Genomic DNA, 57,671 nt, shown 5'->3' on the forward strand with positions numbered 1-57,671 from the left:
AACAGGTATGGGCTATAGTGTACTAGAGATGGTTGAAGCGTTTGAAAAAGTTTCGGGTAAGAAAGTTCCTTATAAAATTACAGAGCGTCGCCCAGGTGATGTGGCAGTATGCTTTGCTGATGCATCGAAAGCAAAGCGTGAATTAGGCTGGGAGGCAACACGCGGATTAGAAGAAATGTGTGCAGATTCTTGGAGGTGGCAGTCTGAAAATAAGACTGGATATCAAAAAGTTAGTAACTAGAGAATTGGTTATAGGTTGCTAAAACTTTCATTGAGTTATCAATATAGTTTGGCTTAAAAATTGAATTACATGTATAATGTATTTTATATTTTGTAGTTATAATAATTTGATAGCGGTACCTGAAGAAAGAAGGTTAAAAGCATGAAAAAGAAAATCCTATTTTGGATATTAGGAATTATAGGAGTACTAATTATAGGTGGAGGAGCTTACGCTTATAATATATATTCTTCTGTTTCAAAAACATTAGATGAAGTTCATAAACCATTAAAACGCGATCAAGGTAATAAACCAGAAGAAAAAATCAATAAATCTGAACCTGTTTCAATTTTACTATTAGGTGCAGATGAGCGTGGTGGAGATAAAGGACGTTCAGATTCTTTAATGGTCATTACATTAAACCCTAAAAATAATTCAATGAAAACAGTAAGTATTCCGCGTGATACGTATACTGAAATCGTTGGAAAGGGTAAAAGTGATAAAATCAACCATGCGTACGCATTTGGTGGCGTAGACATGTCTGTAGCGACAGTAGAAAAATTCTTAAATGTTCCTATCAATTACTATATTGAAGTAAACATGGAAGGATTTAAAGATATTGTAGATGCAGTAGGCGGTGTCGATGTTAATAATGATTTAGAATTCTCCCTAGAAGGGAAACACTTCCAGAAAGGGAATATTCACTTAACAGGTGATCAAGCTCTAGCATATACACGTATGCGCAAAGAAGACCCACGAGGCGACTTCGGTCGTCAAATGCGTCAACGTCAAGTGATGCAAGCTGTTATTAAGAAAGGTGCAACCTTCTCTTCTTTAACAAGCTATGGAGATGTACTTACAGCAATCCAAAAGAACGTGAAAACAAACTTAACGCAAGATCAAATGTTTGATATGCAAAAGAATTATAAAGATTGTTTGAAAAATAGTGAGGATATCCAAATCCCGGGTGACGGCCACAAAGCTGCTGATGGTATTTGGTACTACTATGTTCCAGATGCTGCAAAACAAGATTTAACGAATAAATTAAGAGCACATCTTGAAGTGACTAAGTAGTATGTAATAACCCAACTCCTTTGGAAGGAGTTGGGTTTATTTTTGCGTGGATTTATATTAGTATTATATATTGTGAGATTAATAGATGAGGTGAATCGATGAATAAGAAAGCAGTACTTGTCCTTGTTATTTTTGTATTGTTTGTTGCTTCGATTGTGAGCGGTAAATTGTACTGGAATAAGAAGATTGCGAATGCAACAGGACAAACGAGTGAAGTAACGAAAACAAAGGATGAAGTGAAAGATAGCGGAGCGAAGAAAGAAGAAAAAAAGGAAGAGAAAAAACAAGATACAAAGTCATCTTTCAATGAAGCATATGCGAAGAACTTGCCAGATGCAGTGAAAGAGAAGTTAAAGAAAGCTGCTGAGGATAAAAAAGCAGTAAATCTTGTTATCGTTGGTGATGAAGGTTCTTCATCTGAAAAAGGTGCTTGGGCAGCTAAGTTAACGTCTAATTTAGAAACTGCTTACGGTAAAGGTTTATGGAATGTGACTGTAAAGGAATATAAGGGTGAAAGCACAGAAGAGTTAATTGCGAATAAGCGTGATAAAGAGATTGCGAAAGAGAATCCAGATGTAATTTTATTTGAGCCACCATTTATTACTGATAACGGTAAAACTGGTAATGGGAACTCTGTCGCAAATACACAGAAGTTCGTTCAAGCACTTTCTACTAGTGCAAAGGGTGCTACGATTATGATTCAACCATCAAATCCAGTGTATGGTGCGAAGAATTATCCGAAAGCAATTGAAGCATTAAAACAATTTGCAACTCAAAATAATTATACATATATTGATCATTGGGGAGCATGGCCGGATGCATCGACAAAGGCTATCCTACCATATTTAAAAGAAGAATTTGGTTTCCCAACTGCTAAAGGTCATGAAGTTTGGGCACAATATGTAACGGATTATTTTGTAGCTAAATAATAAAAGGGGAGAGGGTATCGTCGACAAAATATGTTCGACAATACCCTCTCTTTTTTTATAGGATTTTTGCTATACTAAACTGTACTATAATACATGATGGAAGGAGGAGAATGATGAAAATACTTGTGGTGGATGATGAATCGAGTATTCGTAATTTGATTCGGATGCAGTTGGAGATGGAAGGTTATGAAGTATTGGCAGCGGCTGATGGGAGAGAAGCTTTGGAGCGATGGAATGAAGGGCCAGATGTATTGATTTTGGATGTTATGCTTCCGGATACGGATGGGTATGAGTTGCTTCGTTTGTTCCGTGAGAGGGATAGGGATATTCCGGTGCTTATGTTAACAGCAAAGAGTCAGATGAATGATAAGTTGCTTGGCTTGCAGCTGGGTGCTGATGATTATGTGACGAAGCCGTTTAATTATGCGGAGCTTATTCTTCGGGTTAAGAATATGGCGCGGCGTGTAAAGAAGACGGAGGTCGCTGTAAGTCATGAAGTAATTGAGGCTGGAGAGATAGTGATTTGTCCTAAGGAAAGAAAGGTACATGTGAGTGGACAAGAGATTCAGTTAACGTACCGAGAGTTTAATTTATGTCAGTTGTTTGTTTCAAATCCGCAGCGTGTGTTTATGAGGGATGAGTTGCTTGAGAAAGTATGGGGATTTGAGTATATCGGAAATACGAGAGCGGTTGATATTATGGTGCAGAGACTTCGAAAGAAGCTTGGGACGAGCGGAGAATATATTAAGACAATTTATGGCGTGGGCTATAAACTGGATTGTTAAGTGGTGATGGTATGTCTTTAAAGCGAAATATGGTGTTTGGAATAGTTGGGCTGTTAATTCCGATTTTTGTTCTTTTATATGCAGTTGTTTATATTACGTTAGAAAAGAATATGTATCATAACGCAGCAGATTCTTTAGAAAAGTTAAGTGTAGAAGCGCAAATTTATACGATGAATTATTTAGAGAAGGAAGCAGAAGTGGATACGCTTGGTCCGAATTCACTTTTAATTGCGTCGTATTTAGCGAAGCGTATGGATGTCCGTGTGCAGATGATCGGGAAGAATGGCGATGTTGTTGCAGATACACAAAAAGGAGCATTGCTTCACCGTAACATCGACATTGAGAGTTCCTTGAAGGGAAAGAAGTCTTATGTTTTTGAGGAGGCGGATCCCGCTCCCATTCTTTTGTTTTCAAGCCCGGTTTATTATGGAAACGATGTCATTGGAAGTATTCGTTTTATAAATGAGTTAACGGGTGAGAAGGAAGTTTTAACAAATGTGAGCTGGACGTTCTTAATGACGTCTCTTTGCCTAGTAGCTACCGGTATTTTCTTTGCGATTCGTTTGGCGAAGTCTCTTCATAAACCAATTGATCAGTTGAGACAAATGGCACAGCGGCTCGCGAATGGTGATTATAAGAGTAAGATTGAGTTAAATGAGTACGTGGAAATCGCTCAGCTTTCCGCATCTTTTAACGCGATGGCCGATGGAATTGAACTGCATATTAAGCAATTGCAGGAGGAGAAAGAGAAGCAGAAAGATTTCCTAGACCGCATTACGCATGAGCTAAAAACACCGCTAACGGCAATTATCGGTTATGTTGATTTAATTCCGAAGTTACAATCGAAAGAAGATGTACAGGAAAGTCTTCGTTATGTGGCGGTGGAAAGTGAGCGTTTATTATCACTTGTAGAGGAACTGCTTAAGTCTTCGAAATATGGGACGAGTACGTTTGAAGTGTCACCTACAGTTGTGAATATAAAGGAATTGGCAGAAGAAGCAGTTTCAATTGTGAAACCTCGTCTAAATCAGTTTGAAATTGAAGTGATAAATGAGTTAACGGATGTACATGTTGTTGCAGATTTTGATAAGACGAAGCAAATTTTCTTAAATGTGCTTGATAATGCAATTAAGTATAGTGATGCTTCGCACATTCGTATGAATGTAATTGTAAATGAGCATGAGGCGAAGGTTTTTGTTCATGATGATGGGATCGGTATAGATGAAGTGGTGCTTGCAGAGTGGAATGAGTCTCCGAAAGGAAAGGCACTTCCTTCTAGTTACGGGAATGGTTATGGTTTGTATATTTGTCAGGAGATTATGAATAAGCAGGGCGGAAGCATGCGGATTGAGAGTAGTGAAGAAATAGGTACTACAATATTCATTACATTTTTGCTTCCGAGAAGGATGGAAGACATAAAAAACTTGAAAGCGGTTAAATGATACATTTATGAAACAATTATGCGGTATTTTCGAAACAACGTTTTTTTATCTTGGAGGTAGGCAGAAATGAAAAGGCTATCATTTCAAATTCTTATGTTTGTCATTTGTATGATTGTTTCTCTTTTTTTGTTTTATGTTATGGAGAAGCAAATCTATAATCGAATTAACATTGTAAATGATAAACAAGCCGTTTTACAAAGGGTGAATGAATCTCTTCCAATTGAAGTGAAAGTAAGACATGAAAAGTGGGGAGAAATCGTTGTAACGGATGAAGTTCGTTTGCATACGATTGTTTCATTCTTTGACCGAATTCGAATAGAGCCTGGGGACGTTAAGAGCCAAGAACAAGTATTTACTGGAGAAGTAACGTACTTGAATGGACATAAGCGTACTTTTGCAGTAGGTGACTTGTTCCAGTATGGGGAAAATGTATACGGAAAGAATGGCATGGATCCGATGATTTCAGCACTTCAAACGTATTTATTAAGCCTGTATTACACGCCAGAGCGTATTAGTGATTTCTTTGCTTCAGCAAAGGATGTCGTAGTACGTCAAGGCGATGTGGTACGTACTATCAATCTTACGCACATACTTGATTCTATTCGATACGCAAAGCAAATTACAGATTACGGAGAAATTCAGAAGTTATTACAATCGCAGAATGAACCGATTGCTTATATTACAGCTTATAAAACAGGTAAGCGTGTAAAGAATGATCGTGAAGATATTCTTACGATTTCTGTGTATCCATCGTACTTTGTTGTGCAATATCTCGGTGATAATAACGGAAATGTCATGTATATGAAAGGCTCTCTAGCAGAGTTATTCGTAAAGGAGAATGCGTCATGAGAAAGATAGCCTTTTTCTTCTTTTTGCTAGTAATTGGAGGAGCGATGTCTAGTTGCTCTCGAGATACAACCTCTATTAAATATAGTAAAAATGGTCTCCCTATTTTGGATGATCGTCATATTGTTGCGTATGTGGCGGCTCGTGAGGAAGTTGGTGAAGCGTTACTTTCATCATTTTGTAAGCCGCGCGGATGTACGTATGAATTTATTCGTCTTTCAACAGAAGAACTTCTTCGTAGAGTGGAAGAAGAAGCTGGAAATCCGAAGGCGGATATTATTATTGGCGGTACAGTAGATGCGCATCAAATGATGAAGCAAAAAAATCTTTCTATTCCTGTGATAAGCCAACATGCAAATCGTATTTCAAAAACTGTTAAAGATAAAGATGGTTATTGGTACGGTTATGAAGTAGAGAAGCTGGCAATTGCGATTAATAAAGAGCGGTGGAACGAGGAAATAGCGCCGCTCGGTCTCTCGTATCCGTTAAGATGGAAAGATTTATTGAATCCAGTATATAAGGGAAAGATTGTCATGCCCGATCCAAATGTTTCAGGTACAGCATATACGTTTTTCCAATCACTGATTGATACGTTAGGTGAAGAGGAAGCGAAGGAATATGTGAAGAATCTGGCGGAACAAGTTGGAGAAGTAACAGTGAATGGTTACATCCCAGCAGAACTTGTTGCGAGCGGTGAATATATGATAGGCATCAACTTTATGGGAGATCAGAGAATGCTTCAAAAACAAGGTTTTCCGATTTTAAGTAACGAACCTGAGCAAACAGGGTTATCTGTTAATGCGATTTCTAAACTAAAACGTGCACCGAGTGGTATTATTGCGGATTTATTTATTGATTATTGTTTATCAGAAGAAGCGGGGCATATTTTAGAAAAAGTGTCGTTTGGCGTACCAACGATGTTTGCGAAGAATGAGAAAGAAATAGAAGGACAGCCGGTTAGAAGAACAAACCAAAATATATCAAATAGCGGAATAATCGAGATATGGAATAGACAGCGTCTCTCTCTGAAGTGAGAAAAGGAGACGAAAATATATGTTTAAATGGCTCAAGCCAGCACCTGCAATTGAAAGATTGCCAGCGGATATGATCGACCGTGTATATCGATTACTACGTATTCGTGTGTTAATCGGCATTTCAGTTGGATATGCTGCTTATTATTTAGTTCGTAGTAACTTTACGTTATCAAGTACGTATTTAGTACAAGAATATGGTTTTAGTACAGCTGAAATTGGTCTACTAGGTTCAGTAATGGCAATTGTTTATGGATTTAGTAAGTTCTTTATGGGGAATTTATCAGATAAAGCTTTCGCCCAGCGCTTTATCGCAGTCGGTTTATTCTTATCAGGGCTTGTAAATATTTGTTTCGGTTTTGCCTCATCATTTGGGATGATTGTTACATTACTTGTTGTTAACGGTATTGTGCAAGGTATGGGAGCACCACCTTGTAGTATTGTTATGACGAAATGGTTCTCGAAGAAAGAACGTGGTACGAAAACAGGTCTTTGGAATATTTCACATAACGTTGGTGGAATGCTTGTGCCACCACTTGTCGGAATTGGTGTAGGTATTTTCGGTGAAAATCATTGGCAAGGCGGCGTATTTATTTTCCCAGCGATTATCGCAATGGTAATTGCAGTACTTGTTTGGATCAATGCGAAGGATACACCAGAATCTGAAGGTCTTCCTCCAATTGATGAGTATCGTAATGACTATGAAAATCTTGAAAAAGCAGATAATGCTAACAAGATGTCACCAAAAGAAATTTTAATGAAGTATGTAGTGAAAAATAAATTTGTATGGTTCTTATGTATTGCGAATGCTTTTGTTTATTTAATTCGTTTCGGTGTTATTAACTGGGTTCCACTTTATTTAACGACAGTTAAAGGATTTTCAAAAGCAGAAGCGCATGCGGCATATGCAATCTTTGAAGGTATGGCAATTCCAAGTTCATTAATCGTTGGTTTTTTAAGTGATAAATTATTTAAAGGAAAACGTATGCCATTATGTATTATTAGTATGGTTGGAGTTGTTATTGGTACGTTTATATATTGGCAAGCAACTAGCGTACTTGTTGTAAGTATTGCAGTTTCTATTATCGGTTGTTTAATTTATGTACCACAGTTCTTAATCGGTTTAAGTGCGATGGAATTAGTACCGAAATTTGCAGTAGGTACGACAGTTGGTATGTGTGGTCTATTTGGTTATGTAGGCGGAAGTCTTGTAGCTAACGCAGCAATTGGTGTTATTGTTGATAGTTCTGGCTGGGATGGTTGTTTCATCTTACTATTAACAGGAGCGGTTTTATCAACAATCTTCTTATTTATTGTTCAACGTGGACATGAGAGAAAAGATCCTAAAGCGGCGTAATATTTTGTTTGAAAAAGCTATCCAATTGTGATTGGATAGCTTTTATATTAGAAAAAACAAACAGTATGTAAAATTGCAGTTTAATATGTAAAAGACTTTTGTTACTTAATATAATTTTTTTAGATTCCATAAACCAAATAGATACATGGTTGTACCGAAAAATCCGCCGGCGCAGCCCCAAAGCATAACATCAAATAAAGAAATAGAGATTTCTTCTGAACCTACATAGGGAAGGATATAATTCATAAAAACAAACATTTGAAAGCCCCAAAGCACACCTGCTTTTAAGCCAGCTTTTCTTAATTTTTTCTTGTGTTGTAAATATTCTTCTTTTGTTGCACATTCAGTATCACTTAAACCTTTTTTCTTGAATTTAAAGACTAAATAATTAGCATAAATCATATTAGATAGAAAAATGAATATTGTTCCTATAGATATTGTGTGGTTCATAGTATCAACAAGTAACATAATAAGCATTACCAACATATTTAGCCACCATAAACCAATTCCAGCTACAGATAATTCTTTATTGATTTCTTGTTTTTGATATTCATCTCTCTCACTCAGTGTTCCAACAAAACTATTATAAACTCTTTCTTTCCATTCAATTTTCATCATTTAATCTCCCTCCCAAAATAGACTGTTTAAATCTGTTTTTAGTGCTTTTGCTAATTCGATACATAAGGCTAAAGAAGGGTTATATTTATTATTTTCAATTAAATTTATTGTCTGTCTCGCCACGTTAACTTTTTTAGCTAACTCTAGCTGCGATAGCCCTTCAGATTTTCGATATTGTTTAACGTTATTCAAATATAACCCTCCCATTGTTGGTTGTAGACCTCTTGTACCAAAATGTCATTTATATGTGACATTTTATAATTGAATAGATGAAATGTCAAATATATATGACACAATAGCGATGGTGCAATTAGGAAAATGATTTTAATGATTCATTTTGGCAAGAAGTTTGTTAATAAAGAATGGCTTCTATTCAATTAAAATTGCTCTTTTTCCTTTCCTTAAATCTATCTTAAAAGATATAATGTCATATTTCTAATCATTGGAATTTTTGTTACAATATAAATGGATGTGTAAAACTTTGTAAAAAGATTGTAATAATATGTATTTTGTTTTCAGAAAGTTTTATACAATTTTTATATTAAACTATTAAGTTATAAAAAAGGAGCGGTAATATGTTACCAAATACGGTTCGTACTCCAAACAAGAAGAAGAAATGGATTATTATTGGGGTTATTGCACTAATTGTTATTGTAGCGGCAATTAATATTTTTGTTATGCAAGGTAAGAAGAAGGGTGCATCAACAAATGCTGATGCTGTAAGTTTTGAGAAAGTGACAGAGCGTAAGCTGAATAATACGAAGTTAATTTCTGGTCAGGTAAAGCCTGGTAATATTGAAAGTTTTTATGCAGATCCGGCCAAAGGAAAAGTGAAAGATATTGAGGTAAAAGAAGGGCAAGAGGTAGAAAAAGGTACGAAGTTATTCTCTTATGACAATGAAGAGATTAATCTTCAAATGAAGCAAGCTGAGCTTGATCAGAAGATGGCGGATATGCGTTATGATCAAGGAAAAAAGAAGATTGATTCGTTAAAGAAAGAAATTAAGAAGGCGAAAGATAGCGGAGCTGGGAAAGAAGTAACAGATCCGATGGAAGAGCAAGTAAACGAGTTAGAGATAGGACAAAAAACAATTGACCTTGAGAAAGAAAAAGGAAAGTTGCAGAAAGAAGAGTTAAGTAAGAAGCAGAAAGAACTTACGATTTATAGCAATTTTGCTGGTGTTGTTCAAAAGTTAGATAAAGATGCGGCACAAAGTTCATCTCAAGCGTTAGGTGGTCAAGGAAAAGCGTTTTTACAAGTAGCTTCTAAAGATCCATTCCAAGTTCAAGGTACGTTAACTGAGCTTCAAAAGTCACAAATCCAAAAAGATCAAACATTCACTGTAACTGCAAAAGCAAATAATAAGAAGAAGTGGACAGGTAAGATTACAGAGGTAAGTGAGTTCCCAACAAGTGCAGAGATGGCGCAAGCTGGCGGCATGGGTGAAGCAACTCAAAATATGTCTCAGTATACATATAAAGCAAGTCTTGATAGTCAAGATGGTTTATCTCCAGGTTATCATGTTTCATTGCAAGTAAACTTAGAGAATAAGAAGATGATTGCTGTCCCAAGTAAGAGCATTGTAGCAAAAGGCGATGATGCATTTGTTTATGTTGAGGATAAAGGGAAGCTTCGTAAACAAAATGTGAAAAAAGGTTCTACTGATGGAGATTGGACAGAGGTTGTAGAAGGCGTAACAGTGGGGCAAAAGGTGGTTAAAAATCCTTCCGACGATGTGTATGACGGAATGGAAGTGAAAGAGAAATGATTACGTTAAATCATATTGCTAAAACGTATTATCAAGGAAAATTGGCAGTGCCGATTTTACACGGTATTAGTTTAACGATTCAGAGCGGTGAGTTCGTTTCGATTATGGGACCTTCTGGTTCTGGTAAGTCGACGCTTATGAATATTATCGGTTGTTTAGATCGTCCAACAGAAGGTGAATATATGCTGAATGACGTGAATATCTTAACAGCAGACGAGTCAAAGCTTGCTTTAATTCGTAATGAATATATCGGTTTTGTGTTTCAGCATTTTAATTTGCTGCCGCGTCTTTCCGCAGTGGAAAATGTTGAGCTTCCGCTCGTATATGGTGGCGTGAAGAAAGCGGAGCGTCGCAAGCGGGCTTTGGAGGCGTTAGGTAAAGTTGGATTGGCAGATCGCGTGCATCATTTACCAAATGAGTTATCAGGTGGACAGAAGCAGCGTGTAGCAATTGCAAGAGCGATTGCAAATAATCCAACGTTCATTATGGCCGATGAACCGACTGGTGCACTTGATACGAAGTCTGGTGAGCAAGTTATGGATATTTTCACGAAGCTTAATGCAGAAGGTACGACGATTGTTATGGTTACGCATGAAGAGGAAGTAGCAGCGTATTCTTCCCGCCGCATTGTACTGCGAGACGGGAAAGTTACAGAAGATAGAAGGTGTGCGGTATGAGTTTACTAGATAGTATAAAAATTGCCTTATCTTCTATTTTAGCTCATAAACTACGTTCTGCTCTTACGATGCTCGGTATTATTATCGGGGTAGGTTCGATTATTACTGTCGTTGCAATTGGGCAAGGCGGGGAAGCGATGTTGAAGTCGAAATTCGCAGGTTCTGGTGGTAATAACCTTATGCCAATTCAATTTAAAACAGATATTAATGATGAATTTGCTATAGGTGGATTTGAAATACCGAAGTTAACGGAAGAGGATATTTTGGAAGTAAAACAAGTGAAAGATGTTTCACACGTTATTACAACAAATTCGACGACAGAGACACTTGATGTAAATGATAAAAAAGCAAGGCTGAATGTTATTGGACTTGATAATGAATATTTTGCGGTTAATAAAGTAAAGGTTGTAAAGGGCCGCTCCTTAAATGAATCAGATATTTCTCACGCGAATAACGTTGTGATGATTAGCACAAAAACAGAGGAGACGTTATTTAAGGACGTAAACCCAGTTGGACAAATTATTGAGATGAAGGGACAGCCAATGCAAATTATTGGTGTGTATACATCTGATAATGAGTTTATGGGATTTGAAATGGAAGAAGCGTTAATCCCTCTTACATTATGGCCTGTTTTATACGGAACTGATGATATTCAAAATATCGCCATTCAAGCTAAAAATGTAGACAATTTAGAAGCAGCAGGGAAACGAGCTGTTGATGTATTAAATAGTCGTAAGCCAAGTGAAATCCCAGGTAAATATGAACTGGTGAATTTAAAAGAACTCCAAGAAAATGTTTCTAAAGTAACTAGCATCATGACGATGATTATCGGTGGTATCGCTGGTATTTCATTAGTCGTTGGTGGTATTGGTGTTATGAATATCATGCTTGTATCTGTAACGGAGCGTACGCGCGAAATTGGGATACGTAAAGCGCTTGGAGCAACGCGTAGTAAAATTTTATTACAGTTTTTAATTGAAGCAGTTATGTTGACGCTTCTAGGTGGTTTAATCGGAATTGGCCTTGGGTATGGCGGAGCATATATCGTTTCTACATTCGCAAAATGGCCACCACTCGTTTCATGGGAAGTTGTCGTTGGAGGCGTACTGTTCTCGATGACACTTGGTATTATTTTCGGATTAATTCCAGCAAATAAAGCTGCGAAATTAGATCCAATTGAAGCATTGCGTTATGAGTAATTAATAGTGTAGTAGAACTACACATTACCGTTCTAGTGGGCGGTTCGTAGCCTCTTGCGTGAGGAAGTGAACCGCCCGTTAGAACGGGTTATATAAATAGAAGGAGGCGTTATAATGGAAGCTAATTTGAATACGCAAAAAGTTGGTGGAGAAAAGCCATCATTGTTCGGAATGATCACTTCTCCTGGAGTGCAGTTCGAAAGAATGAAAACGAGTAATGCAGTTTGGGGGGCGTTTTGGCTACTTGTTTTATTAGGTGGACTTATTGGGGGATTTGCTGCTTATGTATATTCTCTAACACCTGAAGCAATTGAGCTCAATAAGGAGTTAGGTGTTACTGTTTCAGCTGGAATGACATATGGTATGGGATTCGGTGTAGGTGCTCTTGGTATGGGATTTAGTTTCTTACTAAGTGCTGTAGTGTATAAAGTATTAATGGTGTTTATGAGCAATGATACTTCTTATAAAAAATTATTGGCGATTACTGTATATTCAAGTGTTATTTCATTAATTGGTGTATTAATAAATATAATTTTAGCTTATATTTTAGGTGGATCGGGTCAAGAAATGTACACTGGCCTAGGACCAATTTTCGCCTCGAGTAGTGGTGTTGTAAAAGGTATTGTAAGTAAATTTGAAGTGTTTACAATTTGGGGATATGTAGTTACATGGCTAGGTCTTCAAATTACAGCAGGTTTGACTAAAAAGCAGGCAACAATTATTACTATTGTTTTCTTTGTTTTAACTCTTGGAATCGGAGCTTTACAAGGTATGTTCCAATAAGGAAATAAGATAGAAAAGGTGGCTCTTCCAAGAGTCACCTTTTTTATTTTTACCCCTATTTCAAATACCACCAACAAAATTTCAAATACTATCTAGTGTAATTTCAAATTCCGTCGGTAGTATTTGAAATTACTCACAGTGAAATCTTTTCTTTATTTTTATATTGTGAAGGTACCGCGGAATACTAGAAAGGTATACCTTTTAGAAACGGGTACTGTGTGAAGCCAGCGACTTTTAAAGAGGCAGTTGTTTTGTATGAAGGGATGATTGTAAATCAAATAAAGAAATTAGGTATTCGTAAAGATTATGAAGAGTATTATCAATGTGGTTTAATCGGTCTTTGGCATGCGTATGAAAGATTTGATGAAAAGAAGGGGTATTTCCCTGCATATGCAGTTGTCACGGTGCGAGGTTATATATTAGAGAGATTGAAGAAAGAGTTCGCAGTGCAGGAGAGATGTGTATGTGTAGGAGAGTATGAGGATATCTTTCATTTTGAGGATGTTGAAATAAGAGTGAAGGATTTTATGAGCGTGTTAGATGAGAAGGAGAAGTATATTATTTTTGAACGTTTTTTTGTAGGGAAGACGATGGGAGAAATCGCTTTAGAGACGGAAATGACATATTATCAAGTAAGATGGATGTATCGGCAAGCACTTGAGAAAATGCGAGATAGTGTAAAAGGATAAAAATAGAAAATAGAATGGAAGGTAAGGAAATACTACCTTCCATTCCATTTGTTATTAAGGTGATGAATCTTGCATGTTCATTTGGGATAATACATATCCAGCTTTCCATAATTGCTGGCTTAACTTATGGGGACTAATTTGTATCGTTACGGTAGCTCCATTTGAAAAATGAATTTTAGCTTGTTTAGCTTTTTTGAAAAACTCTATTGTATGAACATGTTTGAAGAAAAGCCAAATGCAATTTGGAGAAGCAGGAGATTCTGTTGGGAAAGCACAAATATATTCTCTATGATTGATCGGAATTGGAACGTTTTGTTTGAATTTAAATTTTGTTTTTACGGCATTACGTCTCCCTTGATAAGTAGAATGAATATTTGTTAGACAAGATTTCTGTATAAGTTGGAGAGCAGTTTGACAGGAGTAAAGATGGTTCCCGCTACTGTCGATAATTTTTGTGCGGTAATAAGGGTGTTTACATGGTTCAAGCATCATTGTAGAACTAGAAATAAAAATGTTGTTTTCATTATCCATAATTCTATATCCTCCCTTATAATTTTCATTCCGAATATAATTATATATAAATTAAGTAAATTTACTGTTAATATTCTATTTCATATTGTAAATTTTGGCTATTCGTTTACAATCAATAGGTGATAGTCTTTCTAATTTGCATCGCTTGTACATATATATGAAAATAGAAAAGAGTAGGCGGTGATATAGTATGAAGAAAAAGTATATTATTATGGCTTTAGTTGTCGTTCTCCTAGTATATTTAGCAAACAGTAATCCGAGTAAGGGCGAATATACAGAATGGGCAGCGAAGCAGTTTATGAAGCGTAATGATGTGAGTAAGAAGCTAGATGAAGTTCAAAAAGAGAATGAAGAGGGTCTCCTTGGCGACTTGGCATCGGCCGGTAAAAAGTTAGCGAAAAAGTATGTTGAGCCACAAGTTGGGTTATTAATTGATCATTATACGAAGCGAAATGATTATATATTCTTCTCAACATATACGACTGAGTTTGATATAGGTGAAGAACATTATAAGTATGTATGCGTCGGTTTTTCAAAGATTTTTATCCCGATTGAAATGCCGAAGAAAAAAGACGAATCTGCAAAATGATGCAGATTCGTCTTTTTCATTTTATAGAGTAATTGGAACTTCAGATACATTTTTTTCTACAAGGCGAGCTCCCTTTTTTCGTGTATTTTCATCAATGGATGAAAATACAGATGAGGCGAGGATTGTATCCATTACTTGATTTACGACTTGTGCATCGATTGGTGTGATGGGCGTATCGATAGAAAAAACGACTGTTTTTCCATCTTCTTTTGCGAAAATCAACTCTAGTACTTGCATGTGTTATTTCCCCCTTTGTATTTATCAAGCTATTTATGGGATTCGGGTCTGCCGGTTAAATTGCGGTCTAATAATCAGCGGGGATGAATAAAATCCCCACTGATCCGAGTTTTACTTTATAGTTTAGAAAGATCTGATGTGCTTACAAGTTGTACAGCGTGAAGTGGTGATGCTTGTAAGGAAGCTAGAGCATGAGCTACATTGTGTACTTGATCTAAGCTCGCATTTGTTTTAACACGTTTAAATTGTTTGCTCTTGAAAACTGTTTTGCCGTTCTTATCTAATCCGTTGTTTAAGACAAGACGTAAAGTTAAATCCATTACGATTGTTTCAATTGCCATGTGTATCACCTCCTTTCACTTTATAAATAGGGTACAAATGTCATGTTTTGGCGTGAAATTTTTTCTTTTTTTTGGTACCCTTAAAAGATTAAGAGAGGAGAATTTTGGATAATGAATCGTAAATGGTTATTTTGGATTCCTGTATTACTATGGATGGGGCTGATTTTCTATTCTTCGGCACAACCATATAAAAAGCAGGATATGCGTTCAGATATTGAACAATATGTAAATGTTGAATTTGTGAAAGAGCATTTTTCATGGGTATCTATCGATTATGGTGGAGGAACCCCTGTTAGTATTGCGAATAAAGGTGTAGGCGGATTTATTGAGTTTTTCCTTCGTAAAGGTGCTCATTTTATGGTGTTCTTTATGCTAGGTTCATTGATTTATTACGCTTTTCATCGATCAGGTCATTCGAGGAAAAGATGTTTTATATATGCCCTTCTTTTCGTTGCGGGTTATGCAACATTTGATGAAATTCACCAATGGTATACGGGAGACCGCACACCAATGTGGCAAGATTCATTGCTTGATACGTGCGGCGGATTAACGGGAATTATAATAAGTAATTGGTTTTGGAATAGAAAAAAGCGCTAATCTCATTTGAGATTAGCGCCTTTTTTTGCGAGTAGTAAAACTCCACTTAACTGGCTTGATTCAAGTTTCACTTTATACACCAAGTAATTCTTTTAGTTCGTCTGTTGATAGTTCAGTCATCCAGCTATCGCTTGTGATGACCGCATTGTTTAGAGATTGTTTTCTTTCTAGCATTTCATCAATTTTTTCTTCTAATGTTCCTGTTGTAATAAGTTTGTGAACATGAACAAATCGTTTTTGACCAATGCGATATGCGCGGTCTGTTGCTTGATTTTCCACAGCTGGATTCCACCAACGATCGTAGTGAATGACATGGTTGGCAGCGGTTAAGTTTAATCCTGTTCCGCCAGCTTTTAAGGATAAGATGAAAATGTCATACGTTCCGTTTTGGAACTCCTCAATCATCTTGTCGCGATCTTTTTTCGGCACACTACCGTTTAAGAAGAGGACACGCTGGCCGAATTTTTCTTCTAGCACACGTTTTAGCATGTTCCCCATGCCGATGTATTGAGTGAAGATGAGGCAACTTTCATTTTGATCTTTTATATTTTCGATGAGCTCCATTAACGTTTTTGTTTTCATAGAACGTTCAACGACATTTTGTGGCTCTTCTTCTTTTAAATAAAGAGCTGGATGATTACAAATTTGTTTTAGCTTGTTCAGCATAAGTAATATAAAGCCGCGTCTTTCAATTCCACTTAATCCCTCAACATTTTGCAGTGTATCTTGAACAAGTTGTTCATATAAGGAAGCTTGTTCACCAGTAAGGGGACAGTAAGCTTTTTGTTCTTGTTTATCTGGTAAATTTAATGCGACCGTTTGATCTTTCTTCGTTCGGCGCAGTAAAAATGGTGAGATAAACCGTTGAACTTGCTGGATTTTTCCTTCATCACGATCCTTTTCAATTGGTGTGACGAAGCGGCGTTGGAATTGCCCTAAGCTTCCGAGATATCCATGATTAATAAAGTCGAAAATGGACCAAAGTTCAGCGAGGCGATTTTCCATCGGCGTACCAGTTAAAGCGATTTTGTGATTTGCTTGTAAGTTTCGTACTGCTTTCGACTGTTTCGTATGTGGGTTCTTAATATTTTGTGCTTCATCCAAAATAACAGCATCCCAGCATAATGAAGTTAGTTCTTCCTCATCGAGTTGGGCCAATGCATAAGATGTTAATACAACATCTGCTGATTGAAGGAAATCTTCAAAAGAATTGCCCTTATCTCTATTACTTCCGTAATGTAATTGAACACGTAAATTCGGTGCGAAACGCTCAAATTCTTTTTGCCAATTTCCAAGAACAGATGTCGGCGCTACGATTAATGCAGGGCCTGTTTTGAGATTATTTTCTTTTATATATAGTAAGTAAGAGATTGTTTGAATACTTTTCCCGAGTCCCATATCGTCAGCTAGCAATGCTCCAAATCCAAGCTTTCGTAAATATAACAACCATTCAATGCCGTGTTGTTGATACGGACGAAGTGTTGCGTTTAGTGAAGCAGGGACATCTACTTTTGGAATATCTCCAATATGAAGTAGCTTTTGGAATAGTTCCTCATAATATCCATCTAGTTCGATTTCAATATCAGTAAACGGACTATCATCTTCTACAATTTCTGTTTCAGCCGTATTTGATAAATGTTGCTGCAGGACATCTTTCATCTCTAGTCCGTATTTATCGGCACGGTTCATGAGTTTCCTTACTTCTTCGATAAAGGCTGGATCTAGTCGCATCCATTGACCGTTTATATTAAATAGACGTTTGTTTTGTTCAACGAGTTCGAAAAATTCGCTTTCTGATAAGTCAATGCCATTCGTAGAAATGCGCCAGTCAAAATTAACGAGCGTATTCATACCGAAGAACGATTGTGTTTGTACTGTATTTTGCTTCAGTTGAACACGTAATTTCGGTTTTGTTGCTTTTAAATTTTGCCACCATGATGGTAGTAAAATTGTAATGCCGGCTGCAAGTAATTCATTGCTTGCTTCTGTTAAGAAGTTCCAAGCTTCTGTTTCAAAGAGCTCATTTCGGAATGTATCTCCTTCTTTTAACCACGGTATGAGCTTACTAAAACCTTCTTGTGTTTCTGTAATCCGTTCTTCGTAATCGTGCCATCTTTTCGGTAAGGAATCGATGTTTTCATATATATATATGCGATGCGCCCCGCGCTTTGGTGTCACGATTGTTTCAAGTTTCCACATTTCAAATTCTTCTTGTGGTTCTTGCAGTCTTAGTCCGATTGTAAACGGAAGATCATCTTCAATATAACCAATTTTTCGAAGCCAATCTTCTTCATGTAGTGCTGTTTCCAATTGTCTTTTCGTAAAGTCGTAATGTTCATATAGTCTTTTAGCATCTTCCCAGCCGTCATTTGAACGATTATCTTGTAATATGCTTTCATTAACTGCTGCTGAGAAAAGAGATGCTAATGTGTCATCTTCAATTGGCGTATTTTGAACTTTCCAAGATGGTTGTTTGGGCCAGTGCTCCATATCTGGTACGAAGCTACCGCTCGTAAAGGCATCCCATAATTCATTTGCATCTTTTGTAAGTGCTGTAATAGGGCCGTTCAGTTGAATATGTGCAAAGGAATTCATCGGTTTGTTTGCAATGTATTCAAAGGCTTGTGCATTTGTTAGCAGCACACCTTGTTTTCCTTCGAAGGTTGCTTCTTTTAGAAACGTACCGTAGAAAGAAGTAGAGTGCCATGTGAATGCATTTCGTTTCCAACTTGTTACGGATAATGGAGTACCGCTTTCATCTTCTCCCCAAAGGAACCAACCTTGACTAACATGCTGGAGCCTAATTGTTACTTCAGTTTGATTGATCATCGATTAATTTTCCTTTCCGTAATTCCTCTTGTAGTGCACGCAGACGTGAATGGAGATTGGCGATGTGAATAATGAAAGCATCCCATTCATCGGTGCGTTTTAATCGTTTATATAATGTACGTAATTTCTTTAAGTAACGAACTGCGCGTCTATATGATTTACGATTTCGTTCTTCAATTGCTTCTACAGCAGCAAGATGATAAAGAGGAAGTGCTGCTTCTGGCGCTTCTTTCTCAATATCTTTCAGTGGTTCTTTTAACAGTTCAATTGCTTCAAACCCATATAAGAGATGAAGCTCTGCCCATGTACGATACTGTTTTTTCGCGAGTACGTACTGTTCATAGTTTGTGAAACTATACGGTAATAGTTCCTGCAAGATCATTTCAAAACCAGCTTGTTCATTTGTATGTGTTGCATATGTTTCATACATGATTACAAATAGCCGAACGATATCTTTTATAAAAATCGTATTTTCATGATCTTGGATCGTTTTCTTTACTTGTTTATACGTAAAGGAAAGCCAGTTTTTCGCACGATCCCATTGCATGGCACTTAATAGTTCTTCTAACCAATAGAAGTATAGACTCACAACAGAAGCAGGTTGTTTCTTTAGTAAGTCCATCGCTAGTAGATCTTCTTCATTTAAAAAGAGAAGGTGAGAAGACGCTAACGCTTTAGATAGTGGATTAATTTTCGTATCGATTCGTTTTTCTTCCTCTTGTATTTTCTCTTTATTGTTTAAAAGTTCACTCCATATGTGGCGATAAATGAAAAATCGCTCTTGTGTATAAGCGTCGGTAGAGAAGAATACTTCATGAACAAGACGAGCTGTTTCTTGCAAAATTATTTCAGACTCTGAAGGAATCGCTTCTGATTGTAAGTCCCGAACGATGGATTCCACTTTGTCTACAAATAGGCGAACGACATTAACAGGTTGGTGATAAGAATACGTTTTGTTTGCTTCGAATGTCTGTATTTCTTCTAATAATTTTTGAAAGCAGTAAAGTGCTGCATGTAACCTGAATAATTCATGTATGGCGATTACGCGCGGAGCTTTCCGCTCAAGTTTCGTATAGAAATCTGTAAAGATACTCATAAGAAAATACATTTGTTTATAAGTAAGGCGAGCTTGTTCTTTTTTAAATGATTCATATTCTTTTTCAAAATATGATTCCCAACTTTTATAATCCGTTTCTTCAAAAGCTGATGATTGCAATACTTGTCTTGCAGTTCGAATAGGAGGAAGGGAAGGTTTCGTATTATTTTTAAATAAAGTTAATACATCTCCTACTTGCCCGAAACTAGACGCTGCAGATAGTAATACAGCGAGCATATGCTCACATTGTGTTGGTGCGAAGCAATCACAATAACTTTCAGCTACATTACGAATCGGAATATGAACGCTATATACGTTGCCTTCCGCATCTACAGTTCCTGATAGTGTATAACCATCAAAGTCAACGTTATAGACAACACCACTACGATATAGGTGCCGAGCTGTAGCGACATGTTCCTGATCAGCTGTTTGCTGTGGATCTAGTCCTTGAACGAACTCATTCGCAATCATCATAATTTCATCTTTCGTAATTGAGTGTTGCAGCATAATATTCCTCCGTACACATATTTCTTTCCTTTACCATTATAAACAAAAAATGCTCAAAACAGAAAAAATGAAATTTGGATTACATAACTTGAAAATCATGGTAATATATAAAATGTTAATTTCGTATATAAATATATATGTATAGGAGGAGAAATGATTTGTCAGATTTACAGACGAAGTTAGGTAGTGGAATGAATAAGTTACAAGAAGGAATAGAACAAGGGAAAATGAAGTTGCAAGTTGCACAAGAAATTGCTCAATTGAAAAAGGGAATGCAAGTGCAAATGCAGAAAAAAGCAGAGGTTCTATTAGAGGTTGGACAGCAAGTGTATGTTCAATTAAGAGGAAGTGGAGTAAATGAAGCGAGCTTAAAAGAAATGATTGCTCCAGTTCAAGAATTTGATGTAGCTATTTATCAAGCAAGAAAGCGCATTGTTGAATTGCAAAAACAACAAGGTGAAAAAGCTACATGTGAATGTGGTGGACCCTTATCAATAAATGATAAGTTTTGTGGTTCGTGTGGAAAGCCTAACCCGATGTTAACAGTAGAAAATGAAGGTGAAACGGTAAATTGTATTTCATGTAATGAGCATATCGATAAAAACTCTACTTACTGTCCAGTTTGTGGAATTAAGCAAAGTGGGGAGTGAATTAAATGTATTGTCGCACATGTGGAAAACAACATGGTGAAGAAGTAAATTATTGCCCAAATGAAGGGAGTATGGAGATTGCAGGAGCTATAGATGCAGTAACATTAGAAAAAGATACTGCAAAATACTGCAGAGGTTGTGGCAGTGAAAATGCTCAAAAAAATTTATATTGTCAAAAGTGTGGGTATTCTTTATCTGTTGTGAAGAAAAAAGAACAAACTGTAAAATTGCCTACAATGGATGGTGCTCCTAAAGTTGAATTTAAAGCAGATAAAGCCGTTTTACAAAAAGGTTTTATTGGTGGGGCTGTTGCAAGTATTCTCATGTTAATTGCTGGTTGGATTGGTAGTTTATTATTTGCCTCTATGTTAAGTGAGATGTTTAGCAAATTTGCGAAAGAATTAGAAATGTTGCCAAGTTTTTATTCGAGTGCAACTTCTACGATGTTAAGTTACCATTTACTTGGTTTTACAGCTAACGATGATAGTGGATTGATATTTTCTTTATCTTGGCATACTCCATTTACATTATTATTAATCATTCCATTTATTATTTTCGCTGGTACAGGAATTTGGTTAGGGAAACAGCATGTTGCGAAAACGATTAAAGATCAAATCTTTATGGCAGCAACAGTTGGTATTATTTATGGAGTCTTTTTATTCATTATAAGTTTTATAGCATCACAATCTTTTGCAATCCCATTCTCAGAAGCAGGTAAGATTACGGTTGGCTATTCAGCGATGAAGAGTTTATTGAGTGGTTTTGTATGTGGGACATTATTTACCTTATTAGGATTTATTGCTCATACAAGCAAAAACAATATGGCAGCAGCATTTCAAGAGTTAATGCCATATGGAGCGTCTGTTTATTACGGTGTTTCGGCTATGATAAAAGGACTTTTAGTAACAGCAGTAGCGGTTTGTATTATGGCGTTAGTAAGTAAGGAAGACGGTATTGAACCATTAAAAGAAATAACAACTTTAAAATCTGAAAGTACATTATTAGCATTAGAGTTAACACCTCAATTATGGAGTATGGCTCATTTTGCGCCGTTAGAAGTATCAAGTCCAGCACTTAGTAAGGAATTTACTAGAATTGGTAAGAAATCAAATGCATATGAGAGCACACTATCGTTTTCATTTATATCAGGCGTCTCTGTAAATGGCGTAGAGCTTAGAGAGATATTGATTTCAAAAGGAGCAAATGAGGAAAGCCTTGCAGAATTTGATAGAGTGAATAACGTATTCTATTATGGTTTATTACTGCTTATTATTCCATTGTTCTTTATGTTTAGAGCGGGAAGAAAGTTAGCTAAATTACCGACTGCCAATATATATATTACATTAGCGGTATGTAGTGGTTCTTACACAATTATGATGATTGTAATGAATATGATTTCTAAGTTCCAAATTAATGTTTCAGGAACGGTAACAAGTTTATTTGGAACAAGTGGAACGGTATTATCTATGCAAAATTCATTTATATATTTAACTTTGTTTAGCTTGATTGTGACATATGTAGCAGCATTTGCTGGAATGAAATTAGCTAAAAAATAGGAGGAGAGCACGTTGAAGTTTTGTGGAACATGTAAAAAGAATGTTGCAGACCATTTGAACTTTTGTCCTGAGTGTGGGAGTAAAGTAGAAGTAATCGTTGATAACACTGCTGCTTCATATACAGAATTACAAAGCGAGACAAAACCAGTGAAAAGTAAGAAAAATTTATTTTTAATCATTGGTTTTGCCATTATTGCTGCATTATTATTTGGGGCATATAAATTTGGAGCATATAAGTTTTCAAAAGAAAAGCAAGTAAATGTAATGATTGAAGCATTCCAAAAGAAAGATATTAATGCAATTGATGAGTTTGTAAAAGCAAATGATTCAAGCTTAAAGATTAAGACAGAGGATCTTAAAGCGTACATGCGTTATTTAAAAGAGAATCCTTCTTACAACAAACAATTACTGTCTTATTTACAGAAAGAGACAGTAGATCAAAAGTTAACAAAAGATAAATCTTCATTTAAGGACGGGGAAATAGTAGAAGAAGGAAAAGAGTGGTTCTTATATCCAAAGTATAAGTTCAGCATGAAATCTTATTATATGAGCGTTAGTACAACTGCAAAAAATGCAGAAATATATGTGAATGACAAAAAAGAAGCAGAGCTTTCTAGTGATAAAACTTCGAAAGAGTTGGGGCCATACTTCCCAGGTACATATGTTGTAAAGGCAACAGCGAAGACAGAACTTACTGAATTAGAAACAGAGAAAGAAGTAGATTTAGCGGATGAACAGAGCGAGAAGGTGAAAGTGGATTTATCGCTTGAAGGCAAGTATGTAAGCATTTCTTCTGATGAAAGTGATGCAACTGTATTTGTGAATGGGAAAAAACGTGGAAAATTAAATTATGGAAGTTATAAGCTTGGCCCTGTATCCACAGATGAAACAGTAGAAGTACATTTAGAGAAAACTACTGATTTTGGTGTGATGAAATCTGAAAGTGTTAAAATTGGAGACCAAAGCACATATTACTTAAAATTCCCGAAAGAAACATCAAGTTCAGCAGTGGGCGAATTTGTAAGAAATCATATTTATGATAACGTACGTGCAATTTCATTAAATGATTTTAGTTTAATTGAAAATAATTATGATAAGAGCGGGAAATCGTATAAGGAAGACCGTGATTATATACAGTATTTACACAAAAAAGGAATTACAGAAGACTTATTAACGATGGAAGTTCGTAATGTAGAGCGTCAAAGTGCTACGAAATATAAAGTAACGACATATGAAGAGTATCATATTCGTTACGGTGATGGATCTGTGAAGTTCAAAAGTTTTAATAACGAACATATTGTAACTGTGAATGGAAATGGAAAGATGTTGTATCATTCTCTTGGTGCAAATAATACGTTGAAATCAGAAGATGTATCTGGTCCAACTCGTTAATATGAGAGAAGCTGTTCAATATTTGAACAGCTTCTTTTTTGTAGCTAAATCGATATTTCGTGTCGAACCGTTGATATATCGTAAGTTATGATAGATATAATCGAAAAATCGTTGATATATTGCGATTTATGATAGATATAATTGAAAAATCGTTGATATATTTTTTTACAATTATGAGTGTGTTTCCTTTAGTATCGCTTGTACATATGGATCATGTAATATTTGCTCTATAATTGGTAACATGTTTTGTTCAAATGGAATGTCGATAGGAAATGGCTTTTGAGAGCCTGGTTTTATTCCATATTGCACAATTTTGTAATGTGTATTGTTTTCAGACTTGAGCACAATTAACTTATAGCGGTTATCATCGCCAGCGAGTGAAAAATCAATAGAAGTAGCGTTATATGTCACTTCATCTTTATATATGTACGGTTTTGGCGTACCAATCCAGTCTACTTTTGCTTGTACATTCATGGGCGTAGCCTCCTTATATGTATTATAAATAAATAAAAGCCAGCTCTCAATAAAGAGAACCGGCTTGTAATTTAGCAGTCATTGGTTATTTTAAAATTTTCACTTTAACAGTTTTGCGTCCCCATTTTTGAGCAGCGCTATCTGATCCAAGTAAGATATCAATACGGTTACCTTTAATTGCACCACCAGTATCTCCAGCGATAGCTTCTCCGTAACCTTCTACCCATACTTTAGATCCTAATGGGATTACTTTCGGGTCAACAGCGATCATTTTCATGTTTGGATTCGCAGTTAAATCATGACCCATTGCAGTTAATACACGGCCGCCATATGTGCCACCGTTTTCGCTCGGGTGAGCTGTATATGCTGTAGCTACAACTGTTAACTCACGACCACCAGATGGTGTGTTAGTTTCAGCAGCTTTCACAGCAGGCTTAGCAGCTGGTTTTGCTTGTGCTACAGGTGCTTGAGCCTTAGCTGGTGCTGCAGCTTTAGCAGGAGCAGTTGTTTCTTGTTTCTCAATTACAGGTGCTGTACCTGTTAAAAAAGGAACATGAACATAAGCTGTTTTCCCGTTATATTCAAATTGTAACCACTCATTTTGTACTTGGTTCGTTGTTTCGATTACATCGTCTTTCTTCAACTTTCCAAGAACCTCTGAGTTTGTGTTCGCTTCAGCACGTACGTTTAATACGTTAGCTGTTACGTAGTAGATGCTTTTTGTGAACTCTGCACTTACGAATGCGTCTTTACCGTCTAAAGTAATTTTTGACCATCCGTTCTCTGTATTTTGAACATCTATTTTATTACCGTTTAGTAATTTACCGACAACTTTTGATTCAGTAGTAGGGTTTTCGCGTACGTTTAGTACGTCTGTTGTTACAACAGTTTCTGCATTAGCAGATGATGTGAAAATCCCAAGACCAAAAACTGCTGCTGTTGCTATACCAATTAATTTTTTCATGATAGCCTCCATTGCGTTTGTTTTCGTGTCCTCATTATAGCAACAGATTTTTTCGGATTTGGGGAAAACACACAATTACAAACCATTCGTAATAAGTCGTTAACATCCTGTAATATAACAAAAAATATAGGAAAGCGTTTTTCATTCTATATGACTCATAGGTTTCTAGTTATATTCAAAATATTTAATACAACATGTTTTTTTCGACGTAAATAAAAATGTTACAGTAATGTTACATGATGTTTACTAAACGATTACATTCCTTGAGTATTTTACCGTTTTATGGGTAATATAGTTATATAAACATAAACATTTTGTTTGTGAAGCTATAAACACGTGCTATATACTAGCAAAAAAACCGCATAATTGTTACAAAAAGAAAGGGTTGCAAGGAAGAACTTTGCCCTTTTTTGCATATGTAACACATCCTTTTTTAGGAAAATACATTCCTATCCGCGTTTTTCTCACACAATTTGACAGCAGTATTTCTAACTTGTAGCTCTTGCAGAGTGAAAAAGTTATACGAAAGGTAAGGCTGTCCATATGAATTCGAATTGGTGAAGGTGAAAGTAAGAAAATCACCGCAAAATTATAGTTTTCTATCCGATTTTACATATCGGAATTTATGTTATTTACAAAAGCGAAACCTACGAAGGGGGATTTGATGAGGAAACTGACAAAAACATTCATCGTTTCATTAACATTATGTATTGCATTTACAATTTGGGGGATTATTCCCGAATCTATTATTGGAAAAGGTAGCTTAGGAAATGTAACAACCGCAATTCAAACTGCATTAGTTAGTAAGTTCGGGTGGTTTTATATTATTTCCGTGTCTATTATTTTAGGTGTTTCTATCTTTTTAATTGTTTCGAAATACGGTTCTATTCGTTTAGGTAAAGATGATGATGAACCTGATTATAGTTATATGACATGGTTTGCTATGTTATTTAGTGCTGGTATGGGTATTGGCTTAGTTTTCTGGGGCGTTGCCGAACCATTAAACCATTTATACGCACCTCCGTTTGGAGATAGTGCAACTGAGGAAAGTGCGCGCCTTGCACTGCGTTTTTCATTTTTCCATTGGGGATTACATCCTTGGGGACTATATGCGTTTGTAGCGTTATGTATTGCTTACTTTACCTTTAGAAAAGGAAAAGCAAGTACGATTAGTGCGACAGTAGGTCCGTTATTTAAGGGCGGGGAACACGGGCGTATTGCTCATTCATTTGATGTGTTAGCTGTTTTCGCAACTGTGTTTGGTGTTGCAACGTCATTAGGTCTTGGTGCGAAACAAATTGCAGGTGGTGTTAGTTATTTAACATCTATCCCGAACTCATTAACGACTCAGTTAGTTATTATTGCAATCGTAACAGTATTATTTATGTTATCTGCGCAAACAGGTCTTGATAAAGGAATTAAATATTTAAGTAATACGAATATTATTTTTGCATTTGCACTTATGATCATTGTATTATTTGCAGGTCCAACAAACTTTATTATGAATTACTTCACTTCAACAATCGGTTCTTATATTCAGGAATTGCCAAGTATGAGTTTCCGTTTAAGTCCATTAGACGAAGGTGGGAATCAATGGATTCAGTCATGGACAATTTTCTATTGGGCATGGTGGATTGCGTGGTCACCGTTCGTAGGTACGTTTATTGCTCGTGTTTCACGAGGTCGTACGATTCGTGAGTTTGTTATCGGTGTGTTACTTGTGCCGACCGTAATTGGTGCACTTTGGTTCTCTGTGTTCGGCGGTACTGGTATTCATATGGAGCTGTTTGGTGATGCACATATCTTCGACAAAGTGAAAGAAATGGGAACAGAAGTAGGATTATTCGCTATGTTCGATCAGATGGGCAGCTTTGGATCAGCTTTATCAGTTTTAGGTATTTTACTTATTGCAACATTCTTTATTACATCGGCAGACTCTGCAACATTTGTTTTAGGAATGTTAACGACACATGGTAGTTTAAACCCACCAAATCGTATTAAAATGATTTGGGGTATCGTTCTAGCCGCGATAGCTTCTACGCTATTATATATTGGCGGATTAGAAGCCTTACAAACGGCAGCTATCATTGCGGCATTCCCGTTCGTCTTCGTTATTTTCTTTATGATGGCAGCATTATTTAAAGAGTTACAAAAAGAAGGGCGTATGAAGCGTCATTAATAATAGAAGGAAAAGAGCTGATTTCATATCAGCTCTTTTTTATTTCTCTATTTGCCTGTAAAAGTACAATTGGTGATGGCTAATGAAAGTTTCACTTTATATAGAAGGAATTTGAAATGCGGGTAGGGGAAATAAAATACTTTACCATATAAGTAGTATGCCTTTTATACGAAGAAAAAACGATAGGTTTCGACAATATTCGATACCTTACGAATTCTATTCGTATTTTTGTCAAAAATATGTCGGAAATGTGTTGTCACGTTTATATATATGTGCTATATTATTTCCTGTAAGCGATTTCAAATAGTTTTAAAGCGCATTCAAGGGGGACATCTAGAATAATGAAACGTTACGAAAGAAAGTGGAAGCATATTTGTTTGAAACGTGTGGCACATCGTAGTGTCCAAGAAAGCACGGAACCTAAGACTGAAACGCGCAAAGAACAGCAAGAGAAGCAATTGGTTCTACAAAAATAGCAATCACTTTTTCGTATATAAATGAAGGTCGATCGTTCGTTGGGGGATGGACGTGAAATTACTTTCAGCTAAGGGGTATTGTCTGATATATAATTTATACGGCAATAAATAAGCACAGAGCATACGGCGCTCTGTGCTTATTGTTATTATTTATCTTTTTTGAATCGAACTGTCTTATCCCAGCCAATGACTTGTTTCTTGCTCTTTGCACGTAAGTATAAGATTAAGCTACGAATAAATAAGTACGTAAAGAGCTGTGCGTACGTAAAGTACATAATAACGCTAATAAAAATATTAGTCGGTGTAAAGGTTCGTTCGACACTCTGGGCACTAAATAATTGAGAAACATATGTAATATATGCGACATACCACATAAATAGTAGCGGGATGCTATATTGAATTTGGAATATCCCGAGTAGCCCAATTACAAACCAAACGTTTGAAATGATTAGGAATAGCCAAAATACAACATACACTAGAACTTGTTGTAAGGAATGGACGAGAAGTTTTCCTTTAAAGAAACTTAATGACGAGAACATTTTTTCTAAAATGTATAAATTCCCTTGGAGCCAACGTGTACGTTGTTTAATAAGAATTTTTAAATGCTCTGGTTCTTGTTCCCAAGTAACTGATTCTGGGACGATTGGTAAGAGATAACCTTTTTGTGTAATTCTTAATGTTAATTCAGCATCTTCTGCAATTGCATAAGGGTCATAGCCACCAAGCTCTTCTAGTGCGGAGCGACGAAGAAGCATATTTGTTCCTGTCAGTGAGCCTGTTTGGAATAGTAACCAGCGTCCAGATTGCATAAGGAGCTGGAAGATTTGAAATTCCAGTGAAATCATTCGCGTCAGCCAGTTTCGCTTTTCGTTTACTGTACGAACATGTCCAACAGCTCCAACAGCATCTTCAGTTGTTTCAGCGTGCTCTACAAGCATTCGCAGTGCGTGTGGTTCAGGTTGGTTATCTGCATCGTACACACAGAAGTATTCACCATCTGAAATACTAAGCCCATAGTTTAGTACACGTGATTTACCCTTCGGTTCACCGGGGGGAACACGAATATGGCGAATATGAGCATAAGCTTTGTCGAAATCATCGCCGATTTCAGGTGTTTCATCTTGAGAGTTATCATTTAATAAATAAATAGTTAGCTTTCCAGGATATTCAATCTTCGCCATCGCCTCTAAAGTATCTTTAATAACGACGCCTTCATTATGGGCAGGTATGAAAATATCGACACTCGGATAATGTTCTAGCGTACGATCTTTTCGTTTGCTATTTCGATGAATTAAGCCCGCAATTGTTAAGAAAGAGTAGTAAACGAGTAAACCAGAGAATAGAAAGGCCGTAAAAATAAGTACATATTTAATTGAAAATGTGATACTAATCCAAAAAACGAGTACGCAAAACAGAAGGAATAAAAGAAGTATAACGAGAGTCATCATAACAGTGTCTGTCCTTTGTTTCCAATGTGCTCGCGTGAAATTTTTATATCTCGGATTGCTTCAGCAGCAAGCCATTGCTCCATTTTTGGCTTTAGGCGGTTCATTACAATGTCAGCACCAGCTTCATTTGTGTTTTGTAATAAAATAACTAGCGTATTATTATCATATTCAGCAGCAAGGTCAAAATCATTCCTTACCGTTTCAACTAATAAGGAAGCTACACGGTCCATAACACTTTCCTTCGTATATTTACTAAAGGAAGTGAAATCAAAGTAAATGATAACGCCTGTTTCATTACGACGATTCATTGCAGTCGTTAATAACGCTTGGCGTCGCTCGAATTCTTGTCTTGTTAGTAATTTTGATTCTCCAATATATTGTTCCAATGTTCTCACACGCTCAGTTAAAGTTTTATTTTCATGAATCACTTTTTTCAATAGGTGAGTTGTTATATATACAATGAAGAAGTTAGCTGCCATCAGGAAGTGGATAATCATATATTGCCATTGATCTGATGTACTCCATAAATGAAGCCATGCTTGATAGAACAAATAAAATACGGAAATAATGGTTCCTAGTATGAAGAAAACAAATGCTGTTTTGTCAGCTAAAAATAAGAATAGTACATTTACGATTACGTATATTATTGTAAAAATAAGAGCATGCTCATATTTCGTCACATGTACAGTAGTAAAATAAAATACAATTTGTAAAATCCACATAGAGAGGATTTTATAGAACTTATCTTTCACAAAACTTTCCTCCTTAAAGCTATTTCATCAATAGATACTTGTAGTATGCGCAATTATTAAGAAATTGACCATGTCGTTACATTCTTTTGAAGGGCAACAACAAGTAGTATCTCTATTTTCATTAGAAAAATAAAAAGACTTAAACATTATTGTATCATAATGTTCTTATATTTGGCATAAAGTGATTAATAGATGCACAAAAGACATTTGGATTGCATGAAAAAAGTCTCCTCTTGTAGAAAGAGAAGACTCTATATAAGTTTATAGGAACATCATACCTGCAACTGCTGCATTTAAGAAGTTCGCTAATGTACCAGCGATAACTGCTTTAATCCCTAATTGTGCAATTTGTTTACGGCGAGTAGGAGCTAACGTTCCTGTTACACCTAATTGAATTGCGATAGAAGAGAAGTTTGCGAATCCACAGATTGCGAATGTTAAAATTAGATTTGTTTTGTCAGAGAACTCTGCCATGTGTGGTCCTAAGTTTGCGTATGCAACGAATTCGTTGATTGCAAGTTTTTGACCAATAAAGCTTGCTGCTTGTACAGCTTCACCAGGAGAAACCCCGATTAAGATTGCAAATGGTGATAATAAGTAACCGAAGATTAAATCAAGGCTAAGTTTAATATCGAACAGAGAACCAATCAATCCTAATAATCCATTTAATAAAGCGATTAATGCGATGAAAGCCATTAACATTGCTGCTACGTTAATAACAAGTTGCATACCTTCAGATGCACCGCGTGCAGCTGCGTCGATAACGTTTGCGTCTTCACGTTCTGTAGAAAGTTCAACGTTATTATCTACTTTTTCTGTCTCAGGCATAATCAGTTTCGCAATTAATAAGCTTGATGGAGCTGCCATTATTGCAGCCGCTAATAAGTGCTCTAACGGAATACCCATTGCTGCATAACCGACGAGAACAGATCCAGCAACAGCTGTCATACCGCTTACCATAATAGCGAAGAATTCACTATTTGTTAAACGTGCTAAGTAAGGTTTAATTAAAATTGGAGCTTCAGTTTGTCCTAAAAATACAGTCGTTACTGAGTTTAAGCTTTCTGCTTTAGAAGTTCCAAGAAGTTTACTTAATGCGCCACCAACGACGCTAACAAATTTCTGCATAATACCAAAATGATATAAGATTGCTACTAATGAACTAATAAATACGATTGGAAGTAGTGCTTGAATAAAGAATACAAATCCCCAAGGTCCTTTTGCGTTGACTAAATCCCCAGCAACGAACTTAATTCCCTCGTAAGAAAAATTAATTAATCCTTGAACACCGTCAGCAGCGTGTTTTAAACCTGCTTTACCAGCATCCCATCGTAATACGATAAATGAAAATGACATTTGTAATGCTAGCGCGATTAAAATTGTGCGCCAATTAATAGCTTTGCGGTTGGAAGATAGTAAGAATGCAATTGCTAATACTCCAATCACGCCGCCAATTCCCCATAAAAGATTCATGCAGTGTATGCTCCTTCCTCATAGTAAAAACAGTGTATAAACCAGTTGTCTATACGTTTACGAATATAACATCTTAAGTAACTTATCATAATGGACATCGGAGGTCAAACGTCTAATGAAAAGTTTAAATAAAAAGAAAATTCTTCAAAAAAACACATATGAAATAAATAGACATGAAATAGGTTATGTTTTTTATGGGAATATATACATTATGATAACGTTATGGATTGTTTTTGCAGAATAAAGTGTATGAAATGGAAGAATAGATACATTATTTTTGTAGAGGGAAGCTAGGGGAAAGGGAGTAATATGTTGAACTCATAGCAAAAAGCCTTCTAGTAAACTAGAAGGCTTTGAAACTATTAATTAAGGTGCTTTCGTGTATCCTAAGAAGTGGCTCTTCCAATAAGAGTTACTTAATGAAGCGATTGCTACACCTTTATCTCCAGCTTGGATAAATGATCCGCCCCCAAGGTAAATACCCATGTGAGAAGGGCCAGATTTATAAGTGTTTTGGAAATAAATTAAGTCACCAGGTTGTGGACTTGAAGTTTTTGGTAGGCTACTCCAATATCCTGCAACACTTTGGCGGCTAATGTTATGACCAAATTTCTTAAATACGTGGTAGATGTAACCACTGCAGTCAACACCGTTAGCAGAAGTTCCGCCCCAAACGTATGGTACACCTTGCATTGATTTTGCGTATGCAAGTACGGAAGAACTGTCGCCGCTATTATTACCTGTATTATTATTGTTGTTATTGTTTTGATTGTTATTTTGGTTATTGTTAGGCTTATTATCTACTGCGCCTCCAACTGGTGTTTTAGATAGGTAACGTGTTCCGATATAACCAGTTTGACCGTTGTAGTTAATTTTGCTCCATCCAGAGTTTTCAGAGATTACTTGAACCTTCTGACCTTGTGGAAGTGCGCCTATGATTCTATAATTTGTACCTTCGCCGCTACGTACATTTAGTGCAGAAGCATTAATGTAGTAGTCACCAATTGTACCTTGGTTAGGTTTTTCAGGTTGTTTTGGTTGCTCAGGAGTAGTAGTGCCACCTTTAACGAATTTTACAAATTCGCTGCTAACAAAGCCTGTTTTTCCTTGGTAATTTACTTTAAACCAACCGTTTTCAGATCCAACTACGTTTAATGTTGTACCGTTTAAAACGCCACCAATTACACTATGATAAGCAGCAGGGCCTGTACGAACACGTAAAGATGTAGCGTTAACTACATAAGAACCGCCAGTTTGAATAGTTCCATTATTGTTTTGCTCTTGTTTGTTGCCTTCTGTAACGTTTTCGTTAGAACCGCCTTTTGTTACGTAGTCTTTGCTTATATAAGCAGTTTGTCCTGCGTAATTGATTTTGAACCAATCTTGAACTTCGCCAACAACTTGTACTACTTGTCCTTTTTTGACAGAACCTACAGTTGTGTGAGAAGTGCTAGGACCTGTACGAACGCGAAGGGAAGATACATTTACTGTATAGTTTCCGCTTGCTGGTTTTACTTTTTGGTTGTTATTATTCGTATTGTTGTTTGAAGAACCCCCAGTAGAAGAAACGCCAGATACGAATTCGCCACTTACATAACCTACTTGTCCATTATGGTTAATTTTCACCCAACCATTTTCTTGTCCAATTACGTTTAATGTTTGTCCTGCATATACACGTCCAGAAACAGAACTAGAAGTGTTAGGAGCTGTACGTACACGTAATACATCAGCGGTAACTTTATTGTTTCCACCTGTGCTTACATTGTTGTTTGCTGCTCCACTTTTTGATACAAATTCGCCACTAACAAAGCCTGTTTTTCCGTTAATGTTAATTTTGAACCAACCATTTTCTTCGCCAATCACGTTTAGTGATTGACCGTTATAAACGCGTGAGATGATGTCGTGAGAAGTGCTTGATCCCGCACGAACATGTAAGACGCTCGCGTTTACCGTATAAGATGAGTTGTTTGACGCAGAAGCTTGGACAGTTGTAGCAGCTTTTTGTGTATTTTGTTCAGGTGCAGCTTGAACACTATCAAGTGTAGGTGCTGCTCCTCCTGCTACAGACACTGCCGCAAGACCGGCAAGATACTTTTTCATAATTTGTCGATTCCTTTCTGTCTGTAATGTAGTGAAGAAATATTTACCAACTGTTAAAAATTCTAAAGAGCATGTCGATTACTGTCAAGGCTTATGTGGGAATCTGAATATGACAAAAAGATTACAAGAAAAAATCAAGGCATAAATTTACACCTTGATTTCCATTTAAATGCATATATTGAATGTGAAAGGACAGAAATTATTCGTGTTTAAGAAGATGACATATTGGATTGTAACAAGATTTTATTAAAAGATTTTTGCAGTTTTTTGGTGATAGGTCCAACTTGCCCATCTTGAATCGCGGTTCCATCAAGGTGGGTCATTGGTAAAATTTCAATTGTTGTGCCTGTAAAAAAGCATTCATCTGCTTGATAAACGTCACGAACGCTGAAAAGTTCTTCCTGTACAGGAATGTGAAGAGTATTCGCTAAAGAAAGGACATATTGACGAATAATGCCATTTAAAATAAGGTGATTGGCTGGATGTGTGTAAAGAGTTCCATTTTTAATTAAAAAGAAGTTGGAATGGCTTCCTTCCGTTACAATACCATTCCTTACGAGAAGTGCCTCTTTACAGCCTTTTCGTTCAGCTTTCGTAGCAGCTAGTACGTTTGGTAATAAATTTAATGATTTAATGTCACAGCGTAGCCATCGAGTATCGGGTTCTGATATAGCGCGTATACCATATTCAATCCATAAGGCTGGTCTTTCTTTTTTTGTAATATAGGCATAAATTGTCGGAGGGGTGTCATATGAAAATACATGTGTGCGAGCTTGTACACCACGAGATACTTGCAAATAAATTGTGCCATCTTCGTGGAAATGGTTTCGTTCAATTAATTTGTAAAGTAAAGTGATGAGCTCAGCTTTTGAGAAAGGGAGCGATAATTCTACTTCTTCCATGGATCGATATAATCTCGTTATGTGCGGATCTAATAAGTGAAAGTTCCCTTTATATAGGCGAATAACCTCGTAGACACCATCTCCGAACTGCGAACCTCTCTCTTCAAGTTCTATGTACGTTTGTTGTTTTGTTGTATCAATAACTTCATCATTCCAAAGTACAAATTTTTCGTATGCCAATTTCCGTCCCATCCTTTCGTAAGTACGTAAGTAACGTGAAACTTTCATTCATGCGAGATAAAAATCACTATAGTAATTTTTATGTAAGCAATTCTCTACATATGACCGTATATGTATTTGTAAATCATAGAGAAGTAAGGATGGTTTACCCCGCATTAACGGGCAGTAAAACTCCTACTTAAAAATTCGGGTGGAGCAAAGAAGTGAATTGGGCGAATAACTGCCCATAGCTGCCCGATTGGTGAGGGCTGATTAAAGTTTCACTTTACAGCATTTTGTATATACAAATTCGAAAATAAGAATGAGAATCCTGCTTTTAAATAAAAAAAAGCAACATTCTTATGGAATGCTGCACAAGGAGGGTAGCTATCTTTCATAGGGACATTGTCTCGTTGAATGTTTTGTGTATGGAAACAAAACATGTTGAAAGACAATTATAAGAAAGTAGAAACAAAAGATTTACACACTTCTTTAAGGGATCTTACGAAAGATGAGAGATAAGAAATATGTAGAACCTCGTTTACATATTTTATTATAGAGATTTTTCATTAACACTATGTGAATATTTGGTAAAGGTTATGTAATTTTAAAGTTAATGAATATAAGTAGTTGTATGGAAGAAAATAAAAAAAGAGGCTAAGATTACTCAGCACTCTTCTTTTCTTCTTTAATAACTGTTTTTACTTCACCAGTTTTGATCTTATTACTTTCAGAGAAGCGAAGTAAGTCACCTTCAATGATTTTATCAGACATGTTCAATTCATTTTGGGCGCGATCAATTAGTGGTTGAGATTCTTCTTTCGGTAATTGTACAACTTCGCCAGTAGCACGGTCATAGAATGTACTGTTTGTGTACATGTATTTATCTGTAACGAAGCTACCGTCACGAAGAACAACGAATCCTTTATTATCAGGTGAGAATACATCATGACCGAATCGAACGTCATTTGTAGAATCTACACCAAGTAAGTTTAGAATAGTTGGTTTAATGTCAATTTCACCAGTTGGTTTCGAAATTGTTTTACCTTCTTTTTGACCTGGAACGTGAATAAACATCGGTGTTTTTTGTAAGTTCATATGGTCAAATGCAGTGATTTCTTCTTTTCCTAAGAACTGTGCCATTGCACGGTTATGGTTTTCAGAAATACCGTAGTGGTCACCGTAGAATACGATTACTGAGTTGTCGTAAATACCTTCTGCTTTTAGACGCTCAATAAAGTGTTTCATTGCTTCGTCTAAGTAACGAGCAGTTACCATGTAACGGTCAAATACTCCATCACCAGAATTGTATTCGTCGATTAATTTTGTACTGTCATCGTAAGTGAATGGGTAGTGATTCGTTAAAGTAAGGAAGCGAGTATAGAATGGTTGCTTCACTTGTTTTAACATATCAATAGATTGATCGAAGTACTCGATATCTTTTAATCCCCAGTTTAATTTTGTTTCTGGCGTAATCTTGTAGTCAAGCTCGTTGTAGTAACGATCATAACCAAGTGCTGGATACATAATGTTACGGTTCCAGAATGTTGCGTTGTTTGCGTGGAATACCGACGTGTGATACCCTTGCTGACGTAAAATTTCTGGAGTTGCTGTATATTCATTGTTACCGTGTGTGAAGAATACAGCACCGCGGTCTAGTGGATATAACGAAGTATCTACTAGGAATTCAGCATCAGATGTTTTACCTTGACCAGTTTGATGGAAGAAGTTATCAAAGTAATAACTTTCTTTCGTAAATTGGTTTAAGAATGGTGTAACTTCTTGTCCGTTAACTGTTGCACCAATTAAGAATGTTTGTAATGACTCAAGAGAGACAACAATTACGTTTTTCCCTTTTGCAGTACCGAACATATTTGGATCTGGTTTACTTTGTGTTGTTTTTACGTAGTTTTCTGTTTCTTGTAATTTACTACCGTCAGCGAACGCTTTTTGTGAACTTGATTTTGCTTGTAAGCCAAGATCGTATACTTGGTGTACATATAATCCTAAGTTTTTAACAAGCATAACGCGGTCGAATGAACGTGTTAATAGTTCTGGGCGTTCAGCTTCTGCAAGTCCTAAGTTTGCGAAGAAAATAGCAACTGTTGATACGAAGTATAGAGAACGCATCGGGCGTGCTACACGCTCTGTAGGTGCAAAGTTCTTCATTTTCTTTAATAGAACGAAGAAAACGATAATGTCTGCAAATGCAAGGATAATTTTGTAGTTAAATAATTCTTTCACACTAGAACCTAAACTTCCGAAGTTAGATGTTTGTCCTAGCACCGGTAATGTAACGAAGTCATTGTAGAATCCGTAGAACATTACGTTACCAACAAGAACGATTGTTAAGACAAAATTAATTCCAAGTGCTATATAGTTACGTTTTTTCCCTTTTGCAAATAATGCAAGACCAACAAGCAGTAATGATGCTGCTAATGGGCTAAGGAATAAAATGAATTCTTGCATGAAAGATTCAAGTTTTAAGTCAAAGCTTGTGCGTGTAATAAGGTAAGTTTTCAGCCATAAGGCTAAAGCTACGAATACAGTGAAACGCACATTTTGAAATTGTGATTTCAAGGTTTCTTTCATTCATTTCCACCCTTTCTCTATCAGGCTTGGTCGATTTTGGAGCGAAAAATGCTAAAATAAAAAATACATAGTTTTCTTGGCCATAATTAAAGGTTCTATATTCACCCATATACGACTATAACTATGCATACCCTTTTGGTTTCTTTTGTTGCTCATAAGCATAACGTCATTTCTGTATTATACAACAAAATTCATTTCTGAGAAACACTATAACATTTTACATTTTTTGTATAAGATTTGTCACTACCAGAGAAAACTTTAACATTCGTTTATATGTCCGTCAACTAGAAAATATAACAAAGGTAGAGCAGAATGTTAAGTAGAAGTGAAAATTTTCTTTGTTGAGAAATAAGAAACGAAGATGGGTAAGGGTTATCTAGAAATCTATTATATGAAGGAAATTGTGTAAAAATTAACGAACACTTGTTCTTTTTTAGTTTGTTTGTTACAATAAAAGTTCATTGATAGGTTTTGTGTAATTTCCATGAACTTTTACTGATAACATATTGTAGCTTATTTCTTTTTAAAAATAGGGAGGCTTTTTACATGAAACAAAAATTTTCAGTTGAAGCGTTTTGGAAGAAAGTAAAACATGTTGCAAAGCAAGCTGGGCAGTCGGTCATTTATGCAAGTTTATTACTGTTTTACGTTTTGCAAAGACCCGATGTTCCAAAACGAGTGAAAATTATTGTAATTGGAGCACTTGCTTATTTTATTGCACCGATTGATGCGATTCCAGATTTCATTGCTGGAATTGGCTATACGGATGATTTAGGGGCGTTAACGGCCGCACTAATACAGGTGTCGTTATACGTCAATGAAGATGTGAAAGATAAGGCACGAGTGAAGTTGGCAGAATGGTTTGGTTCGGATATAGACACAACATTTATCGATCAGAAATTAGGTCAATAGGTGAAACCTGTCATAAGGTGACAGGACGAACGTAAGCGAGGAAGTGCATTATGCCATCAGGAAGAACGCATACGAAAATAAACTTAATATCCCTTCCGGTTGTTTTGTTTTTTCTCTTTTCGTATGGATTAACAAATTTTGATTTTTTATTAACTTTTGCAATTGGTTTTTTAGTAGGTACTTCATTTTTAACACCAGATTTAGATACGTACAGTAATGCTTATAACAAATGGGGTTTCTTACGTATATTTTGGTATCCTTATAAAAAAGTAATGCCGCATCGATCTTTCTTTACGCATACGATTATACTTGGTGATGTGATTCGTATTGCGTACATGTTAATCGTCTTTTCTCCATTTTTATTTCTATTAAATGTAATCGCACTGGATGGTAATTTAATAGAAATTGCGAAGAAACATGAGGTTGAAATTGTAACGTTCTTAATGGGAATTGTTGTGGCAAGTACGCTTCACATTATAGCGGATAAAGTGAATACGCGCCGAAAGAAAATGATGAGAAAAAAGAAGAAACGCAGAAGATAAAGTGAACGAATTAGGAAAAGGACCCTTGCAATTTGCAAGGGTCCTTTTTTAAACAAACGTTTGTTTAAAATTAAGCTTTCAGTACTTTAATTCCTTTTACAATGTTCCAGATGAAGTAGTATAAGCTGATGATTCCGCAAATAGCTAAGACAATCATTGATCCAATTCCAAGTGTTACATCTGCTTGGTCAGATCCCATGCCCATAATTCCTAAAATGGCTACGCCGATAAATGTAGCAATACTTGGAATGATGTGTGTCCATAGAGCACGTTTTGCATGTGGTTTTGTTTCAGCGTCTCCTACAATCCAAACGATAATAGGGAATAAGATAGGGGCAAATAGTACACTAAAGTATGATAACGCAGCTAATATTTTATTTCCGTTCATATATATCACCTCATAAATAATTTCTGTTGTTATACTATTATTATGCAATAATTTTGGCAAACTTCCTATCGATGAACATTACAAGAACGTGACGATTTTGTAAGATTTTCTGTTAAATGATAAAATTTTCAAAAAAATCTTTTTTAATGGAAATTGTTATGGTACAGTATAAATGAAAGTTTTTGAAAACGTTTTCTTAAACGTTTTTTTATTTTAGACTTAAAGGTATGATGACCTGATAGTCTATTGATGAGGTTATTCCATTTAAAAGGGGATTCTTTAGGGGGAGAGAACAATGAACACATGGACACAAGTTTATGATCCATTCGGAAACATTTGGATTTCGGCAGCGGTCGCACTTATTCCGATTATCTTTTTTTTCTTAGCTTTAGCAGTTTTCCGCATGAAAGGGTATGTGGCAGGATTTATTACAGTTGTACTTACAGTTTTAGTAGCGTTATTCGCTTATAAAATGCCGTTCACGATGGCAATGGCAGCGACCGGATATGGTTTCTTATACGGATTATGGCCGATTGCTTGGATTATCATTATGTCGGTATTTTTATATAAAATTTCTGTAAAAACAGGTCAATTCGATGTGATTCGTGCATCGGTATTATCGATTACGAACGATCATCGTCTACTCGTTATTTTAATTGGATTTTCATTTGGAGCATTTTTAGAAGGAGCGGCAGGATTTGGGGCACCAGTAGCGATTACAGCAGCGCTTCTTGCGGGTCTTGGGTTAAATCCTTTATACGCAGCAGGTCTTTGTTTGATTGCAAATACTGCACCAGTGGCGTTCGGAGCGATGGGAATTCCGATTACAGTTGCTGGACAAGTAACAGGTATTGATCCACATAAAATTGGACAAATGGCTGGGCATCAATTACCGTTCCTATCATTATTTGTGCCATTCTTTATCGTATTTTTAATGGATGGATTTAAGGGGATACGACAAACGTGGCCTGCGTTATTTGTAGCGGGTAGTTCATTTGCGATTACGCAGTTCATTACAGCGACATTTTTAGGACCAGAACTTCCGGATATTACATCGGCACTTGTAAGTTTAATTAGTTTAGCGCTGTTCTTAAAAGTTTGGCAGCCGAAAGAAATTTATCAATCTGGGCAAGCCAATAGTGAAGTAGCAGCAACAACGACAGCGGCATCGATGCCGAAATTAACGTTTGGAAAAGTAGTGAAGGCATGGTCCCCATTTATCGTATTAACGGTTATGGTAGTCATTTGGAGCCAAAGTTTCTTTAAGGCATTATTCACTCCAGGAGGGGCTTTAGAAAGTCTTGTATTTAAGTTTGAAATTCCAGGTCTGCATAATCTAGTAATGAAAGCAGAGCCAATTGTAAATAAACCAACGCCTTACGAGGCAATTTTGAAGTTTGATGTATTATCGGCAACCGGAACAGCGATTTTAATTGCGTGTATCATTTCCATGTTTATTTTGAAAATGAATGTAAAAGATGCAGTAGTGACATTTAAAGAAACGTTAAGCGAATTAAAAATGCCAATTCTATCTATCGGATTCGTACTAGGGTTTGCATTTATCGCAAACTATTCTGGTCTATCTTCTACGTTAGCGTTAGCATTAGCCGGAACTGGCGGACTATTCCCGTTCTTCTCACCATTCTTAGGCTGGATTGGCGTATTCCTAACAGGGTCTGATACGTCTGCGAATGCACTGTTCTCAAATTTACAAGCCATTACAGCGCAGCAAGTCGGCGTATCTGAAGTGCTTCTCGTTGCAGCAAATACAACAGGCGGTGTAACAGGTAAAATGATTTCCCCGCAGTCGATTGCGATTGCTTGTGCAGCGGTTGGTCTTGCTGGAAAAGAATCGGATTTGTTCCGTTTTACAGTGAAGCATAGCTTATTCTTCGTAATTATTGTTGGTATTATGACGTATGTGCAGGCGTATTATTTAACGTGGATGATTCCGTAAAGAGCAAAAGAAATAAGCTTTGAATTTTTCAGATTATGGTGTATGATGGGAAAGTATTGAAAATTAAATCAGTGATAAACTAGGGGTGCCTAACGTATGCGTAGGCTGAGAGAGAAGCGCGTGAACTTCTTAACCCTTTGGACCTGATCTGGCTCGTACCAGCGTAGGGAAGTTAACGGCTTTACATAATGATGTCTTTTATGAGCCAGGTCCTTATTTTTTTATGGACCTGGCTCTTTTTATTTTGGCATACGCTGGCCATATCTCGTCCTTGTCACGTACAGGGGGGCAACAAAAATTATGAAACAATCTGTTTCAGCTGAGCAAATTGAATTGAAATCGAGTTTACCAGGGAGTAAGAAAGTATATGTGGATGGGCCACGAGAAGGCATGAAAGTACCGATGCGTGAGATTGAACAAAGCGAAACGAATGGCGTTCCAAATCCGCCAATTCGTGTGTATGATACGAGCGGCCCTTATACGGATCCTGAGTATAAAGTGGAGTTAGAAAAGGGGATTCCAACGCCGCGCCACTCTTGGATTATGGGGCGTGGTGATGTAGAAGCATACGAAGGGCGTGAAGTGAAACCAGAGGATGACGGTGTGAAAGTGGCTTCGAAACATACACCTGTTTTCCCGCAGATGGATCGCAAGCCACTTAGAGCAAAGCAAGGTGCAAACGTTACGCAAATGCACTATGCACGTAATGGCATTATTACGTCTGAGATGGAGTATGTTGCGATTCGTGAAGGGGTAGAGCCGGAGTTTGTTCGTAAGGAAATCGCAGAAGGCCGCGCTATTTTACCAGCGAATATTAATCATCCAGAAGCTGAACCGATGATCATCGGGCGTAACTTCCATGTGAAGGTAAACGCGAATATCGGAAACTCAGCTGTATCTTCTTCGATTGCAGAAGAAGTAGAGAAGATGACGTGGGCTACTCGCTGGGGTGCAGATACGATTATGGATTTATCTACAGGTAAAAATATTCATACGACGCGTGAGTGGATTATTCGTAACGCGCCTGTACCAGTTGGAACTGTACCGATCTATCAAGCGCTGGAAAAAGTAAACGGAATTGCAGAAGATTTAACGTGGGAAGTATATCGTGATACGTTAATTGAGCAGGCGGAGCAAGGCGTTGATTACTTTACGATTCACGCTGGTGTATTGCTTCGTTACATTCCAATCACGGCAAAGCGTACGACAGGTATCGTTTCGCGCGGTGGTTCGATTATGGCGCAGTGGTGTCTATTCCATCATAAAGAAAATTTCCTATATACTCACTTTGAAGAGATTTGTGAAATTATGAAACAGTACGATGTTTCGTTCTCTCTTGGAGATGGATTACGTCCAGGTTCGATTGCAGATGCAAATGACGAAGCACAGTTTTCTGAGCTTGAAACACTTGGTGAATTAACGAAGATTGCTTGGAAACATGATGTGCAAGTTATGATTGAAGGGCCTGGGCATGTACCGATGCATTTAATTAAAGAAAATATGGAGAAAGAGCTTGATATTTGTCAGGGCGCGCCGTTTTACACACTTGGGCCGCTAACGACAGATATTGCACCAGGTTATGATCATATTACATCTGCAATTGGAGCTGCTATGATTGGCTGGTTTGGAACAGCGATGCTTTGTTATGTAACGCCGAAAGAACATTTAGGTTTGCCAAACAAAGATGATGTACGCACGGGTGTTATTACGTACAAAATTGCAGCGCATGCGGCTGATCTTGCGAAAGGACATAAAACGGCTCATCAGCGTGATGATGCACTTTCAAAAGCACGCTTCGAATTCCGTTGGCGCGATCAATTTAATTTATCTTTAGATCCTGAACGTGCGATGGAATATCATGATGAAACGTTGCCTGCAGAAGGGGCAAAGACAGCTCACTTCTGTTCAATGTGTGGACCGAAGTTTTGTAGTATGAGAATTTCGCATGATATTCGTGAGTATGCAAAAGAAAATGATTTAGAAACGACAGAAGCAATTGAAAAAGGAATGAAAGAGAAAGCAGAAGAATTTAAAGAAGCTGGTAGTCATTTATATCAATAATATGTTACGCCTCTTTACTTGATTGATCACACTGTAGTACCTAACTTTATTATAGAAGAAGCCCCATTTGCTAAGACGGTAGCAAATGGGGCTTCTGTTGTTTATAAGGCAAAGAAGAGATGTACCCAGTAGAATAAGAGGAATAGTGTGACGACTGTTGTGAGCGGGATAACGATAAGGGATACACTTAAATAGTCTTTCCATTTTACTTTAATTTTGTTTTGTTTCAGAATATACATCCAAATGAGTGAAGCTAGTGTACCAATTGGTAGTAATAGTGAACCGATGTCACTACCAATGATGTTTGCAAGATAGATTGTTTTTAATGTGACTGGATCTAGTCCCATTTCTGTTAATGTAATTGTACCAATCATAAGGGCAGGATGGTTATTGAAGACGTTAGAGAGGATGGATACAAGTCCGCCCATTGCAAAGCTAGCATAGAGTAGATGCTGATTCACAATTGGCTCGAGCCATTGTACAAGTGCAGCTGTTAATCCTGCGTTGTGGAGTCCGTAAATAATGACGTACATAGAGAAGGCGAAAATTAAAATGTGCCACGGTGTCTTTTTCAAAATGTCGACAGGATTTGTTCGTAAGTAGTACCATCTCCAAATGAGAAGAACGAGTGAACCAAGTACTGCAACGATTTCAATTGGGATGGATAAGAAGGATGCAACGAATAGAAGACAGCGCATCAGGAAGACGAAACCTAATACTTTTAACATGAATCTTGTCCGTTTTTGTTTCGTATCAACAGAATTATTTCCTTTTAGTGGATGGAAGTTTTTCGTGAAGAAAATTTCTTCAATATCATATGAAGAAACAGGTAATTTTTTCGGAAGTTTTTTCTTCAAAACTGTATACATGAGCCATGACATAAATAATAAGCCTAATGTTGCAGGTACAAACATCATAGCAGTATGCATATAAAGAGTCATATTAACGATATTTAATGCAATTAAGTTTACGATATTACTTACACCAATTGGTGCACTAGACGCAGTAGCGATTAAAGCGCCACTTAATAAATAAGGAATTTGTTGATGTGGTTTTAATCGAAGGTTTTTTAGAAGAAGAATTAAAATTGGAGTTGTAATTAAAATACTGCCGTCGTTATTAAATAAAAGAGTCATAAGAAAACATAGTAATTGAATATACCAGTATAAACGGTGACCGGACCCTTTTGCTAAATTTGCTAGTTTTGCTGCGGACCAATGGAAGAAGCCGAAGCTTTCTAATATAACTGCCATAACAATGGTCGCTAATATTGTTATGGAGGCTCCTCCTATTTTACTAACAATATCTATGACGTCTGGTTTTGATACGATTCCTGTAAAGAGGATAATACCAGCGCCGACCGCTGCTGGCCACGCCTCATTTAAACCTCGAGGCCGCCAAAAGATAACAATCATTGTTAAGAAGAATACAATAATAGTAATCCATATTTCAATGCTCATATTTTGCCTACCTTTCTATTTTCCCTTAAACAGATGTAGCTTGTCTCAAGTTTATATTGGTAGTATATTCAGCAAAAAATGAGAAGAACTAGACGTATAACGAGATGAAGCGAATATGTGTTTTTCATGCTAAAGGACAAGTGTCATTAGTAGTGAAATAACTATTGTGATAGGAGTCTATAAATTGATTGGGTAGTAAGGTAGTAAATGAGATTTATATCGGAAATTTTTAAAATATATCGACTTAACTACAAAATATAACAAGAGGAGTCTATCCCAAAATACCTTTTGGAACAGACTCCAAGGTTATATTATTTTTCCTTCAAAAAAGTACGATCCTTCAAGAATAAATTCCAGAAGAAAATAAATCCTGGTAATAAAATTGCAATCCCAATTGCGTATAGAATGAGCAGTGCATAGAACGTTTCTTTCGTTGTAAAGCTTGTAAATACAGTTACGTCAGGATAAATAATATACGGTAAATGCGCGACCCCGTAAGCATAGCTTGCAAATGCATATTGAGCGACGACAGCTAAAACAGCAATGCGAGGGAATCCTAGTGTGTTATACTTCTTGTTTGTCCACCAAAGGGACGAGTATCCGATAACGAATAGAACAATAGAAACTGTAAACCATGGGAATTGCTTTATTAATCCTTGCATAAGCCAATGTGTTTCTGGATCCATTACAACGAGAGCGATAATCGCCGTAACAAGTGTTGCAGGGCCAAGTATGATGGCATTCCTTCTATAAAGTTTGTATGCATCTTCTGAACCTTGCTCTCTCGCAAAATCAGCAAGAAAGAGAGAGGAGAGAAATAGTTCAGACGTTAGTCCGAAGAGCATATAACAATAGATAACCGGGCTAGAAAGAAGTTTTTCATACAGGAGTACTTCTCTTCCTTCAGACATTGTAATATACGCTCCCTCTGTAACGGGTAAAACGGTAATTAATAGTGCTGGAATTAAGAGACCAGTAATACCTGAAATAACCCGAAGAAGGTACTGATATTTTGGCAAGGAGTAAGCAAATACCATAAATGTACTACGTACTGCAACGAGTACTAAAATTAACATAACTGGTACGAACATAACGGTTGCAAGAGTAAAGGCCGCTTTCGGAAAGAAGCCGAGAAATGCGACAACTACGAAAACGAGAAACGTATTTGTTACTTCCCACGTTGGTGATAAGTACCGATTCGCAAGTTTGGCAGCGAGCGTTGGATGTTTTGCGTATACCATGCCCCAAAAACCAGCTCCAAAATCGATGGACCCTAATATACTGTATACGAAAATAAGGGCCCATAAGATGATGATTGCAATACTTTCCTCATGCACGAGAATCGCCTCCTTGGTGTTGTAAATCATTCTTTAATGGATGTCTTCTAAAGAATGTCCGTAGAACAAAGACTGTTAAAATAGCGAGTCCAATATATAAAATGATGAATAAAACAAATAAAGGACCGACGAAATCAGCGCGAGTAGAAGCATCGACTGTACGTTGCATACCATAAATTGTCCATGGCTGACGACCGCTACAACTGAAAATCCATCCGAATTCAATACCGAGCATCATAATTGGTCCGCATGCGGCAGCCCCCCAAAGTAACCACTTCGGTAGTTCTGTCCCCTTTTTTCGGTAAACGAAGTACCAATATAAGAGAGCAATTGCTGCAACTGCAAAGGTAAACGCAGCAGTGCCGACCATTAAGTTGAACAGTGTATGTGTATAAAATGGTGGCCATGTTTCTTGTGGGAATTCATTTAGACCTTTTACGACAGTGCTAGGGTCTAGTCCCACTAATAAGCTAAGCATGTTTGGGATTTCAAGTGCATAGTTTAGTTCAAGTGTATTAGGATCCACAACCCCGCCAATGGATAGCGGTGCGTGTGATGTCGTTTCAAATAAAGCTTCAGCAGATGCAAGTTTTTCAGGTGAGTGTTTATGTAGGGCGATTGCCGATTCGTGCCCTGAAAGCCACATCGTAGCGCCTGTAATAAATGTCACGACAAGCCCTAATAGTAGCCCCTTTTTATGATAAGCAATTTCACGTGTACTTAAATTTTTCTTCAATAATTTAAATCCAGCGATAGAAGCAATGACAGCCGCACCAGTTGCATAAGCCGTAATAACGACATGGAATGCACTTGTGCCAAAACTCGGATTAAAGAAAGCTTTCCAAGGATCAACGTTAAAAACAGATCCATCTGGATTCATTGAAAATCCTGCTGGTGTATTCATCCATGTATTTGCTGATGTAATAAGAACGGCGGATGCCGTGGCACCAAGCATGACGAAAAATAGCGAGATTAATCTCATAAATGGAGGAAGTTTATCGGCTGCATATACGTAAATCGACATGAATAAAGCCTCCAAAAAGAAGGCGAAAATCTCAATTTGGAAGGGAACAGAAATAACTTGCCCAACAATTTTGGCAAAACCAGGCCAAAGAAGTGAGATTTGCACACCGACAATTGTTCCAGTTGGAATTGCTACACCGAGAAGAATAGCAAACGCCTTTGTCCATCTTTTCGCCATAATGGCATAGTCGGAGTCTTTCTTCCAGTGATAGAGTATTTCGCTTATAAAAATCATTAATGAAAGTCCAACGCCAAGTGTTGCAAAGATAATGTGGAATGCTAATGAAGAACCAAAAAATGCTCTTGCTAATGTTACCGTATCCATATGTAAACTCCTCTTCTTTTTTGCCATTATTTTCTGATTGAATTGGAAGATTTATTCAAAAAAACTACCAAAAATATATATGTATTTAAAAAGTGAATATGATAATATGATGTTGTAATATTTTGAATAGAAAGAAATAAGTAGTTGCTTATATTTTGTTTGTTTTTTGCGCAGGAATCTTTTATAATCTTTTATGCGAACATAAGTTCTGCTTTTGGAAAGAAGTTTATGTGAAATGGAGAGGGTGTTTTATGTATCCTGAAGTCATTAAAAAGATGGCATTTTCAAAAGAGCATAGAGATTTATTATTGAAGCTATATAATAAAGAAATTACACGTCGTGAATATGATCGACTTGTACAATCGCTATATAAACCTTCTAAAGAGGTTTGTGGGGGATAGAAATGGGGGAGACAATCTAATAGATTGTCTTTTTTAAATTTATGTATGTTCTGATAAAATTAAGGTTAGCCTTACTAGGGAGGTGAAAAGATTGCGGAAACGTTTATATATAGGGATTGGAGTTATCTTCTTAATCGCTTTAGGTGGAATTGTATTTTGGTCAGCTTTACAAGGAAACCGTACAGAAAATTTTATTTTAAGACATATGGTGAATGAAAATGGAACGCTGGCCACGTATCGTTTAGTAGATACTAAGGCAGGTACGGGTGAAGCAAAGGGACGTGAAGCTTTATCAGAATCGGCGGGATTATGGTTACAATATACACTTGATAAAGATGACCAGGCGTTATTTGATGAGCAAGTAAAGGTTATTCAAGATAATTTCATATATAAGAATCATATCGTTTTATGGAAACTCTCTGAAAAGGGAGAGAGGCAGTCAGCTGCAAATGCACTTATAGATGATCTTCGTATTATAGAACAATTATATCGTGCTTATGAAATGTATAAGGAAGAGCGTTATAAAAATCTTGCCGATCAATTAAGTGATGCTGTACTTCGTTATAATAAAAAAGATAATTATTATGTTGATTATTATGATGCAGATGCAGGGAAACAAAATAATTTTGTAACAACATCATACATAAATCCGCGTGCATTCTCCTATATGAAGAAGTACGGAAAAATTTCTGCTCAGCAATATCAGGAAGTTGTTCAATTTTTAGCAGATTATCCAAGGCATGGCTGGGCATTCCCAAAAGAGTATAAAGAAGATGGTACATTTACGTACGATAAAGAAGTGAATCTTATTGACCAATCATACGTTGCATATCATCGGAGTTTAGGAGGTCTTTCATCAGCTGCTTATTTGGAATTTATAAAGAAGAAGTTCCAAGAGGATGGAAAGCTATACGGTCGTTACAATTTAGAAACGGGAAAACAAACTGTGAATTATGAATCGCCAGCCGCTTACGGACTAACGATTTTGTACGTACTACAAACAGGTGATACAAAGTTTGCGAAGGAATTGTATGATCATATGTCCACATTCCGAAATGACAACGTATTTAGTAGATATTACGGTGGATATGTAACAGGTGAAAATAATAATACACATATTTTTGATAATGTACTACCACTTTTAGCTGAAATGGAATTAAAAAAGAGTGAACAATAAAAGGTGCCACCATATGAGGGTGGCAACTTTTATTTGTTCATATAATTTTGCGTCCTAATATTAGAGAAGTAGTCAATCACGAATTCACGGAATTGCTGAGCTGTTTTTGATAAGTAGCGTTTTTTTGACCAACTTAATCCGATAGTTCGCTGACAAGTGGGTTCAATAATACGCAACTTGCTCGATGCTAAAGTAGAGTTTTTTAATAAAGTTAAACTTGGAACAAAAGCGATGCCGAGACCTTGCTTAATGAGGTCGCTAATCACGGTCGGTTCATCTACTTCAAAAGCAATATGCGGAGTGAAACCAGCTTCTTTACAAAATTCATCCGTTAAGTGCCGAAATCCATAGCCAGTATTCATACTAATAAACGGTTCGTCTTTTACTTCATGCAGGTGGATATTTGCTCGGCCGGATAAACGGTGACCTGAAGGGACAACTAAGAAAATTTCTTCTGTAATAAGTGGTTCCCAAACAACCTCCTCACCTTCAATTGGCACAGAGGAGATACAAAAGTCAATTTCTATATTATCTAGTTGTCGTTTCATAGAAGGAGTGGATGCAAGAAATTGTTGGAACCGAACGTTAGGATGTTCTATTAAAAAAGAGCCAAGTAGTTCTGGTAATATTCTCGGAATAGAAACGGCCAGTGTAATAGAGCTTTGTTGTAATTCGGCTAAATCTTTAATTTCTCGTTCTCCTTCGCTTAATTCATGAAAAATACGCTCTACTCGTTTCAAAAATACTTTTCCGAAAGAATTTAAAGTAATCTGTCGACCTTGGCGATCAAATAAAGGGACGCCTAAATCCTTTTCGAGTCTAGCTATTGTTTTGCTGAGTGAAGGTTGTGCGATATGCAATTCTTCAGCTGCCTTTGTCATATGTTCTAGTCGTGCCACTGTCTGAAAGTATTTTAACTGGAGCAGTTCCATTTCGAGTCTCCTTTCTATAGACCAAAAGGAATGAATTAATAATTAAAGATGTATTATACAGTATGGAAAGTGACGTGTATAGTAAATCTGTTAAACCATTCTAATGGTGTTAAATTCGGAGAAGGAGTATGTTTCATGAAGGGAATTCAACTTGTATTTAAAGATTGGAAAGCGATGTGGCACCATAAACATGGACGTATCGCTTTAATTTTTTTATTAATCGTTCCGTTAATTTATTCAGGATTCTTTTTAGCCGGATATTGGGATCCGTACGGAAAATTAGATAAATTACCTGTTGCGGTTGTGAATTTAGATAAAGGTGCTGCGATGGATGAGAAAACAATTCATGCTGGAGACGATTTTGTAAAAAATTTAAAGGAGAATAAAGAACTGGCTTTTCATTTCGTATCAGAAAAAAATGCTGATGAAGGGCTAAAAGAAGATAAGTACTATATGGTTGTTACGATTCCAGCTGATTTCTCTAAAAAGGTAAGTACACTTATGGATGAGAAACCAGAACCAGCACAATTGCAGTACAAAGTAAATCCGGGTAAAAACTTTGTAGCAGCGCAAATTGGAACGACAGCTGTTGAAAATATGAAAACAAAAATTTCAAATAGTATTACGAAATCTTATACAGAAGGTGTGTTTTCAAAGTTTCAAGACTTAGCACAAGGGTTGAGTGATGCAAGTAATGGTGCTGGGAAGTTACATGAAGGAACGACAGATGCAAGAAATGGGGCAAATCAGCTTGCAGATGGTATTCATCGTTTAAGTGACGGGACATCAAAAGTGAAAGAGGGAAGTGAAAAACTTGCTTCTAGCAAATCAGCCTTAACTGACGGAGCGAATGAGCTAAGTCAAGGAGCAACTTCACTTCATAGTGGTATGGAATTACTAGCACAAGGTGAAAAAACGTTACAATCAGGGGTTAGTGAATTAAGTGCTGGTACAAATGAATGGGTGAGCGGAAGTGAGAAGCTTGCTGAAGGCCAAGTAAAAGCGGATGGTGCAGCTAATAGTATAAAACAACAATTAGAAGAGTACGTGAAAAATCATCCAGAAGTGCAGCAAGATCCCGCTTTTCAAAAAATTGTTGCTACGTCTGATGGACTAGCTAAAGCAACAAATACTTTAAATAATAGCCAACAACAATTGACACAAGGTGCGAAGAAGATTGCTGACGGTCAACATAAGATTGAAGAAGGCATGAATACATTCGGAGTTAAGTTAAATGAAGCTACTGCTGGAACGAAAAAGATAGCAGATGGTGCATCGAATTTGGCTGATGGATTTACGAAGTGGGGAAATGGATTTACATCATTACAAGAAGGTGTAAATCAACTTGCGAGTGGTGGAACGGAGCTGAATAACGGTGCTGGTAAATTAACAAATGGACTTGTTAAACTTGATGATGGTGCGAAAGAACTTTCTACGAAATTGGGAGAGGGCGCAGAGAAGATAGCGGATGTTCGTAATGATGATGCACGTAATACGATGTTCTCAGAGCCAGTTCAGTTAGTGAAGTCAACAGTTTCTGACGTTCCTAACTACGGTTCAGGCATTGCACCATATTTCCTATCGCTTGCATTTTATGTTGGCGGAATTATGGCATCGAATATTTTACCGCTTGGCCGCAGACAAAATATGAAGGTAAGCGGAACGGTACATTTTATTAATAAACTAGGATTGGTATATTTAATTGGACTTATTCAAGCGCTACTCGTAGATGTAGTTGTGCTAGGTGTTATGAAATTAGAAGTCGCAAGTGTGCCACTCTTTGTTTTATCAAGTATTGTGATTTCCTTTACGTTCATGACATTTATTCTTATGCTAGTAACAGTATTTGGTCTTGTTGGAAAGTTCTTAGCGGTAACGCTTCTTGTCCTGCAATTAGCGACGAGCGGAGGTACTTTCCCAGGAGAATTAAATATAGCTGTTCTTAGTAAAATTGGACAGTTTCTCCCAATGTCTCATTCTCTTAGAGGATTACAAGATGTTATCTCTTTAGGAGATTGGTCGCAATTACAAATGCAAATTTTAATATTGTTATGTTATCTCGTTGTTGCCGGTGGAATTGCTTGGATCACGAGCCATATACAGCATAGAGAAACGAATGTAGAACAAGTTTCTTAAAATGAAAGAAGCTATCCAATTTTTTCGGATAGCTTCTTTTTTATTTACGTTCCATTACTGCAAAGTAATTATTTTCATTATCAGCAAAGTTGAATGCTCTACCAGTAGGTAAATCTACAACCTGTCCAACTGTGACATTTTTCTCAGAAAGATCTTTATATAGACGGTCTAAGTCATTTGAGAAGAACATAAGTGAAGGTGTATTTAGGTTTAGTTCAGGTTGCATCTTCGCGATTAACGCTTTATCGTGAAGGACGATGCTTGTTCCTGCTTCTTTCGCCGGTGCAATTTCAATCCAGCGGAAGCCATTTCCGTTATTTTCTTCCGCAATGATTTGGAACCCTACTTTTTCTGTCCAAAATTGTACTGTTTCGTCTTGGTTATTTACATATAGCATAATTTGTCCAACTTGATTAATCATAGGTGTCTCTCGCTTTCTCTTTATATGCGTATCATTATATCAAATATATGGCTTGAATAGTTTTTTATGATTTTTTCGGAATACAACCTTCGTCCATTTCATCTTTGTTGTAGGAGAAGGACCTGTAATCCAAGTATGAAATGGTATTGTGCTACAAATGACCATTGTTGAAATAGAGATAATAGCCGTTAACACAAATAGTAATAGGCTATATAATATAGTATTTTCTTGCAGTGTGAATAAAGAAAGAAACTTTGTACATAGTTGCAAGAAGAATAAATGAGCTAAATAAGCACCATACGTGTAATTTCCAATGAAACGTAACGTTTTATATAAGAAACCACGACGCTGTACTATCATAATAGATAACACATACAGTATGATAATTTCGCATACGATATATAAAAACATAGATGGTTTTAAATAGGTAGAAACAGTTAAATGAATAGAGTTTGCTCCGTAAAAACTAAACAACTCATAATTGATGAATAAAAATAAGATGAAAAATAATATTGTTATAAGCGGGATATGTTTCATGACGAATAGACGCCAAGTTTTTAGTGCTACAGCGGCAATGCCGCCCATAACGAAATAGAATGAGTAGAATAGAAATGATCGATCTGTATAATGTAAAATTGTTGAACTTGTTAATTTTTCTCCATTAAAAATATAGTGAGAAGAGAACCACATTAATAGAAAATATAGGCAAGCGAAAAAGGTCATATATTTATATATGTCTTTTTTATTTTCTGTTCGTTTTTGAAACCAATAAAAAAGTGTGCATAGTAAAGGGAACAATAAGTGAATTTGGAACATCATAATAACGTACCAAAGATGGGGCGCGGCTGTTCCGAGTAATAAACTTTTTATTCCGCCTTGTAATGTAATAAGATCATTTGTTGTTAATAAGTAAAGAATAGACCAAAAGAAATAAGGAATGAGTAAGTGTGTCGCTTTTTCAGAAATATATTCTTTATATACTAATTGCTTCGTATAGTGACGAATTAAGTGAAATCCAACGATAAATATGAATGCTGGTGCTGAGAATTTTGCAAGATTAAATAGCATGCCCATAATGAGGGATTGCTCAAGTAAGACATTTCCTTGATTCATTGTATATAATTAAGGAACTTTGCAAAACAACAGCGAGAAATGCAATGCTTTGCAAAACTTTAAATTCTGGTGCGCTTTGAGTCATTATTTCCATCTCCTTTTCCATACATGATTATAGTACGGAGAATGGATAATGGATGTGGAATATTTGTGAAGATTGTAACAAATTTGTGGCGAGAGGAGATATCAACTTATCAACAAATAACGACAAAAAGAGGATGCTCTAAACGAGCATCCTCTTTCTATCTATTAAGCAAATTTGTTTTTGATCCAATTCTTACCTTCTACAAGGCGAGCTGTCATTACCGCACAAGCGTTATCTGCTGTTACGTTTAACATCGTTGCAGGTGGATCAATGATTGTACTAATTGCTGCGATAATTGGCAGTGCTTCTGGCGGGAAACCGTATAGAGATACGATTAACATTTCACCGATCATACCGCCGCCTGGAATAGCACCCATTACTGTTCCTACTAATAGAGAAACAACAAGTGCGATTGCTAATGTTTTCGGTCCTTCGAATTCCATGTTGAAAATACCGAATAAGAAAGCAATTTTTAATACGCCACCTAAAACAGAGCCGTCTTTATGAAGTGTAGAACCAAGAAGGACAACTGTTTCACGAACGTCTGAAGAAATACCCATTTTCTTCGTTGCTTCTAAGTTCGCTGGAATACTTGCGGCACTACTACAAGTTGCAAGTGATGTAACTGTAGGAGAGACCATGTTCTTCCAAAATACTTGTACACCTTGTTTGCGACCTGCAAGGTATGCATAGAACGTGAAGAATACAAAGAAATAAATTAGAGAAGCTGGATAGTATACCATTGCCGCTCGGAAGTAAGTTCCAAGAAGTTGTGGTCCGAATTCACCAACTAATGCTGCGAAGTAAGCAGCAAGTCCGATTGGGGCGTAGTACATAATGAAAGATACAACCTTCATTGAAATCTCTGCACCAGCTTGTAGGAATGTAGCGAATGGTTTTCCTTTTTCGCCAACTGCTGAAGTTGCAATCCCCATTAAGATAGAGAAGAAAATAAGAGCTAACATATTTTCACGAGATAGTAACTTCGAGAAGTCAGATACTGTTAAAATACCGACGATTTGATCTGCAACACTAACAGCTTTGCCGGCTTTGTCAGGTTGTGTTAGTTCTAGTACAACACCTTGTGCTGGCGGGAATACTTTCACGACAATAATCATAAAAATAGCAGCTAAAATACTTGTAAATAAGAAAGTCCCAGCCATACTAGACATAATTTTACCGAAACGTTTTAATCCATCCATATTGGCAATAGACGATGCGATGCTAAAGAACACTAGAGGTACAACAATCGTAAACATTAAGTTTAAGAAAATGTCACCAAGCGGCTTTAAAGCAACTGCATCGGCACCCATGAAATAACCAATGAAACCACCAATTAGGATAGAAGATAATAAAATAAGTGGAAAGCGATATGCCTTCATAAATATATCCTCCTATCAATAAAAAAATTCATACTGAATCATTATAGCGAGTTAGAGTCCTCTTTACTAGGAGAATACGGATAAATGGAATAGCGTGAAAACCAAGAAATTTTTGTTTTTAAGCTCGGCATACAGCAGGAAATCTAGACATATATATTTGTAACCTAGTGGTGGCAAGGAGTGCACCATAATTTAGGTAGAGAAAAAAGGGGAGGGAAGCGGGATGAATATTTTACTTTGCTGTGCAGCGGGAATGTCTTCCAGTTTGATTGTTACAAAGATGGAGAAAGCAGCAGAGGCAAGAGGGATAGAAGTGAAAATCTGGGCAGTATCAGGTTCTGAAGTGAATAGTCATATTGATAAAGCTGATGTCCTTTTACTTGGACCGCAAGTACGTTATTTATTACCGAAAATGAAAGAATTATGTAAAGATAAAGGGATACCTGTTGATGTCATTCAATCCGTTCATTACGGACTTTGTAATGGAGAAGCTATCTTGCAAGCAGCTTTGTCAATGAAACCATGAGGAGAGTGGGATAGATGATACGGTTTTTAGAGAAGTACGTAATGCCGGTAGCAGGGAAGGTTGCAGAGCAGAGGCATTTGCAAGCAATTCGAGATGGAATTATTTTAACGATGCCTTTCTTAATTATTGGATCGTTTTTCCTTATTATTAGTGCACTGCCGATACCCGGATATAACGAGTTTATGGCAGGTTTGTTTGGTGAGAATTGGCAGAGAGCTTTAGGGTATCCAGTTAGTGCAACTTTTAATATAATGGCTTTAATAGCTGTTTTTGGAATCGCTTACAGGCTTGGAGAGTATTATAAAGTGGATGCTTTAGCATCCGGGGCATTGTCGCTTGTGACGTTTTTACTTGCGACTCCATTTCAAGTTGCATATATTATACCAAGTACAAAAGAGAGTGTACTTGTAGAGGGCGCTATCCCAGCAGCATTAATGGGAAGCCAAGGGTTATTTGTAGCAATGATTATTGCACTTATATCTACTGAACTTTATCGATTTATTGTACAAAAAAAGATAATTATAAAGATGCCAGAGACAGTTCCACCAGCTGTCACGCGTTCATTTGCCGCACTTGTTCCAGGATTTATTGTTGTAACAGTTATTTGGATTTTACGCTTAATTATAGAAAATACTTCTTTTGGCAGTATCCATAATATCGTAGGACAAATTTTACAGGAACCACTTAGTGTACTTGGTGCTAGTCTTTGGGGCGCAATAATAGCAGTTATTCTCGTTCATGTTCTTTGGTCGTGTGGAATTCATGGTGCTACTATTGTTGGTGGTGTAATGAGCCCCGTTTGGTTATCGTTAATGGATCAAAACCGAGTTGCTTTTCAAGCTGGGCAAGATGTACCAAATACGATTACGGCACAGTTTTTTGATTTATGGATTTATATGGGCGGTTCTGGTGCAACGCTTGCTCTAGTTGTTGGAATGTTACTATTTGCACGAAGTCAACAATTAAAAAGTTTAGGGAGATTGTCAATTGCGCCTGGTATATTTAATATTAATGAGATGGTAACTTTTGGTATGCCGATTGTGATGAATCCACTTTTACTAATTCCATTTATATTAGTTCCAGTTGTGTTAACAATTGTTTCTTACTTTGCAATGGAATGGGGATGGGTCGCACGTCCGAGTGGGGCCGCTGTACCTTGGACGACACCTATTCTTTTTAGTGGATATTTAGGATCGGGCGGGAAAATTTCAGGTGTTATTTTACAACTTGTTAACTTTGCGCTAGCATTCTTCATTTATTTACCGTTCTTAAAAATATGGGATAAACAAAAACTGGCGGAAGAAAAGGGGGAGTAAAGAACTACAATGGATACGATAGAGACGAAAGCTTTTCATTTAATCTTGCATGGGGGAAACGCGAGAAGTTGTTCAATGGAAGCAATTGATTGTGCGAAGCGTGGGGAGTTTACAGAAGCTGAAGCTAAATTACAAGAAGCACTAGAGGAATTAAAAGAGGCGCACCGTGTACAAACGGAGCTTATCCAGAAAGAAGCTGGTGGTGAAAAGACCGAAGTTACTCTTTTAATGGTACACGCGCAAGACCATTTAATGAATGCAATTACGGTGAAAGAATTAGCGAGTGAGTTTGTAGAGTTATATAGGAAGATGTCGGTGGATGAATGAACCTTGCTTATGCAAGGTTTTTTTATGTATATGCCTGTACCATCAGTGGAATGTTCATCCCACTGATGGTATTTACAATCCTCCTTTTCTCGGATGAGTAAGAGTTATAATTAATCGACAGTAACAATTTCTCCTATACCACGAATTAATTTTTTTATATGCATCTCATTTGGTTTTAATATACTTACGATATAATCAATCGCTATTTGCGGTTCAACGGTCGTACCGCAAGTATAACAGTCGATGGCTGCAAAGTTTTTTTCTGGATAAGTGTGAATAGAAAGGTGACTTTCTGATAGTAAAACTAAAACAGTAACACCATGCGGATCAAATTCTTTTGTACTTACGTTTAAAACGTGGGCACCAGATTGATCAGCAGCGTTAACTAAATGATGTTCTAAAAAGTACATATCATCTAATAGGGAAAAATCCACTCCCCATAAATCCACTATTATATGCTTGCCAAAGGTAGAGTATTCCATAGGGCAGCACTCCTTACTATTAATATCGTCAAAACTTCATTTCCTGTTTGTAGCATTGATGTAAGATAAGATTTGATTCTGAATTTAAAAGAGCGAGGTTACGTTGTT

General features: G+C 36.8%; 53 protein-coding genes, 1 pseudogene and 1 riboswitch (1 of these 55 running past the window's edge). Of the genes and pseudogenes, 29 read left to right on the plus strand and 25 right to left on the minus strand.

The genetic code is table 11. The annotated features are described in order from the left end of the window. The 8 genes from ACTFSL_RS20495 to ACTFSL_RS20530 form a co-directional block, all read left to right on the plus strand. Positions 1-241 (plus strand): GDP-mannose 4,6-dehydratase (locus ACTFSL_RS20495; protein ID WP_440042287.1); only part of this gene is annotated, 241 nt, incomplete at its 5' end. 141 nt (positions 242-382) lie between these two features. After that, positions 383-1,291 (plus strand): polyisoprenyl-teichoic acid--peptidoglycan teichoic acid transferase TagU, encoded by a 909-nt coding sequence (tagU, locus tag ACTFSL_RS20500; protein ID WP_440042289.1) that lies wholly within the window; start codon positions 383-385, stop codon positions 1,289-1,291. A gap of 98 nt (positions 1,292-1,389) precedes the next feature. Next, the gene (locus ACTFSL_RS20505) at positions 1,390-2,220 is read left to right on the plus strand and encodes an SGNH/GDSL hydrolase family protein (RefSeq protein ID WP_088349214.1); all 831 of its coding nucleotides are present in this window, start codon (positions 1,390-1,392) and stop codon (positions 2,218-2,220) included. Between the two features lie 113 nt (positions 2,221-2,333). After that, entirely contained in the window at positions 2,334-3,005 is a 672-nt protein-coding gene (locus ACTFSL_RS20510; RefSeq protein WP_000699557.1) for a response regulator transcription factor, read from the plus strand. Positions 3,006-3,016: 11 nt separating this feature from the next. Further along, complete coding sequence (locus ACTFSL_RS20515) at positions 3,017-4,447, plus strand: HAMP domain-containing sensor histidine kinase (protein WP_033696092.1); 1,431 nt, start codon at positions 3,017-3,019, stop codon at positions 4,445-4,447. Positions 4,448-4,513: 66 nt separating this feature from the next. After that, entirely contained in the window at positions 4,514-5,296 is a 783-nt protein-coding gene (locus ACTFSL_RS20520; protein ID WP_440042290.1) for a DUF3919 family protein, read from the plus strand. Then, a complete protein-coding gene (locus tag ACTFSL_RS20525; RefSeq protein WP_001225641.1) occupies positions 5,293-6,327 on the plus strand; it encodes an ABC transporter substrate-binding protein in 1,035 nt (344 codons plus the stop codon). The genes ACTFSL_RS20520 and ACTFSL_RS20525 overlap by 4 nt, the downstream gene beginning before the upstream one ends. Positions 6,328-6,346: 19 nt before the next feature. Next, positions 6,347-7,681 carry an MFS transporter gene (locus ACTFSL_RS20530; protein ID WP_000477601.1) on the plus strand — a complete coding sequence of 445 codons (1,335 nt, stop codon included), beginning with the start codon at positions 6,347-6,349 and terminating at the stop codon, positions 7,679-7,681. A 105-nt stretch (positions 7,682-7,786) separates the two neighbouring features. Here ACTFSL_RS20530 and ACTFSL_RS20535 read toward each other — a convergent pair whose 3' ends face one another. Continuing rightward, positions 7,787-8,299, minus strand: a complete 513-nt coding sequence (locus ACTFSL_RS20535) for a DUF3278 domain-containing protein (protein ID WP_000975596.1) — start codon at positions 8,297-8,299, stop codon at positions 7,787-7,789. Further along, positions 8,300-8,491: a helix-turn-helix transcriptional regulator gene (locus ACTFSL_RS20540; protein ID WP_001067016.1), complete on the minus strand. Its 192-nt coding sequence runs from the start codon at positions 8,489-8,491 to the stop codon at positions 8,300-8,302. 383 nt (positions 8,492-8,874) lie between these two features. Here ACTFSL_RS20540 and ACTFSL_RS20545 point away from each other — a divergent pair, with 383 nt between their 5' ends. From ACTFSL_RS20545 to ACTFSL_RS20565, 5 genes are all read left to right on the plus strand, one after another. Further along, entirely contained in the window at positions 8,875-10,068 is a 1,194-nt protein-coding gene (locus ACTFSL_RS20545; RefSeq protein WP_000937326.1) for an efflux RND transporter periplasmic adaptor subunit, read from the plus strand. Continuing rightward, on the plus strand, positions 10,065-10,745 hold the full coding sequence (locus ACTFSL_RS20550) for an ABC transporter ATP-binding protein (protein WP_000631603.1): 681 nt from the start codon (positions 10,065-10,067) through the stop codon (positions 10,743-10,745). The genes ACTFSL_RS20545 and ACTFSL_RS20550 overlap by 4 nt, the downstream gene beginning before the upstream one ends. Then, positions 10,742-11,944: an ABC transporter permease gene (locus ACTFSL_RS20555; protein WP_000054370.1), complete on the plus strand. Its 1,203-nt coding sequence runs from the start codon at positions 10,742-10,744 to the stop codon at positions 11,942-11,944. The genes ACTFSL_RS20550 and ACTFSL_RS20555 overlap by 4 nt, the downstream gene beginning before the upstream one ends. Positions 11,945-12,058: 114 nt before the next feature. Further along, positions 12,059-12,727, plus strand: coding sequence for a Yip1 family protein (locus ACTFSL_RS20560; protein ID WP_000387955.1), 669 nt, complete (start codon positions 12,059-12,061; stop codon positions 12,725-12,727). Between the two features lie 218 nt (positions 12,728-12,945). Further along, positions 12,946-13,416: a sigma-70 family RNA polymerase sigma factor gene (locus ACTFSL_RS20565; RefSeq protein WP_002025078.1), complete on the plus strand. Its 471-nt coding sequence runs from the start codon at positions 12,946-12,948 to the stop codon at positions 13,414-13,416. A gap of 54 nt (positions 13,417-13,470) precedes the next feature. On the opposite strand, the gene ACTFSL_RS20570 is transcribed toward ACTFSL_RS20565, so the two are convergent. After that, positions 13,471-13,947, minus strand: a complete 477-nt coding sequence (locus ACTFSL_RS20570) for a competence protein ComK (RefSeq protein ID WP_000368309.1) — start codon at positions 13,945-13,947, stop codon at positions 13,471-13,473. A gap of 190 nt (positions 13,948-14,137) precedes the next feature. Between ACTFSL_RS20570 and ACTFSL_RS20575 the strand changes: the two genes are divergently transcribed. Then, on the plus strand, positions 14,138-14,536 hold the full coding sequence (locus ACTFSL_RS20575; protein ID WP_000731405.1) for a DUF4359 domain-containing protein: 399 nt from the start codon (positions 14,138-14,140) through the stop codon (positions 14,534-14,536). 21 nt (positions 14,537-14,557) lie between these two features. On the opposite strand, the gene ACTFSL_RS20580 is transcribed toward ACTFSL_RS20575, so the two are convergent. Together ACTFSL_RS20580 and ACTFSL_RS20585 are read right to left on the minus strand one after the other, a co-directional pair. Then, a complete protein-coding gene (locus ACTFSL_RS20580) occupies positions 14,558-14,773 on the minus strand; it encodes a DUF2922 domain-containing protein (protein WP_001197593.1) in 216 nt (71 codons plus the stop codon). Positions 14,774-14,889: 116 nt separating this feature from the next. Further along, complete coding sequence (locus ACTFSL_RS20585) at positions 14,890-15,114, minus strand: DUF1659 domain-containing protein (RefSeq protein WP_000963861.1); 225 nt, start codon at positions 15,112-15,114, stop codon at positions 14,890-14,892. Positions 15,115-15,225: 111 nt separating this feature from the next. On the opposite strand from ACTFSL_RS20585, the gene ACTFSL_RS20590 reads away from it, so the two are divergent. Further along, on the plus strand, positions 15,226-15,711 hold the full coding sequence (locus ACTFSL_RS20590; RefSeq protein ID WP_001080707.1) for a VanZ family protein: 486 nt from the start codon (positions 15,226-15,228) through the stop codon (positions 15,709-15,711). Positions 15,712-15,783: 72 nt separating this feature from the next. Here ACTFSL_RS20590 and ACTFSL_RS20595 read toward each other — a convergent pair whose 3' ends face one another. Together ACTFSL_RS20595 and ACTFSL_RS20600 are read right to left on the minus strand one after the other, a co-directional pair. Continuing rightward, positions 15,784-18,540: a DEAD/DEAH box helicase gene (locus ACTFSL_RS20595; RefSeq protein WP_440042292.1), complete on the minus strand. Its 2,757-nt coding sequence runs from the start codon at positions 18,538-18,540 to the stop codon at positions 15,784-15,786. After that, positions 18,524-20,143 carry an SWIM zinc finger family protein gene (locus ACTFSL_RS20600; RefSeq protein ID WP_440042294.1) on the minus strand — a complete coding sequence of 540 codons (1,620 nt, stop codon included), beginning with the start codon at positions 20,141-20,143 and terminating at the stop codon, positions 18,524-18,526. The genes ACTFSL_RS20595 and ACTFSL_RS20600 overlap by 17 nt, the downstream gene beginning before the upstream one ends. A gap of 158 nt (positions 20,144-20,301) precedes the next feature. On the opposite strand from ACTFSL_RS20600, the gene ACTFSL_RS20605 reads away from it, so the two are divergent. Genes ACTFSL_RS20605 through ACTFSL_RS20615 form a run of 3 tightly spaced genes read left to right on the plus strand, consistent with a single transcriptional unit; the run spans position 20,302 to position 23,741 of the window. Beyond that, entirely contained in the window at positions 20,302-20,793 is a 492-nt protein-coding gene (locus ACTFSL_RS20605) for a zinc ribbon domain-containing protein (RefSeq protein ID WP_001281754.1), read from the plus strand. Positions 20,794-20,798: 5 nt separating this feature from the next. Next, positions 20,799-22,349 carry a zinc ribbon domain-containing protein gene (locus ACTFSL_RS20610; RefSeq protein WP_440042295.1) on the plus strand — a complete coding sequence of 517 codons (1,551 nt, stop codon included), beginning with the start codon at positions 20,799-20,801 and terminating at the stop codon, positions 22,347-22,349. A 12-nt stretch (positions 22,350-22,361) separates the two neighbouring features. Further along, positions 22,362-23,741: a zinc ribbon domain-containing protein gene (locus ACTFSL_RS20615; RefSeq protein ID WP_440042297.1), complete on the plus strand. Its 1,380-nt coding sequence runs from the start codon at positions 22,362-22,364 to the stop codon at positions 23,739-23,741. Between the two features lie 171 nt (positions 23,742-23,912). On the opposite strand, the gene ACTFSL_RS20620 is transcribed toward ACTFSL_RS20615, so the two are convergent. Beyond that, on the minus strand, positions 23,913-24,215 hold the full coding sequence (locus ACTFSL_RS20620) for a DUF3910 family protein (RefSeq protein ID WP_001102539.1): 303 nt from the start codon (positions 24,213-24,215) through the stop codon (positions 23,913-23,915). 85 nt (positions 24,216-24,300) lie between these two features. Further along, entirely contained in the window at positions 24,301-25,179 is an 879-nt protein-coding gene (locus ACTFSL_RS20625) for a cell wall-binding protein EntA (protein ID WP_000733326.1), read from the minus strand. Positions 25,180-25,843: 664 nt separating this feature from the next. Here ACTFSL_RS20625 and opuD point away from each other — a divergent pair. Further along, positions 25,844-27,358 (plus strand): glycine betaine transporter OpuD, encoded by a 1,515-nt coding sequence (gene opuD, locus ACTFSL_RS20630; RefSeq protein WP_001229103.1) that lies wholly within the window; start codon positions 25,844-25,846, stop codon positions 27,356-27,358. 622 nt (positions 27,359-27,980) lie between these two features. Here the strand turns inward: opuD and ACTFSL_RS20635 are convergent. The 6 genes from ACTFSL_RS20635 to ACTFSL_RS20660 form a co-directional block, all read right to left on the minus strand. After that, the gene (locus ACTFSL_RS20635) at positions 27,981-29,282 is read right to left on the minus strand and encodes a glycosyltransferase family 2 protein (RefSeq protein WP_000988751.1); all 1,302 of its coding nucleotides are present in this window, start codon (positions 29,280-29,282) and stop codon (positions 27,981-27,983) included. Next, the gene (locus ACTFSL_RS20640; RefSeq protein WP_000653220.1) at positions 29,279-30,034 is read right to left on the minus strand and encodes a diguanylate cyclase domain-containing protein; all 756 of its coding nucleotides are present in this window, start codon (positions 30,032-30,034) and stop codon (positions 29,279-29,281) included. The genes ACTFSL_RS20635 and ACTFSL_RS20640 overlap by 4 nt, the downstream gene beginning before the upstream one ends. A 261-nt stretch (positions 30,035-30,295) precedes the next feature. Next, positions 30,296-31,507, minus strand: coding sequence for a NupC/NupG family nucleoside CNT transporter (locus ACTFSL_RS20645; protein WP_001051015.1), 1,212 nt, complete (start codon positions 31,505-31,507; stop codon positions 30,296-30,298). A gap of 366 nt (positions 31,508-31,873) precedes the next feature. Beyond that, positions 31,874-33,607, minus strand: coding sequence for a C40 family peptidase (locus ACTFSL_RS20650; RefSeq protein WP_440042298.1), 1,734 nt, complete (start codon positions 33,605-33,607; stop codon positions 31,874-31,876). 209 nt (positions 33,608-33,816) lie between these two features. Further along, positions 33,817-34,701 carry a D-amino-acid transaminase gene (locus ACTFSL_RS20655; RefSeq protein ID WP_078186980.1) on the minus strand — a complete coding sequence of 295 codons (885 nt, stop codon included), beginning with the start codon at positions 34,699-34,701 and terminating at the stop codon, positions 33,817-33,819. A 630-nt stretch (positions 34,702-35,331) separates the two neighbouring features. Next, the gene (locus ACTFSL_RS20660; protein WP_000665358.1) at positions 35,332-37,260 is read right to left on the minus strand and encodes an LTA synthase family protein; all 1,929 of its coding nucleotides are present in this window, start codon (positions 37,258-37,260) and stop codon (positions 35,332-35,334) included. A 546-nt stretch (positions 37,261-37,806) separates the two neighbouring features. Here ACTFSL_RS20660 and ACTFSL_RS20665 point away from each other — a divergent pair. Both ACTFSL_RS20665 and ACTFSL_RS20670 read left to right on the plus strand, forming a co-directional pair. Continuing rightward, positions 37,807-38,172, plus strand: a complete 366-nt coding sequence (locus ACTFSL_RS20665; protein ID WP_000810369.1) for a YkvA family protein — start codon at positions 37,807-37,809, stop codon at positions 38,170-38,172. A gap of 50 nt (positions 38,173-38,222) precedes the next feature. Then, positions 38,223-38,714: a metal-binding protein gene (locus tag ACTFSL_RS20670; RefSeq protein WP_001139056.1), complete on the plus strand. Its 492-nt coding sequence runs from the start codon at positions 38,223-38,225 to the stop codon at positions 38,712-38,714. 70 nt (positions 38,715-38,784) lie between these two features. Here ACTFSL_RS20670 and ACTFSL_RS20675 read toward each other — a convergent pair whose 3' ends face one another. Further along, positions 38,785-39,102, minus strand: a complete 318-nt coding sequence (locus tag ACTFSL_RS20675; RefSeq protein ID WP_001014096.1) for a DUF4870 domain-containing protein — start codon at positions 39,100-39,102, stop codon at positions 38,785-38,787. 295 nt (positions 39,103-39,397) lie between these two features. Here ACTFSL_RS20675 and lldP point away from each other — a divergent pair, with 295 nt between their 5' ends. Then, positions 39,398-41,059 (plus strand): L-lactate permease, encoded by a 1,662-nt coding sequence (lldP, locus tag ACTFSL_RS20680; RefSeq protein WP_001099333.1) that lies wholly within the window; start codon positions 39,398-39,400, stop codon positions 41,057-41,059. Between the two features lie 71 nt (positions 41,060-41,130). Next, positions 41,131-41,246, plus strand: a riboswitch (TPP riboswitch). A gap of 113 nt (positions 41,247-41,359) precedes the next feature. Then, on the plus strand, positions 41,360-43,120 hold the full coding sequence (gene thiC, locus ACTFSL_RS20685; protein ID WP_000814484.1) for a phosphomethylpyrimidine synthase ThiC: 1,761 nt from the start codon (positions 41,360-41,362) through the stop codon (positions 43,118-43,120). Between the two features lie 101 nt (positions 43,121-43,221). On the opposite strand, the gene ACTFSL_RS20690 is transcribed toward thiC, so the two are convergent. From ACTFSL_RS20690 to cydA, 3 genes are all read right to left on the minus strand, one after another. Then, positions 43,222-44,580, minus strand: a complete 1,359-nt coding sequence (locus ACTFSL_RS20690; protein ID WP_119684141.1) for an arsenic transporter — start codon at positions 44,578-44,580, stop codon at positions 43,222-43,224. A 311-nt stretch (positions 44,581-44,891) separates the two neighbouring features. Continuing rightward, complete coding sequence (locus tag ACTFSL_RS20695; protein WP_119684140.1) at positions 44,892-45,917, minus strand: cytochrome d ubiquinol oxidase subunit II; 1,026 nt, start codon at positions 45,915-45,917, stop codon at positions 44,892-44,894. After that, on the minus strand, positions 45,910-47,265 hold the full coding sequence (gene cydA, locus ACTFSL_RS20700; RefSeq protein ID WP_000381984.1) for a cytochrome ubiquinol oxidase subunit I: 1,356 nt from the start codon (positions 47,263-47,265) through the stop codon (positions 45,910-45,912). Before cydA ends, ACTFSL_RS20695 begins: the two co-directional genes overlap by 8 nt. A gap of 251 nt (positions 47,266-47,516) precedes the next feature. Here cydA and ACTFSL_RS20705 point away from each other — a divergent pair, with 251 nt between their 5' ends. Next, positions 47,517-47,666 (plus strand): hypothetical protein, encoded by a 150-nt coding sequence (locus ACTFSL_RS20705; RefSeq protein WP_000283180.1) that lies wholly within the window; start codon positions 47,517-47,519, stop codon positions 47,664-47,666. 91 nt (positions 47,667-47,757) lie between these two features. Beyond that, entirely contained in the window at positions 47,758-48,843 is a 1,086-nt protein-coding gene (locus ACTFSL_RS20710) for a transcriptional regulator (protein WP_440042299.1), read from the plus strand. A 29-nt stretch (positions 48,844-48,872) separates the two neighbouring features. On the opposite strand, the gene ACTFSL_RS20715 is transcribed toward ACTFSL_RS20710, so the two are convergent. Continuing rightward, the gene (locus ACTFSL_RS20715) at positions 48,873-49,775 is read right to left on the minus strand and encodes a LysR family transcriptional regulator (RefSeq protein WP_440042301.1); all 903 of its coding nucleotides are present in this window, start codon (positions 49,773-49,775) and stop codon (positions 48,873-48,875) included. 135 nt (positions 49,776-49,910) lie between these two features. Here ACTFSL_RS20715 and ACTFSL_RS20720 point away from each other — a divergent pair, with 135 nt between their 5' ends. Then, positions 49,911-51,911, plus strand: coding sequence for a YhgE/Pip family protein (locus tag ACTFSL_RS20720; protein ID WP_440042302.1), 2,001 nt, complete (start codon positions 49,911-49,913; stop codon positions 51,909-51,911). A 40-nt stretch (positions 51,912-51,951) separates the two neighbouring features. Here ACTFSL_RS20720 and ACTFSL_RS20725 read toward each other — a convergent pair whose 3' ends face one another. The 3 genes and pseudogenes from ACTFSL_RS20725 to ACTFSL_RS20735 form a co-directional block, all read right to left on the minus strand. Then, the gene (locus ACTFSL_RS20725) at positions 51,952-52,332 is read right to left on the minus strand and encodes a VOC family protein (RefSeq protein ID WP_000610162.1); all 381 of its coding nucleotides are present in this window, start codon (positions 52,330-52,332) and stop codon (positions 51,952-51,954) included. Positions 52,333-52,371: 39 nt separating this feature from the next. Beyond that, positions 52,372-53,530, minus strand: a pseudogene (locus ACTFSL_RS20730) (acyltransferase). A gap of 164 nt (positions 53,531-53,694) precedes the next feature. After that, positions 53,695-54,912, minus strand: coding sequence for a dicarboxylate/amino acid:cation symporter (locus tag ACTFSL_RS20735; protein ID WP_000649376.1), 1,218 nt, complete (start codon positions 54,910-54,912; stop codon positions 53,695-53,697). 223 nt (positions 54,913-55,135) lie between these two features. Between ACTFSL_RS20735 and ACTFSL_RS20740 the strand changes: the two genes are divergently transcribed. Genes ACTFSL_RS20740 through ACTFSL_RS20750 form a run of 3 tightly spaced genes read left to right on the plus strand, consistent with a single transcriptional unit; the run spans position 55,136 to position 57,081 of the window. Continuing rightward, positions 55,136-55,438 (plus strand): PTS sugar transporter subunit IIB, encoded by a 303-nt coding sequence (locus ACTFSL_RS20740; RefSeq protein WP_001023543.1) that lies wholly within the window; start codon positions 55,136-55,138, stop codon positions 55,436-55,438. A gap of 14 nt (positions 55,439-55,452) precedes the next feature. Further along, positions 55,453-56,754, plus strand: a complete 1,302-nt coding sequence (gene celB, locus ACTFSL_RS20745) for a PTS cellobiose transporter subunit IIC (protein WP_000617789.1) — start codon at positions 55,453-55,455, stop codon at positions 56,752-56,754. A gap of 9 nt (positions 56,755-56,763) precedes the next feature. Beyond that, positions 56,764-57,081 carry a PTS lactose/cellobiose transporter subunit IIA gene (locus ACTFSL_RS20750; RefSeq protein ID WP_000379645.1) on the plus strand — a complete coding sequence of 106 codons (318 nt, stop codon included), beginning with the start codon at positions 56,764-56,766 and terminating at the stop codon, positions 57,079-57,081. Positions 57,082-57,191: 110 nt separating this feature from the next. Here ACTFSL_RS20750 and speD read toward each other — a convergent pair whose 3' ends face one another. After that, positions 57,192-57,563: an adenosylmethionine decarboxylase gene (speD, locus tag ACTFSL_RS20755; RefSeq protein ID WP_440042303.1), complete on the minus strand. Its 372-nt coding sequence runs from the start codon at positions 57,561-57,563 to the stop codon at positions 57,192-57,194. A gap of 28 nt (positions 57,564-57,591) precedes the next feature. After that, on the minus strand, positions 57,592-57,671 hold the 3' portion of the coding sequence (locus ACTFSL_RS20760; protein ID WP_440042304.1) for a polyamine aminopropyltransferase. 1,006 nt of this gene lie beyond the right edge of the window; 80 of the gene's 1,086 nt are visible here — the last part of the coding sequence; its start codon lies beyond the right edge, outside the window; its stop codon occupies positions 57,592-57,594.

Origin of the sequence: Bacillus cereus group sp. MYBK108-1 (genome assembly GCF_051917185.1) — a bacterium.
Classification (GTDB): domain Bacteria; phylum Bacillota; class Bacilli; order Bacillales; family Bacillaceae_G; genus Bacillus_A; species Bacillus_A cereus.

Coding starts and splice junctions, on each gene's coding strand:
- tagU (WP_440042289.1), top strand. CDS start 383: ATGAAAAAGAAAATCCTATTTTGGATATTAGGAATTATAGGAGTACTA.
- ACTFSL_RS20505 (WP_088349214.1), top strand. CDS start 1,390: ATGAATAAGAAAGCAGTACTTGTCCTTGTTATTTTTGTATTGTTTGTT.
- ACTFSL_RS20510 (WP_000699557.1), top strand. CDS start 2,334: ATGAAAATACTTGTGGTGGATGATGAATCGAGTATTCGTAATTTGATT.
- ACTFSL_RS20515 (WP_033696092.1), top strand. CDS start 3,017: ATGTCTTTAAAGCGAAATATGGTGTTTGGAATAGTTGGGCTGTTAATT.
- ACTFSL_RS20520 (WP_440042290.1), top strand. CDS start 4,514: ATGAAAAGGCTATCATTTCAAATTCTTATGTTTGTCATTTGTATGATT.
- ACTFSL_RS20525 (WP_001225641.1), top strand. CDS start 5,293: ATGAGAAAGATAGCCTTTTTCTTCTTTTTGCTAGTAATTGGAGGAGCG.
- ACTFSL_RS20530 (WP_000477601.1), top strand. CDS start 6,347: ATGTTTAAATGGCTCAAGCCAGCACCTGCAATTGAAAGATTGCCAGCG.
- ACTFSL_RS20535 (WP_000975596.1), bottom strand. CDS start 8,299: ATGATGAAAATTGAATGGAAAGAAAGAGTTTATAATAGTTTTGTTGGA.
- ACTFSL_RS20545 (WP_000937326.1), top strand. CDS start 8,875: ATGTTACCAAATACGGTTCGTACTCCAAACAAGAAGAAGAAATGGATT.
- ACTFSL_RS20550 (WP_000631603.1), top strand. CDS start 10,065: ATGATTACGTTAAATCATATTGCTAAAACGTATTATCAAGGAAAATTG.
- ACTFSL_RS20555 (WP_000054370.1), top strand. CDS start 10,742: ATGAGTTTACTAGATAGTATAAAAATTGCCTTATCTTCTATTTTAGCT.
- ACTFSL_RS20560 (WP_000387955.1), top strand. CDS start 12,059: ATGGAAGCTAATTTGAATACGCAAAAAGTTGGTGGAGAAAAGCCATCA.
- ACTFSL_RS20570 (WP_000368309.1), bottom strand. CDS start 13,947: ATGGATAATGAAAACAACATTTTTATTTCTAGTTCTACAATGATGCTT.
- ACTFSL_RS20575 (WP_000731405.1), top strand. CDS start 14,138: ATGAAGAAAAAGTATATTATTATGGCTTTAGTTGTCGTTCTCCTAGTA.
- ACTFSL_RS20580 (WP_001197593.1), bottom strand. CDS start 14,773: ATGCAAGTACTAGAGTTGATTTTCGCAAAAGAAGATGGAAAAACAGTC.
- ACTFSL_RS20585 (WP_000963861.1), bottom strand. CDS start 15,114: ATGGCAATTGAAACAATCGTAATGGATTTAACTTTACGTCTTGTCTTA.
- ACTFSL_RS20590 (WP_001080707.1), top strand. CDS start 15,226: ATGAATCGTAAATGGTTATTTTGGATTCCTGTATTACTATGGATGGGG.
- ACTFSL_RS20595 (WP_440042292.1), bottom strand. CDS start 18,540: ATGATCAATCAAACTGAAGTAACAATTAGGCTCCAGCATGTTAGTCAA.
- ACTFSL_RS20600 (WP_440042294.1), bottom strand. CDS start 20,143: ATGCTGCAACACTCAATTACGAAAGATGAAATTATGATGATTGCGAAT.
- ACTFSL_RS20610 (WP_440042295.1), top strand. CDS start 20,799: ATGTATTGTCGCACATGTGGAAAACAACATGGTGAAGAAGTAAATTAT.
- ACTFSL_RS20620 (WP_001102539.1), bottom strand. CDS start 24,215: ATGAATGTACAAGCAAAAGTAGACTGGATTGGTACGCCAAAACCGTAC.
- ACTFSL_RS20625 (WP_000733326.1), bottom strand. CDS start 25,179: ATGAAAAAATTAATTGGTATAGCAACAGCAGCAGTTTTTGGTCTTGGG.
- opuD (WP_001229103.1), top strand. CDS start 25,844: ATGAGGAAACTGACAAAAACATTCATCGTTTCATTAACATTATGTATT.
- ACTFSL_RS20635 (WP_000988751.1), bottom strand. CDS start 29,282: ATGATGACTCTCGTTATACTTCTTTTATTCCTTCTGTTTTGCGTACTC.
- ACTFSL_RS20645 (WP_001051015.1), bottom strand. CDS start 31,507: ATGAATCTTTTATGGGGAATTGGCGGCGTGATTGGAGTATTAGCAATT.
- ACTFSL_RS20650 (WP_440042298.1), bottom strand. CDS start 33,607: ATGAAAAAGTATCTTGCCGGTCTTGCGGCAGTGTCTGTAGCAGGAGGA.
- ACTFSL_RS20655 (WP_078186980.1), bottom strand. CDS start 34,701: ATGGGACGGAAATTGGCATACGAAAAATTTGTACTTTGGAATGATGAA.
- ACTFSL_RS20660 (WP_000665358.1), bottom strand. CDS start 37,260: ATGAAAGAAACCTTGAAATCACAATTTCAAAATGTGCGTTTCACTGTA.
- ACTFSL_RS20665 (WP_000810369.1), top strand. CDS start 37,807: ATGAAACAAAAATTTTCAGTTGAAGCGTTTTGGAAGAAAGTAAAACAT.
- ACTFSL_RS20670 (WP_001139056.1), top strand. CDS start 38,223: ATGCCATCAGGAAGAACGCATACGAAAATAAACTTAATATCCCTTCCG.
- ACTFSL_RS20675 (WP_001014096.1), bottom strand. CDS start 39,102: ATGAACGGAAATAAAATATTAGCTGCGTTATCATACTTTAGTGTACTA.
- lldP (WP_001099333.1), top strand. CDS start 39,398: ATGAACACATGGACACAAGTTTATGATCCATTCGGAAACATTTGGATT.
- thiC (WP_000814484.1), top strand. CDS start 41,360: ATGAAACAATCTGTTTCAGCTGAGCAAATTGAATTGAAATCGAGTTTA.
- ACTFSL_RS20690 (WP_119684141.1), bottom strand. CDS start 44,580: ATGAGCATTGAAATATGGATTACTATTATTGTATTCTTCTTAACAATG.
- cydA (WP_000381984.1), bottom strand. CDS start 47,265: ATGGATACGGTAACATTAGCAAGAGCATTTTTTGGTTCTTCATTAGCA.
- ACTFSL_RS20705 (WP_000283180.1), top strand. CDS start 47,517: ATGTATCCTGAAGTCATTAAAAAGATGGCATTTTCAAAAGAGCATAGA.
- ACTFSL_RS20715 (WP_440042301.1), bottom strand. CDS start 49,775: ATGGAACTGCTCCAGTTAAAATACTTTCAGACAGTGGCACGACTAGAA.
- ACTFSL_RS20720 (WP_440042302.1), top strand. CDS start 49,911: ATGAAGGGAATTCAACTTGTATTTAAAGATTGGAAAGCGATGTGGCAC.
- ACTFSL_RS20725 (WP_000610162.1), bottom strand. CDS start 52,332: ATGATTAATCAAGTTGGACAAATTATGCTATATGTAAATAACCAAGAC.
- ACTFSL_RS20735 (WP_000649376.1), bottom strand. CDS start 54,912: ATGAAGGCATATCGCTTTCCACTTATTTTATTATCTTCTATCCTAATT.
- ACTFSL_RS20740 (WP_001023543.1), top strand. CDS start 55,136: ATGAATATTTTACTTTGCTGTGCAGCGGGAATGTCTTCCAGTTTGATT.
- celB (WP_000617789.1), top strand. CDS start 55,453: ATGATACGGTTTTTAGAGAAGTACGTAATGCCGGTAGCAGGGAAGGTT.
- ACTFSL_RS20750 (WP_000379645.1), top strand. CDS start 56,764: ATGGATACGATAGAGACGAAAGCTTTTCATTTAATCTTGCATGGGGGA.
- speD (WP_440042303.1), bottom strand. CDS start 57,563: ATGGAATACTCTACCTTTGGCAAGCATATAATAGTGGATTTATGGGGA.